Genomic DNA, 47,208 nt, shown 5'->3' with positions numbered 1-47,208 from the left:
AACCAACGAACTCGCCAGAAGCAGGAGACGGACGCCTGCGCTGATCGGCCACGTCCGCCTCCCCTCAAGAGCCCTGGATCGAAACTGTGCCTGAATGCTCTTACGCACAGTAATCGTTCGACTACAAATATCGAACAGAATTTCTATCCGTTGTGACCCCAAGGGATGGCTTGCGCCCAAGAGACACGCGAACGTCGACACGGTCAGGGCAGCGTGAGGATCTGGGGCCCCTCCGTTGTGATGGCAACGGTGTGCTCGATGTGCGCCGCCCGGCTGCCGTCGACCGTACGGAGCGTCCAGCCGTCGGCGCTGACGCGGTAGTCGTCGCGCCCGCCCGCGATGAGCATCGGCTCGATGGCGAGGGTCAGGCCGGGGCGCAGCGGGTAGCCGCGCCCGGGACGGCCCCGGTTGGAGACGTGCGGGTCCTCGTGCATCCGGCGGCCGATGCCGTGGCCGCCGAAGTCCGCGGGCATGCCGCAGCGGGCCGCCTGCGCGACGGCGCCGATGGCGTGGGAGATGTCGCCGATGCGGTTGCCTTCGACGGCTGCGGCAATGCCGGCGTCGAGGGCCGCCTGGGTGGCGGCGATGAGCTGCTGGTCCTCGGGGCGGGGAGTGCCGACGACGAAGCTGACGGCCGCGTCACCCGTCCAGCCGTCGAGCTCGGCTCCGCAGTCGATGCTGACCAGGTCGCCATCGTGCAGGCGGTAGCCGTTCGGGATGCCATGCACGATGGCGTCGTTGACCGACGTGCAGAGGACCGCGGGGAAGGGCACCGGGGCGAAGGAGGGGCGATAACCGAGGAACGGAGACCTCGCCCCTGCCTTGCCGAGCACGTCACGGGCCGCCTCGTCCAGCTCCTGCAGGGACACTCCGACGGCCGCCGCGTCACGTGCGGCCGCGAGCGCGTTCGCCACCACACGCCCGGCTTCGCGCATGGCGTCCAGTGCGGCCTTGTCCTTGATCTCCACCATGTCCGGCGACTTCCCGTCGATGTCGTCCAATACTTATACCGGTATTAGTATCACGGGCATGGTGAGACCTCCCTTGACCCCGTCGGAACGTGAGCGCGGAGAGCGGTTCGGCATGCTGCTCCGTCAGGCGCGCGGTGAGCGCAGCATGGTGGACATCGCCGCGGCGGCGGGAGTGTCCGCGGAGACGCTGCGCAAGATCGAGACCGGCCGGGCGCCGACGCCCGCCTTCTTCACCGTCGCCGCGCTGGCGTCGGCTCTCGGCATGTCGCTGGACGAACTGGCCGCCGCCTGCGTGGTCGGCGCCGACTGCCAGGAGCAGCAACTGTCCGCCTGACCGCCGCTCAGTGAGCGCCGTACAGGTGCCGGTTGACCGTCTGGTCGTGTTCGAGGATGTGGTCGACGACCGCCCAGTAGCCGGGCAGCCACGGGTGCGCCAGAGCGTGTTCCCGGGTCAGCTTCCGGCCGTACAGCGGATCGTCGGGAGCAACTTCCGCGCCCGTGACCAGAGAGCATGCAGGAGCGGGCCGACCCTCGACGGGGCCGACCCGGCACCCGAAGGTCACACGGTCAGGCCCGGGATGCGTCGCGGGATGTTCCTGGTCCCAGGCATCATCCATGATCACGTCGATCCACGCCTCGTGCATCCCGTTGTGGTGATAGCAGGAGGCGTAATAGATCCCGCAGATTCCGTCGTCGTCGTTGACGAAGCCGTTGACCCGCTCGAACGGCGTCTGGCAGCAGTCGCAGACACCGGACGCGGGCTCTCGCGTGGGATTGATTCGCAGCGTCACAGCGAAATCATCCCAATTCAATGGTGGACATGATTAATCCTGATCTGTCACCATTCGACACATGATCATTGAAAGGGGCGTCATCGCCCTCGCTCGGTGAGCGTTCTCGTGCAGCGGGAAGCTGCCGAAATCCGTGAAGAATGGCTGGGCGTGGCGTTGTCGACGCTGCTGGCCGACCGTACGGCGGCGCAGGCCGCCATTTCCGAGCTGTATCGCCTGATCGGCCTGTCTCCCCCGCGTTTCCACTGGGTCGCCTCACCGATGGCCGCTCTGGAAACCGTCCCTCCAGGTGTGCGTCTACGAGCCGCCGAAACCGTCGATCGCATGTCAGAGTGGCCCGTGCCGCCGCGGCTCTCCACTTCGATGAGACAGCTGTGCCTACGGCTCGACGGCCAGGTCAGACATGTGCACCAGGGCATGGCCCAGCTGATCGGCCAGAAGGTTCGCGCCTCGCTTTTGAGGTCGTCCAACAGCACGCTGTTGATGGCGCTCGACGGGGCGTACGGCATGCGGTTCCACCCTGGGAGGAACTGGGACACAGCTCAGTGCGTCTCGTGGGTCGCCCACTACGACGCCCTTCGCCGGGCGGCCGGTGTGGTCTTCACCCCCGAACAGAGCCGGCAGCTCGACCTGTGGGCGACGCTCGCCAGGTCATGCGGATGGTGGTGGCCGCGTGAAGACGTGTGCGTGATCTCCGAGCGGCCCGTCGCCATAGGGACGGAGGTCGCGGGCGACGACGGCGAGGTGCGGCTGCACTGCTCGGACGGCCCCGCGGTGCGTTATGCCGACGGGTGGGACGTCTACGCCTGGCACGGCACGCGGGTGCCCTCGTGGGTGATCATCGACCCGACCCCCGAGCGGATCGCGCGTGAGGCCAACGTCGAGGTGAGGCGGTGTGCGATCGAGCAACTCGGCTGGGCCTCCTACATCGACCAGGCCGGGCTGCGGCTGGTCGCGTCCGCTCCCGACCCGGGCAATCCGGGCGTGGAACTGCGGCTCTACAACATGCGCAAGGAGACCAGGGTGCTCCTCGCGGTCAACGGATCGGTCGAACGCGACGGGCGCCGCCGCCGGTACGGGCTGACCGTGCCGGGCTTCATCGCCGATCCGATCGCCGCCGCCGGCTGGACCTACGGGTTGTCCGCCGAGCAGTACTCCCTTCTCGTCCGCCGAACCTGAGGTGATCCCCATGACTGTGACTCTCGCTTCGCTCTCCCGCCAGACCGGCCTCGCCGTGCTCGACCACCTCGAGCAGTCGGTGCGCATCCCCGTCGTCGACGGTCTCCAGGCCCAGGGCGACCTCATCGTCGTCCCACTCCCGGTCATCGCGACGTCCGTACAGCTCTGGCCGGATGCCCGCTGGAGGGACGTGCCGCCCGAAGGCGTCGAGCTGCTGCGCGGGGCGGCCGGGGGCAACCCCCACACGCTCGTCGCCGAGCCGGGCACCTGCCGGTGGACGACCGGCCTCACCGACTCCCACTGGCTGGCCATCGGCATCTTCAAGGCCTCGGCCCCCGTCTATCTGCTGCACCCGGAGCACGGCGCCTCGGGCTGCGCTCCGGGCACCTATGTGGTCCGGCGGCAGCGCGAGCACGAAAGGAACCGGACCCGCCTCGTCGCCGACTGATGTGTGCGAGCCGGTGTCACCCGGCGGCGTAGCGGGCCGCGAGGGCACGGGAGGTCTCGGCCAGGCGTTCGCGCAGGTCCGGCGGTTCGAGCACCTCGACGTCCGTGCCCATCGCGAGGAAGGCCGCGTGGGCGTGGTCGAGCGACTCGATGGGCAGTGTCGCGCGGGTCCAGCCGTCCGGCTCGGGGATGCCGGTCGCCGCCAGCGCCCGCCGGGCGGCTCCGGTGAGCCGGGACGCCGCCCGTGGGGCGAGGCGGACGACGGCCTCGCCCCAAATCAGTCGTTCGTGGAAGTCCTCCTGGTAGCGCCGCCAGTGGTCGGCCAGGTCGAAGCCCTCCGGAGGCTCGAACCCCTCGTCTCGTACGGCAAGGCCGAGGATCTGGTCGACCCGGTAGGTGCGCGGCCCCGGCCCTGCGACGACGTACCACCGCCCGGCCTTGAGCACCAGCCCGTACGGCTCCAGCCGCCGGTCGACGTCGGTCGGTTCCTTCCACCGGCGGTAGCGCACGTCGAGCACCCGGCTGCGCCACACGGCGTCGGCCACCTGGGACAGGTAGGGCACCTCGTCGTCCTCGGCGTACCACCCGGGCGCGTCGAGGTGGAAGCGCGACCGCATCCGGTCGGCCTGCTCACGCAGCTCGGGCGGCAGTGCCGCGCGCAGCTTGAGCTGGGCGGCGGCGAGGGCGGAGCCGAGCCCGAGCTCGGCCGCCGGGCCTGGCACTCCGGACAGGAACAGCGCCTCCGCCTCGGTCGTGCTGAGCCCGGTGAGCCGGGTGCGGTAGCCCGCGACGAGCTGGTAGCCGCCGGAATGCCCGGCGTCGCCGTAAAGCGGCACACCGGCGGCGTGCAGCGATTCGACGTCGCGGTAGACGGTCCGTACGGAGACCTCCAGCTCGGCGGCGAGCTGGGCCGCGGTCATCCGCCCCCGCGTCTGGAGCAGCAGGAGGATCGACAGAAGGCGGCTCGACTTCACTGACACAAGATGGCAGTAGACCCGCTTTAGCGTCCAGCCATGGCTTTCGCAGAGAAACTCCTGTGGGTGCCGCCCCCGATCGAGCTGGGCGGCAGGCACATCAAGCGTTATCACGTCACCGCCGACCCGGCTGGCATCGATCCCGAGATCGAGAAGGCGGCGTACGCGATCCTCCCCGAGCTCTTCCCCGAGCCGGACGGCACGCCGCCTGCGACCTTCGTCGTGCTGCACCGGGGCGGCGACGACGGCGCCTACATCAACGCGTACAGCTGGGCCTGGGACAACGCACTGCATTTCGCCGGCGCGGTGGCCGGGCAGCCGGCGCTGGGCTGCCCGGACACCGACTCCGCCCATTTCATCCGGCTGAACGGCTCGCTGATCGGCTGCGTGTGGGAACTGCCGCCGCTCCTCCATGAGCGCGACGCGTGGGTACGGCACATGCTCGCGCCCGACGAGCCCGGTCTCGACGCCTACCTTGCCGACTCACTTCCCGAAGGAACCACAGGAGACCGCTCGTGAACGACTTCGACTTCCTGGCCGGCACCTGGGACGTCGCCAACCGGTGGCGTACCGACTTCCTCGACGAGACGAGCGCGTGGGAGGAGTTCCCCGCGGTCAGCCGCGCCACCCGGCACTTCGGCGGCGGGGCCAGCTTCGACGAGATCGAGTTCCCGACGAAGGGCTTCTCCGGGCTGACGATCCGGTTGTTCGACCGCGAGCGGGAGGAGTGGTCGCTGTACTGGTCCAGTTCGCGCACGGGCAAACTCTTCCCGCCGGTCGTCGGCCGGTTCAGCGGCGGCAGGGGCGAGTTCTACGGCGAGGACACCCACGCGGGCAAGGACATCCTCGCCCGCTTCGTCTGGTCGGGCATCACGGACACCTCGGCTCGCTGGGAGCAGGCGTTCTCCCTGGACGGCGGGCAGACCTGGGTGGACAACTGGGTCATGGAGCTCACCCGGAGGTGATGGAAGTGCTCTCCCCGGGGGCCAGCAGGATGAGGCGGCCGGCGAGCCCGGCCCGGGTGAACGCCTCGCGCAGGTCGTCGCCTCCCTCGGTGAAGTGGGCCCAGCTGTCGTAGTGCAGCGGCACCACGCGCCCGGCCTGGAGGATCTCGGCGGCCTCGACCGCGTCGGCGCTGGTGAGCGTGAGGAACCCGTCGACGAGTGCGGTCCTGGCCGCCCCCGCGAACAGGATGGCGACGTCGACCGGGCCGAACCTCTCGGCGATCTCGCGCACGATGCGGAGCGAGGCGTTGTCCCCGCTGACATAGGTGGTGGGGACTCCGTCGCCGGTCAGCACGAATCCGGCGACCTCCCCGACGACGGGCTCACTGCCCTCCGGGCCGTGCAGGGCGGGCACCCGGGTCACCCGCACCGTGCCTCCGCCGGGGCGCGGCAGGTCGACGTGCTCCCACGGGGCCACGGCGGTGATCGCGCCCGGGAGCCGCCCGGCGGCGCTCGCCGTGGTCAGCACGAGGGGGGCTTCCGCGAGGTAGGCGCGGCCGGAGACGTCGAGGTTGTCGACGTGCTGGTCGTGCGTCAGCAGCACGGCGTCGATGCGCCCGAGCTGGGCGGGGCTGAGAGCGGTGGGCGCGGTCTTGACGAGCACCCGCCCCGGTCCTATCGGGTATTCGCGGGGCTCGTCGAAGGCCGGGTCGGTCAGCAGGCGCAGGCCGGCGACCTCGATGACGGAGGTCGGGCCGCCGAGCGCGTGCACATCGATCGCCCAGGTAGACGTGTCGTTCACGCCTCCCATCATCGCCTGCCCCTGAACGTGGTCGGTCTCCCGTCGGCTACACCCGCCGCCTGATGTGGAGGAGGTACTCCTGCCGATTGAGCGGGTTGCCGTCGGTGCGCGGGCGGGACGGCGCCCTCCCGTGCACCGGCGCGTGATGGTCGAAGGCGACCTCCAGCACGCCTTCGCCGTGGGTCAGCGCGCGCAACTGCTCCTGCAGCTCGTGCACGCGGGCGACCGGGATCTCCCCTCCCAGTGAGAGCTCCGATCCCTGTGTCATCTGGCTCCGCGGCAGCGCGCCCAGCCGGGCCAGCACCGGAAGGATCAGCCGGGCCGTGTCCGCGCGAGCCTCCAGATGGTAGCGGTGGATCGGCTCGCACACGACCGTGCCTGCCCGCTTGAGCGCGCTCATCAGCACCAGCGGCGTGAGCAGGCGGAAGTCCCGCGCCATGGTCTCCGGCGACACGTATCCGGAGTCCGTCAGGGTGACCACGCAGTCGGTGACCTGCCAGCCGTACAGGCCCTGGCTCAGGGTCCGCCGCACGGTCTCCTCGATCGCCTTGCGGAACTCCTCGACGGTCTTGTAGATGTGCAACGGCATCGATTCGACCTTCACGTCGAGCTCGAACGTGACGCCGGAGCCGGGGATGGCCGGTTCGATCCGCAGCCCCACCGTGGCGAGGAAGGGGTTGTCGCCCCTGTTGAGCGTTTCGACGGCTTCCGCGGTGCCGACCGGCCGTTCGAGGCAGATCGTCGTGGTCTCGCGGAACTCGACGCCGAGGCCGAAGTCGCTCGCCAGCGTCTCCTGGATGACCTCCTTCTGCACCTCGCCGTAGAGCGACAGGAACAGCTCCTGCCTGGTGTCGTCCTGCCGCAGGTTGATCAGCGGGTCCTGTTCGGCGAGATGCCCGAGCGCCACGCGCAGCCTGCCCTTGTCGCCGGGGCGGCGGGGCACGACCGCCGTCTCCAGCGTCGGCGGGTCGAAGTGGTGCCGGTCCCGCTCGTCTCGCGGCATGCCGATCGCGTCGCCGATCCGCACGTCGGCGAGGCCCCCGAGCTTGCCGATCTGCCCCGCCACGACCGACACGCCGCCGGTGGCCGTGCCGTACTCGAATGCCTCCACCGCGGTGACCTTCTGACCTGCCTCCCCGGCCGGCTCGCCGGGGCGGTGCACGCGCACCCGGTCGCGGGCGGTGACGGTCCCCGAGAACATGCGGACGTAGGCGATCTTCTCTCCCGCCCGGCCGCGCTCGACCTTGAACACGGCGCCGGAGACGGGGCCGTCCGCGTCACCCTCGCTCGCGGGCAGCAGTCCGGCGAGACCCCGGATCAGGCCGTCCACGCCCGCCCCCGTGATCGCCGAGCCGTAGAACACCGGGTGCACCACGGCCTGCCCGGTCTGTACGGCCAGAGCCGCCCGAAGCCTGCCGTACGGCAGGGCCGCCCCGCCGTCCACGTAGGCCGCGAGGATCGTGTCGTCACGCTCGGCGAGCATCTCGGCCAGGGCGGCGGTGAAGCCGGCGTCGGCCGGGCCGTACGGGAGGAAGCCGGCCTGGCGGGTGCCGAGGTCCTGCGGCACCCCCATGGCGACGACGGCGGGCGTCAGCTTTTCCGCTAGCTCGTCCGAAAGGTCGCGGGCACCCCCGCGGTCGATCTTGTTGACGAAGATCAACGTGGGGATGCGCAGCCGCCGCAGCGTGCGCATGAGCACGCGGGTCTGCGCCTGCACGCCCTCGACGGCGGAGACGACCAGCACAGCGCCGTCGAGCACGGTCAGCACCCGTTCCACCTCGGCGATGAAGTCCGGATGGCCGGGCGTGTCGATCAGGTTGACCGAGACGCCGCCGACGGCGAACGAGACGACGGCGGACTTGATCGTGATCCCGCGCCGGCGTTCCAGCGCGAGCGAATCTGTCTGAGTGTTGCCGTCATCGACGCTGCCGATCTCGTCGATGACTCCGGCGGTGTGGAGAAGCCGCTCGGTCAGGCTCGTCTTACCGGCGTCTACATGCGCCAAAATCCCCAGGTTCAACGTATGCACGGAACGTCATGTCCTTTTGACGAATGGTCATGGCCGCTTGGGTGGACATGAACGTTTCGCGCATTTTCTTCTCCCCGCTCGGTCGGCTGTCCGGCGGTCGAGTACAACAGAGGGCCGACCCGCCGGACAACCCAATTACCGGTCTGCGAACGGCATTCGCGCAGCACAAACGGGGTTTCCACAAAACCGTCGACCGGGAGCGCGAAAGAGCTCAGACTGGGGCGTGTCGCGCGAAGCGGGCGGAGGGGCGGGAATGACGGAGACGCACACCGGTCCACCTCAGCAGACGGAGCGACGCACCGAACTGGACGTGATCCGCGTGCTCGTGGTCACTGGACTGGTGTTCTTCCATTCGTCGCTGGTGTTCGACACCCGCGACGACTACTACGTGAAGAACGCCGAGACCACCGACCTGACGACGATCGCAGCCGGATTCGCCGTGGTGTGGGCGATGCCGATGCTCTTCCTCATCGCCGGTCTCGGCTCCTGGCACTCGCTGCGCCGGCGCGGCCCCGGCGGGTTCGCCGTCGAACGGCTGCTGCGGCTCGGCGTGCCGCTGGTCTTCGCGATCGTCACGATCATCCCGGTGCCGGTGTGGATCCGGCTGCGCACCGACCCCGCCTACCACGAGTCGTACCTGCGGTTCCTGCCGAGGTTCTTCGACGTGCATCTCGACCTGACCGATTTCCCCTTCGTGGTGCGGGGCGAGTATTTCGAGTCGGGCCATATGTGGTTCGTGGTGATGCTGCTCGCGTACGCGCTCCTGCTCGCCCCGCTGTCCCGGGCCCCCGGCCGCGGGGTCCGCGAACGGCTGGCCGCGGCGGCAGGGCGGCGCGGCGCGGTCATCTGGGCGCCCGCCGTGCCGATCGCGCTGGTCACCGCCCTGGCGGGCATGGAGGAGGCGTTCGCCGGCTGGAGCCGCTGGGCTTATCTGCTGTTCTTCCTGTTCGGCTTCGTGCTCGCCTCCGACGAGCGGTTCAGGACGGCCATGCGACGCGACGCGGTCGTCGCGCTCGGGTGCGCCGCGGCTCTGCTGGCGGTCGGCATGCCCGGTTTCCTGATCGCCGCCGGGGCTCCCGGCGCGGACCCGTTCACCGACATGACCGCGCTCTCGATCGGCGTGCGCCTGCTGTACGGCGCGGCGGGGTGGTGCTGCCTGGTCGCGATCCTCGGCCTGCTCGACCGCCGTCGCCGCCCGAAGCTCGGACAACCCGTACGGCCAGGCGGGCCGGGCAGGCGGCTGTACGCGTACCTGTCGGCCGCCGTGTTGCCGCTGTACGTCCTGCACCAGCCGATCGTCGTCGCCGTGGCCTTCGGCGTGGTGCGCTGGGACGCGCCCATCGTGGCCAAGTACCTCGCCATCGTCGTCATCTCGCTGGCCCTGACGCTCGCCGCCTACGACCTGCTGGTGCGCCGCACACGGCCGACCCGGTTCCTGTTCGGCATGCGCGGCTGACGGCCGTCACGAATCGAGCACCTCCGTGTTCTGGCAGGCGGTCAGGAGCCACCGCCCGTCCTCCTTGGCCATGACGTAGAGCGGGCTGCCCTCGTTCTGGCCTTCGATCGGCCGGCCGTCGAGGGTGACCGGCCGCTGGCGCACCTTGACCGCGGCCACGTCGGGCCGGATGAACAGCACGTGCACCACCTCGTAGGTGGCGGTCGACTCCTTCATCGCCCCCGGTAGCACCCGGTGGGTGAATTCCGAGATCTCGTCACGGCCGGTCAGCCGCCTGCCGTGTCCCGTCGTCCAGATCGCGTCGGCCCGGAAAAGGCTGACGAACTCGCCCGGCAATTCGTTCTGCTGGGCGTGCTCCAGCGTGGCGATCACTCCTTTGATCGCCTCGATCTCGGTCGCACGGGCCGTCTCGTCGATCTGCGTCGTCTGCATGCGGATCACGATGAACGTTGAACCGCACTTCAAGTCAAGACGGCCGGCTTGGTCTCGGCCGCTATGCGGAGCGGCGGGCGAAGGCGTCGGCGCCGGCCTGGGCGACCTGGATGTCCTGCTCCACGGTCCCCGCGCTCACACCGATCGCGCCGGCGATCTGGCCTTCGGCCGCGGGCAGCGGCACACCGCCTCCGAAGATCACCAGTCCCCCGTTGGTCACCTCGATGCCGAACAGCGGACCGCCGGGAGCGGCCGAGGCGCCCAGATCTTCGGTCGTCGTGGCCATCAGCACGGCGGTCCGGGCCTTGCGGACGGCGATGTCGATGCTGCCGAGCTTCGCGCCGTCCTGGCGGGCGAACGCCACCAGGTGGCCGCCGCCGTCCACGACCGCGACGTTCATGGGCCGGCCGATCTCGTCGGCCTTGCTCAGCGCGGCGTCCAGCACGTCTTTGGCGTCGGCGAGGCTGATTGGCATGGTGACCTCCTCCTTCACAGGTCCGGCTGCTTGAGCGGCACGCCGACGACCAGCCGGGCCGCGTTGTGGCCGATGATCCGTGCGGCCGAGGCGGGCCCCGTCACGGCGGGCATGTCCGACGGCAGCTTGGCGTGGTGCACGCACACGTTCCCGTCGGCGTCGACGCCCACCCCCACGCCGAGGCCGGACGCCTGCGCCGCCGCGTAGGCCAGCTCCACGCTGCCGCCCGTGCCGCTCTCCAGGTGGTACGGCACGCCCTCCTCCTCGATGCCCGCCGTGAGGTCACGCATGCAGCGCCGGCTCCGCAGGCCCGGGTCGCACCACACCATGACGGCGATCACGGGCGTCATCAGCGGCCCTCCACGGACGTGCCGAGCGCGGCGGCGTATCCGGCGACCAGGCCGGTGGCCACGGCGTTGCGGGGACCCTCGGTGCCGCGCACGTTGCCGGTGCCGCAGACGATGCCGAATCCCGCGACGGCCTCCGCGATCATGTCGGGGATCTCAAAGTCGAGCGCGGAGCCGCCGAGCACGACGACGAACCCGATGCGCCGGATGTCGCCTCCGGGCGCCACCTGCTCAAGCGCGCGCAGCGCGTTCACCACGAACACCCGCTGCTTGGCCGACCTGCGGACCTGGCGAATCCGCTCCACGCTGTGCCGGGTCCGGATCGGGCGCATGCCGCCGTCGGCGAGCACGACGACCCGGGCGAAGGCGTCGGCGGGCAGGGGGTCGTCGAAGAAGCGCGCGGTGCCGTCCTCCAGGCGGATGTGGAAGAAGCTCTCCGCCTTGGCCAGCGGAAACTTCTTGATCTCTTCGGCGGCCTCCCGGCTCTCCAGTCCGAGCTCCGAGTCGATCAGGTTGGTGACCAGGTCTCCGGCTCCGGCCAGGTGCACGGAATGCACGTCGGCGTCCTCCATGGCCATCGCCGCGTCGGTGGACCCGCCGCCGAGGTCGAGGATCGCGACCGGCTTGGCCGTACCAGGCGTGGTCAGCGCCCCCAGCAGCGCCATGTCGGCCTCGACGCCGCCGATGAGCACATCGGAGCCGAGCCGCTCATGCAGTCGCTCGGCGAGCAACTCCATCGGCCCTTTGCTGGTGCGCACCATCGCGGCCAGAGCGACGGCGTTCTCCAGGGCGAACTCTCCGGCCAGCCCGCCGGTGACCCGCTGCGGCACGAAGGTGTCCACGGCGAGCACGTCCTGAATGCGCACGGCGTCGTACGGCATGGCGGTCAGATCCGCCATGGTGTCGCGGACACGGGCCAGCATGCCGCCCACATGCGTGCCCGACTCCCCGGCGGCGTCGGTGAGGGGCCGCACCCGGCGAAGCGTCGCCATGATCTCGTCGGCTCCCGCGTCCACGTCGACCTGGCGCTTGGCCTGCTCGCCGATCAGGGTGAGGGCGCCTGCGGGAATCCTGCGGCCGGTGATGTCTCCCGTAGGCGTGCGGATCACCACGGCCGAGCGGTTGCCCACGAGGGATCGCGCCACCGGGGCGATCATGCGGGTCTGCTCGGGGTCGAGCCCGAAAACCGTGGCGATGCCGTAGGAGTTGGACAGGGTCCGGATCGTGCGACCGGGCTCGGCGACCTCGACGGCGGCCGGCATGCTGAGCGGCACCCTGTCCACCAGCGTGACCTCGTCGACCACGGGAACAGGGGTGCGGAGCCGGTTGACGATCAGGTTGGCGTCGTCGGCGTGGACGATCGCGCCCACGACCCGCACCCCGCGCGCGACGGCGCCGTTGATCCCTGCGGCGACGTCCTCGAAGTCGGCGCCCACGCCGGCCACGCAGATGACGTCGCACCCGGAAGGGCAGCCGGGCAGGTCGGTGAAGGCCACGGTGGTGCCCACCCCCAGCCCCACCCCGCCAGGGGTTTCGGGGTTGTGCCCGATCATCGTCGACTCGGTGATGACCGTCTCCGTGATCGTCTCCATGGCCAGCCCGCTGATCACCGGAGTGGCCTCGTTGACCAGCACCGCCGACACCTCGGACAGATCGCGCCCGGCGGCGGACAGCGCCCGGCCGACCACGTCGGCGACGCCCGTGACGTTGTCCACCGTGCCCTTGACCCCGGAGGTCCTGCCCAGCGCCGCGGAGAGGTAGGCCATCTGCCCGCTCTCTCCGACGTCGGCGACGCAGGCCTCCGTCGTCGAATTGCCGATGTCGACCCCCACGACCAGGGACATCCCTTCACCCGCCTCAGCCGGTGTGGCGCATGCGGATCAGCACGTCGAGCTCCACCGGCTCGGCGCCCGGCCGTACGGACTCGGTCTCCTTGATGTGCAGCAACGCCGCCTTGGCCTGCCAGCTCGGGCGGGCCATGTGGTCGTTGCGGGAGGGCACCGGCTCGGGCGAGTCGCCCGTCGCATAACGGGCGGCGTTGCGGCCGATCCTCCGATAGGTGTCGAGATCCATCAGCGGCGCCTGCGGGAACAGCTCCAGGTTGGACAGGCGCAGCAGGTCACGTTGGTGGATCATGGTGGTGCCGCGCGACAGGACGCCGACTCCGATGCCCGACCCGGACAACCGCGCCGCCGTGTGGGCGATCACCGCGAGATCCGAGCTGGAGCGCACGCGGACGACGCGGGCGTGCACACCCTGCTCCTCCACGCCGGCCAGCAGTTCGCGCAGCACGTCCGCGAGCGGCACTCCGACGATGGTCGTGGTGAAGACGTCGCCGAAGGCCGGGGAAACGCCGATGACGACCTCGCCGGAGCGGCGTCCCGGCCTGGCCGCGCCCTTTTCGTTCAGGAGGAGCTCCCGGGCGGCGGCGTCCGCCTGCGCATCGGGGTTGCGGGCACTGACCACGTGGCGCAGCCGTTTCATCTCCTCCCAGCGCTCCCCCGAGGGGCGATATCCGCTGCCCGGGCCGGCGTAGTCGTTGGGGTCGTTGACGGCCGACAACGTCGTGAGCTCCGGGGTCAGGATCGCCGAGGTGTGCAGAAGGTCGCCGGAGACGCGCTGCCGCAACACGCCGAGCAGGGCCTCGGCGATGTCCGGGAAGCCCCCGGCTTCCAGGCCCTTGACGATGTCGAGGCCGGTGACGCCCCGGTCCATGACCGACTGCGCGGCCTTCAGGTCCTCGAGCACGTCGCGTGGCGGCAGGTCCTTGCTGCCATGGGCGTAGGTGACCGCCTCGATCTCCTTGTCGGTGATCGGCGACAGCCCGAGATGGGCGAACACGCCCTGCAGCGCACGCGCGGCCCGGTTGCGGGCCGCGAGGATCTCCGTCTCGGGGACGTGCCGGAGCGCGCCGTCCACCTGCAGGTCGCGCTGGATGGTGTTCCAGTCGTCGAAGTCCTCGGGATCCAGGTTCGACCCGGCGAACATGTTGTCGTAGTTGGGCACCGCGGAGTATCCCGAGCAGATGAAGTCGGTGCCGGGCAGCAGCTGTGGCAGCAGCCGCGCGGTGCGCCGCATGTCGGAGTGCGAGAAGGACTGGTCGTTGCCGGAGGCGCACTCCAGGTCGACCGTGCTGGCGATCAGGTTCTCCGCCAGCACCGCGCGGATCCCGGCAGGTACGGCCCCGGGCACACCGATGCAGCTGATCGACCCGTTCTGCAGGCCCTGCACGCCCGCGCCCTTGGCGACCAGGATGCAGCGGACCTCGAGGTAGAGCATCGACTTGCCCTCCGCGTTGCCCATCTGCACCTCCGAGCCCGTGCCCGAGGTGAAACGCATCTTGATCCCCCGAGACGCGTAGGCGGAGGCGAGGAACGCCTTCGACCAGGGGGTGTCGTCGCCGTCGCAGAACACCTGCTCGGTGCCGTACACCGAGATCGTCTCCGCGTAGGCGGTGATGCCGCGCATGCCAAGCTCCAGCTCGGTGGCCTCTTCGAGGGCGCACTGGGTGAGCACGCCGGGCCGTCCGGTCTGCGCTCCGACCTGCAGCGCGATGGCCACCAGAGGCGCGTAGCGCACGACGCCCAGCGTGGTCTCCAGCTCGCGGAAGCCGCGCAGCCCGGCCTCGGCGGCGTCGGCGGCCACCTGAACCGGGTTGTCCCGGGCGCTCGTGGAGTGCGCCTGGTTGGCGGGGGTGCGCCGGGCCCGCATCTTCTGCAGGGCCATCATCATCTCGACCGCGTTCATGGTCTTGACGACGTCGAGCAGCTTGGCGGGGGTCAGGCCGCGCGACACCGCCAGGACGTCGGCGCGCGACACCTTCGGATCGACCAGCATGTGTGCGATCTCGGCGGAGTCCAGTGCCATCGCCCTCTCGGCCGCAGCGGGGTCGATCGCGTGGTCGGCGATGAACCGGTCGAGGAAGTCGAAGTCCTCCCGGGCCTTGCCGTCCATCTCCACGATGACTCCGTCGTGCACGCGCACGCTCGGCGACGGGTCGAACGGGCTGTCCATGGCGACCATGCCGACCTCGGGCCACTCCTCCACGAAGCCGTCGAGGTTGACGGGACGGTTCTCCAGAAGCTCGGTGCGCCGCGACCGCCGGGGGGCCGCCGTCTCCTTCTTGACCTTCATCTGCGATCTCCTCTTTCCCCGGGCGTCGCGGTCGGACGGGAGTGCTCAGGGCGCGAGCACGCCACGCCGCTCGTAGACCTCGGCGGCCTCCCGGACCAGCCGGGCGCACAACGTGGCGGAGTGATCCCGCTCCAGCTCGTCGGCGATGTCCAGGAGTTGCCGTCTGGTGGACGCCCGCGGCCGCAGGGCGTTGTAGATGCTCAGCACCTTCTCGTCCGGCAGGCCCGTCATCTCGGCGGCCCTGCGGAAGTTCTGGCCGAGCTGGGGCCTGCCGGCGGACTCGGCGATCTGTGCCTGCAGGCGGAGGGTCTCGGCCGTGATGCGGAGGTCGTCCGCCGTGACCTCGCCGGCCAGCACGGCTTCCATGGTGATCTCGTCGAGGCGTTTGCCGGTGGGCGTCCTCAGCAACTCGGGCCGCTGGGACGCCAGGGGGTAGTCACGTCGCGGGTCCAGCGGGTTCATGCGCTCACACCTGCCTTCTCACAGCGGTCCCCTGCCTGCGGGGGCCTCCGGTGTCTCGGCCTGCGGGGTGTTCACGGCGGGAGCGTCGACGATGTGAACGAATGGTAGGGATTGTCGCGTTGCAATCGCGTTGCGTGGCTCCGCCGGCTACCGCGGCGGATTCGCTGGCGGATTCGCTCTGCTGTCGAACTCCGCGCGCGCCTCATCGATCGCCGAGATGTTCTGAAGGCTCCATCGAATCAGGGGATCCGTCGCGCCGAGGAGCGTCCGGCCCAAGGCCGTGAGTTCGTAGGTGACGTTCGGCGGCATGACGGCATACACGGTGCGGGTGAGGATCCCGTCGCGCTCCAGGCCGCGCAGGGTGACGGTGAGCATCTTCTGGCTGATGCCCGCGATGGAGCGTTTGAGCTCACTGAATCTCATCGGGCCGGCGCCGAGCGTGTCGACGACGCCGAGAGACCACTTGTCGGCGACGAGGTCGAGGATCTCGCGAGCCCGGCAGCCTTGCGCACCGGACAGCTGGGCGGACGCGCTATCGGTCATCAGTTACCTCTGGGGAACCCGGGCACTGAAAAGTGCCTGATTGACTCGGCCTTTGAGGTTACCTCAAGGTACTAGGGAACCTTTGGTAAGTGTCCAGGCAGCGAAGGGGGTTCCCTGGATGAACGCGAACGTCGGGGCTGAGTTCGAACTCGGCGTCTACAGCTTCGGTGTCGCGGGACGCGACTCCGAGGGCGACCTCGTCACCACCGCGCAGGCGGTACGGAACGTACTCGAGCAGATCCGGGTCGCCGAGCAGGTCGGCCTCGACTTCTTCGGAGTCGGCGAGCACCACCACGAGCAGGTGCCGGTGTCCTCACCGACCTCGGTCATCAACGCCGCAGCGGCGACGACGTCGACGATCACGCTCTCGACGGCGGTGAGCGTGTTGTCGACAGACGACCCGATCCGCCTCTACCAGCAGGCGGCCACCGCCGCGATCGTCAGCAACGATCGGGTGGAGATCATCGCCGGTCGTGGCTCCTCCACCGAGTCCTTCTCGCTGTTCGGCTACGACGTGGACGACTACGACCGCCTCTACGCCGACAAGTTCGGCCTGCTACTGGCGATCAACGCTCGCGAGCGTGTCAGCTGGGAGAGCCCCATCCGGCCGCCTCTGGAGAATGCGCCCGTCGTCCCCCGCCCCGACAAGCCTCTCAAGATCTGGCTCGGCACCGGCGGAAGCCCCGGCTCCTCGGTCCGTGCCGGTTCCTCCGGTCTGCCCATCTCCTACGGCATCCTCAACGGGACCCCCGAGTTCTGGGGCCGGATGGGAGAGCTCTACCGCCAAAGCGCGCGCGAGGCCGGCGTCGGCCCAGAACGCCTGGAGATCTCCGTCGCCGCCCATGGCTTCGTCGGCCGTGACGGCCTCGCCGCGAAGCAGCGGTTCCACCAGCACGAGGTCGCGTCGTTCGCCCTCGCCGGTCGACCCATCCCCACGAGATGGGAGCAGGTCCAGGGGAACTACTCACCCGGCGGGATGGTTTTCGCCGGCGACCCCGTCGAGATCGCCGAGCGGATCATCGATCTCCACCGGCACCTCGGCCACCGCCGGCAGTTCCTCCAGATGGACATCGGCGGCATGCCGCACCGCGATGTGCTCACCTCCATCGAACTGCTCGGCGGGGAGGTCGCCCCGCTTGTGCGGGCCGAACTCAACGGCCGGAACGACTGACTCACGCGTCGGCGGCCCGCAGCCAGGCGAGCCTCGCAGCGGCGACGGCCTGCCGGGGATCATGGGCGGGTAGGCCGGCGGTGAGACGTTCGAACACCTCGAGATCGTCACCTCCCGCCGCGCTCTGCGCGAACGTCCAGAGGGCCTCCACGTCGTGGTGGTCGAGGACCGCCGACCGCAGAGCCGCGAGCAACTCGTAACGCTCCTCCCTGATGGCGGGGGCCTCGGAGTCCGCGAGCAGCGGCGCATGACAGGCGGCCACCGCCGTACGGACGTCGCCCGATCGCAGCGCGGCCCGTACGGCGAGGAAGTCGGCCTCGACGTCCGCACGCAAGCGGTACGGCTTGGTGGTCATCGCGTGCTCGCCGAGCCAGGCGCGGAGCCGGTGGATCTCGGAACGGGCCGTCGTGGGATTGCCCTCCTCTCCGTAGAGCTGGAGCGCGAGCTGTTCGGCAGTCACGCCCGCGGGATGCAGGGCGAGCAGGGCGAGCAACTCGGCCCGCCTCAGGGTCAGCGGCAGTTCCCGGCCGTCCAGTACGGCCACCGGCCGCTCGCCGAGGAACGCCAGCGATAGTTTCGGCCACGGGGCGGCCGGCCGGGCCGGGCGGGGCACCCGTACGAGATAGCCCTCGGGAAGCGGCTCGATCAGGGCCTCGACAAGGGTCTCCCTGCCGGCCCCGAGTGAGACGTCGCCGAGCAGCACCCGGTCGGCGCCCGGGGGGACGATGATCCGTGCGGGCCATCGGGTGTCCGGCTGGGCGGCGATGACCCGGCCCGTCGGGCTCAGCAGGGCACCCGATTCACCGCGCAGGCCGGCCAGGTGGCGCATGTTCACGGTGCGCATCCGCTCGTCGCGCATCTCCATCAGGTCGCGCAGGTGGCTCTCGGAGAGCCGCGCCGCGGCGCTGACCAGGGCGACCACGGCGGGGTGAAGCGTGTCGAGCACCCCGCTGACGTCGGCCGAGCCGAGCATGGCGCCCGTGTCGGGGTCGTGAATGGGCGCGGCCGCGCACGTCCAGGTGTGATAGGTGCGCACGAGATGCTCGGCGGAGTAGATCTGCACCGGGGCGTCGATCGCCAGCGACGTTCCCATGGCGTTGGTGCCGATGGCGTCCTCGGTCCAGCGCATGCCCTCACGCAGTCCGACCGAGTCCGCCCTCCTGCAGATGTCGGCCGGGCCCTCCCGCCAGAGGATCGTGCCGCCCGCATCCGTAATGATCATGACATGTCGTGACTCGTCCGCGATGCCGACGAGCAACTCGCGGAGCAGCGGCAACACCGGGCGCAGCGGATGGGCCGTACGCACGTCGGCCATCTCCTCCGATCCGTAGACGACCGGCGGGCGATAGCCGTCCGGGTTCACCCGTGCCGCAAGGGAGCGACGCCACGACTCAAAGATCATCCGGCGGGGTTGCACGGGCGGCCTCCCGCCGCTCAAGACGGCCTCGTGCACCTGCTGCAACAGGTGGAACTGCGCTCGGGGATCAGACGACGGGCCCACGGCCGACGCGGCTCCCCCGGTTTCGACGTCCATAGTGCTGCTCCGCGGCGGCCCCGAGGGGCGCGTCAGGGCAGCCGCACCGTCAACGACCGGGATCGCACCCGCGTCCCGGCAGGACGGACGGGCCCGCCCTCCCCCGGTTCGACGACGCTGTGCAACGACGCTGCAACGTCGTCGTCCGTACGTTTGATGCATCCCCCAATTTCAGGATAATTCAGCGTTTGGGGAGGTCAGGCGCATGACCCGTTATGCGTCCCCGGGAGAACCCGGCAGCGTCGTCTCGTTCCAGCCCCGATACGACCACTTCATCGGCGGCGAGTACGTGCCGCCCATCAAAGGCCGATATTTCGAGAATCCAACCCCGGTGACCGGTGAGACGTTCACCGAGATCGCGCGGGGCACCGCCGAGGACGTCGATCACGCCGTACGTGCCGCGGTCGGCGCGGAGGCGGCATGGGGCCGCACCTCGCCCGTCGAACGCGCCGAGGTCCTGAACAGGATCGCCGACACGCTCGAACGGCACCTCGAGGCCGTCGCGGTCGCCGAGTCATGGGACAACGGCAAGCCCGTCCGGGAGGCCCTCGCCGCCGACATCCCGCTGGCCGTCGACCACTTCCGCTACTTCGCCGCCGCGATCCGGGCGCAGGAGGGCGCACTCTCCCAGCTCGACGCCGACACCGTCGCCTACCACTTCCATGAGCCGCTGGGCGTGGTGGGACAGATCATCCCGTGGAACTTCCCCATCCTGATGGCCGCATGGAAGCTGGCCCCCGCCTTGGCCGCCGGCGACACGGTGGTGCTCAAGCCCGCCGAGCAGACGCCCGCCTCGATCCACGTGGTGCTCGGCCTGATCGCAGACCTGGTGCCGCCCGGCGTGGTCAACGTGGTCAACGGGTTCGGCGTGGAGGCCGGCAAGCCGCTCGCGCGGCACCGCGGCATCCAGAAGGTCGCCTTCACCGGGGAGACGACCACGGGGCGGCTGATCATGCAGTACGCCAGCGAGAACATCATCCCGGTGACCCTGGAGCTCGGCGGCAAGAGCCCGAACATCTTCTTCCGCGACGTCGCCGACCTGCGTGACGCGTTCTACGACAAGGCGCAGGAGGGGTTCGCGATGTTCGCGCTCAACCAGGGCGAGGTGTGCACCTGCCCGTCGCGGGCGCTGATCCAGTCGTCGATCTACTCCTCGTTCCTGGCCGACGGCGTCGCCCGGGTGAAGAGGATCAGGCAGGGCCATCCCCTCGACACCGAGACGATGATCGGGGCCCAGGCGTCCAACGACCAGCTGGAGAAGATCCTCTCCTACATCGACATCGGCAAGGAGGAGGGTGCCCACGTGCTCACCGGAGGCGCGCGTGCCGACCTCGGCGGCGAACTGTCCGGTGGCTACTACGTGGAGCCGACGATCTTCGAGGGCGACAACAAGATGCGGATCTTCCAGGAGGAGATCTTCGGCCCGGTGTTGTCAGTAACCAAGTTCGACGAATACGCCGACGCCATCAAGATCGCCAACGACAGCTTGTACGGCCTGGGCGCCGGGGTGTGGACACGGGACGGCACCACCGCCTACCGGGCCGCTCGCGAGATCCAGGCGGGGCGCGTGTGGACGAACTGCTACCACGCCTACCCGGCGCACGCGGCCTTCGGCGGATACAAGCAGTCCGGCATCGGCCGCGAGAACCACAAGATGATGCTCGACCACTACCAGCAGACCAAGAACGTGCTGGTCTCGTACGCGCCGAACGCACAAGGCTTCTTCTGATGTCCGGTGCCCGCGGAAGCCGTGTGGAGGTGACCGAGGCGGCGGCGGCCATGCTCCGGCGGCTCACCGACCTGCACGGGCCGGTGATGTTCCACCAGTCCGGAGGGTGCTGCGACGGCAGCGCGCCGATGTGTTACCCGGCGGGAGAGTTCCGTACCGGCGACGCCGACGTCCACCTGGGCGATCTCGTGGTCGAGGGCGTTCAGGCGCCCGTCCCGGTGTGGATGTCCGCGTCGCAGTTCGTCTACTGGAGGCACACGCATCTCACCATCGACGTCGTACCGGGCAGGGGCGCCGGGTTCTCCCTGGAGGCTCCCGAGGGCGTGCGCTTCCTGACCCGCTCCCGGCTCATGACCGATCGGGAACTCGAGGAGGACGCGCTCACCAAGAGATGATGACGGGAAAGAACGACCCCGCGTCGTCTTCGGCTTCAGCATCGCCGATGGAAGGAGTCCGCTCGTTCCAAAGCGGTTGAAATATGCTCCTCAGAATTCATTGGCGGGCTTGTCGTACATTCCCGCACCAACGGACTCTGTGGTCAGCTCGTCAAGAAGTCGCCGCCGCTCAGCCCGACGTCTCTCCTTATATGCGAGAACATCCTGGAGTTTTACTCGACGATGCGCTCCGGGCCTGTCCGTTGCACACTGGTAGGCGATCTCGCCGCTTTCCAGAAGCTTGACAAGGGTAGGTCTAGAGACTCCCAGCGACTCAGCCGCTTCGTCAGTCGACATGGTCATGCGCTATGGAGCCACGGTGACGGCCAATCCCTTCGACAGCGCCTCTGCCACCTGCAGCAGGGCTTCGTAGATCGGCAATGGCAAGGGCAACCGCGGAGACCCGTCGGGACCCGTCAGAAGGGCAGGGCTATCAGCGACCGGTCGCCCTCCTTTGCGCAGCTCTTCAACGAGATCGACTATGGCGGCATGGGTCTGAGGATCCTCTTCTGGAAGAAAGGTCCGGGCGTCCGCGGCGGCCAACGGCGTGTCGCTCATACGCCTCCGTTTCCGTTTGTCCCCGGTACCCGGACCGTACAACAAACGAAACTAGCGAAAACTCTCTCAGCTGAACATCGGCCGACCCCTCGTCAAGATCTCATCACCCCTGCATCCACTGGAACATCCTCAAGGATTCGTTTTGTCGTAAGTGCCGGGTATCGTCCCGGGCATGATCGACGAGACGTGGGAGTTGCGCCGGGGCGGGGAGATCCTCGGCGAGGTCCGGGTGAACGACGCCGACTTCCCGTGGCTCTCCGGCGAGTTCGTCGCCCACGCTGGGTTCGCGGAGGTGGAGCCGCTGTTCGCCGCGGAACTCGCCCTCATGAAGGAGGACGAGGAGCCCGACTGGAACGAGTGGGAGGCCGCCTACGATCGCATCAGCGAGCAGATGCAACTGATCGACCCTGACGGCAAGCAGGTGGCCGACTTCATCCTGCACATCGAGGGGCAGGACGCCTGGTTCCGCTGGATCGACGCCGCTGTGGACGAGGAGTAGCCATCCGGCGCCTCACAGGCCGTATTCCTCCAGGAGCTTGAGCCAGATCTCGCTCACCGTCGGGAACGAGGGGACGGCGTGCCAGAGCCGGTCGAGCGGCACCTCCGCGGCCACCGCGACGGTGGCCGAATGGAGGAGGTCGACGACCGCGGGGCCGACGAACGTCACGCCGAGCAGCACCCGGCGGTCCTCGTCGACCACGGCCTTCGCCCTGCCGGGATAACCCTCGGCCTGGAGGTAGGCCCCCTCGACCTCCCCCATGTCGTACTCCACGATCCGTACGGCGAAGCCCGCGGCGCGGGCCTGAACCTCCGTACGACCGACGGTGCAGACCTGCGGATCGGTGAAGATCACCTGGGGGGCGCCCTGGTCGTCGGCGGTGTCGCGCATCCCCGGCAGGTCGTCGGGCCGGCCCTGGGCCCGTGCGGCGATCACGTCTCCGCACACGCGAGCCTGGTATTTGCCCATGTGGGTGAGGAGGTTGCGCCCGTTGGCGTCGCCGATCGCATACAGCCAGCCCTCGGGGACGCCGGTCGCCCGCATGCTGGCGTCCACCTCGATCGGGCCGTTCGGCTTCAGGTCGATCGTCTCCAGGCCGATGTCGCACACGTTGATCCGGCGGCCGGTGGCGACGAGGATCTCGTCGGCCTCGATCCTCGATCCGTCGTCGATGTCGACGGTCGCCGGGCCGCCGGGGACCGGCCGTTCGACGCATACGGCCGTCCGGCCGAAGCGCACGTCGATGCCCGCCTCCCGAAACGACCTCACCAGGAAATCGCCCGCGAACGGCTCCGTGCGCGAGATCAGGCGCTCGCCCCGCACGAGCATGGTCGTCTCGTGGGAGCCGAGCGCGTGGAGCGCCTGGGCCATCTCGCAGCCGACGACGCCGCCACCGATCACGACCAGCCGCCTGGGCACCTCCCGCACGCTGGTGGCCTCCCGGTTCGTCCACGGGCGCGCCTCGTGCAGCCCGGGCACGTCGGGGATGAGCGGGTCGCTGCCCGTCGCAATCACGACGGCCTGCCGCGCCCGCAGCGCCCTGACGCCGGCGTCCGGCCCGGCCACCTCGACGGCCAGAGGCCCGGCGAGGCGTCCTCGGCCCCGGAAGAACGTCGCCGGGACCCTCTCAATCCACTGCACCTGCCCCGCGTCGTCGAAATGCGAGACGGCCTCGTCACGACGTGCCGTCACGGCCCCGGTGTCGATCGGGCCGCGCAACTCCAGGCCGGGCAGCCGCCGCACCTCGCCGGCGAGCCCCACCGGCCGCAGCAGCGCCTTGCTCGGGATGCACGCGTAGTAGGCGCATTCGCCGCCAGCCAGCCGTTCCTCGATGACGGCGGCGGTCAGGCCGCCCCGTACGGCTCGCCCGGCCGCCGTCTCTCCGACCGGTCCCGCTCCGATCACGATCACGTCGAAGACGTCGGCCTCGTCCGCCATGGAGCCTGCACCACCTCAGGTCGCGCCGCCGCCGGCTTTCACGCATAAGCGTTCCCCGATTTCGGGCGATAGAGGGAAAAATGGTGTTAAGGGCAGCATCATGGATGAAATCCCCTCGCCGGGCCTGCCGGCGACCTCACGCGTCGGGGGCGGCGGTCTCGAGCAGGCGCCCTTCGGACAGCCGCAACCAGCGGTCCACTCCGATCTCGCGGAGGAACCGCTCGTCATGGCTGACCACCACGAAGGCGCCCTCGTACGACTGCAGGGCCCCTTCGAGCTGGGCGACGCTGACCAGGTCGAGATTGTTGGTCGGCTCGTCGAGAAGCAGGAGTTGCGGTGCCGGTTCGGCGTACAGGAGGCACGCGAGGGTGGCCCGCAGCCGCTCGCCGCCGGACAACGCGCCGACGGGCAGCTGGGCCCGCGATCCCCGGAACAGGAATCGCGCCAGCACGTGCATGACCTGCGCGTCCCTCAGGTTCGGCGCGAACGCCCTCAGGTTGTCGGCGGTCGAACGGCCGAGGTCGAGCAGGTCGAGCCGCTGCGACAGATACGCCACCCGCCCCTGTCCGCGGGTCAGACTGCCCGCCTCCAGCGCGAGATCACCGCTGATGAGCCGCAGCAGGGTGGACTTCCCGGCGCCGTTGCGCCCGGTCAGGGCGATGCGCTCCGGGCCGCGGATGGTCAGGTCGGCGCCGTCGCCCGCGAAGATCTGCCGGTCGCCCTGACGCACCCGCATGCCCGCGCCGACCAGCACCATACGCCCGGCCGGGACGCTGGTCTCGGGCAGCGACAACGAGATCCGCTGGTCGTCGCGCAGCGCCTGCTCGGCCTGGTCCAGCCTGGCCTTCGCCGCGTCGAGCCGCTGGCCGTGCACCTCTGCCGACTTCCCCGCGGACTCCTGGGCACGGCGCTGGTGATTGCCGGCGTGCAGCCGGGACAACCCGGCCGACTTGAGATTGCGCGCCGCGTTGCCGGCCCGGCGCTGGGCGCGCTCCCGGGCCTGCTGCGCCTCCCGCTTCTCCCGCCGCAGCTCCTGCTCGGCGTTGCGCACGTTCTTCTCGGCCACCTCGCGGGCCTCGCGCACCGCCGTCTCGTATTCGGTGAAGTTGCCCCCGTAGAAGCGCAGCTCTCCGCCGCCGAGCTCCGCGATGCGGTCCATCCGGTCGAGCAGCATCCGGTCATGGCTGACCAGCAGCAGAGCGCCCTTGTAGTCCTGGAGCACCTCGTACAGCCTGTGGCGGGCCTCCAGGTCGAGGTTGTTGGTCGGCTCGTCGAGCAGCAGCACGTCGGGGCGCTTCAGCAGCTGCGCGGCCAGGCCCAGCGAGATCACCTGGCCGCCGCTCAGCGTCCGCGTCGTCCGGTCCAGCGCGACGTCCGTCAGGCCGAGCCGGTCCAGGACGGCGCGGGCGCGTTCCTCGATGTCCCAGTCGGACCCGACGGTGGTGAAGTGGTCCTCGCTGACGTCACCGGACTCGATGGCGTGCAGGGCGGCGATCACCGGCGCCACCTCCAGCATTTCCGCCACGGTCACGTCGTCGGCCAGCGGAAGCGTCTGGGGCAGGTAGCCCGGCGCCCCCTCCACCGCGACGGAGCCCGAAGCCGGGCGAAGCGCACCGGCGATCAGCCTGAGCAGCGTGCTCTTGCCGGCGCCGTTGGGGGCCACCAGGCCGGTACGGCCGGCAGGGACGCTGAAGGAGAGGTCCTCGAACACCGAGGTGCCGTCGGGCCAGGAAAAAGACAGGTTGGAAACAACGATCAAGGCGTCGGACATCGAATCGCTCTCGCGTTCGGCCGGTACGGCGAAGCCGTCCGGCGAAATGATCAGGAAACGAGGACATCGCCAAACGGCGGTTACGCGAAAAGCGCGTCACCGATGGCCATGGGCTCCGGGATCACCCGGAGATGTCGTCGTCGCCTGCCATGTCACGCTCCGATGTCCGACACTGATGCTCGGTCACGGTACCAGCCCGCCATCGATGCGTGTAGACCCCGGCCGATCATTTGATTGACACGTCAACCATGCGCGTATGATTGAAGCGTCAACCGGATGGGGTGTGGATCATGAGTGACGGCGGCCCCGCCACCAGCGCGGCGGCCCGGCGGCGGATGTCGGTGGAGGAGCTCGCGATCTGGCGAACGCTGGTCGACACGACCGCCGAGCTTCGCCGAATCCTGGGGGCAGAGCTGCTGCGGGATTCCGGCCTTTCTCCAGCCGATTATCACGTGCTGCTCGCGCTGAGCGAGGCGGAGGACAGGCGGCTGCGCTCATCGGAACTGGCGGCGACCATCGACTGGGAGCGGAGCCGGCTCTCCCATCACCTCAAGCGGATGGAGGGACGCCACCTCATCCGCCGCGACGAGTGCCCCACGGACAACCGCGGCGCCGAGGTCTCACTCACCGATGACGGGGCCCGGATGTTCCGAAGCGCCACCGCGCCCCACGCGCGCGCCATCAAGAAGCACTTCGCCGACGCCCTGACGCCCGAGCAGTTCGAGGCTCTCGCCGGCATCCTGACGGCCCTGCAGAACCATCTCCACCCCGACCCCGCCGCAGAGGACCTCCATGACTGAGCCGGCCATGTCGTCGCCCCGGATCGCCGTGCTCGGCGCCGGTCACGTCGGCCCGGTGATCGCGCGGATCGCGATCGACGCCGGCTACCACGTGACGATCTCCGCTTCGGGCGACCCCCAGAAGATCGCCCTCATTACCCAGGTGCTCGTGCCGGGAGCCGAACCGCGCTGGGCCGCCGACGCCGTCCGTGACGCCGACATCGTGGTGCTCGCGATCCCGCTCCACGCGTTCGCGACGTTCGACCCGGCATCGGTGGCCGGCAAGCTCGTCGTCGACACGATGAACTACTGGCCGCCGACCGACGGCGTCCAGGGCATGTTCGACGATCCCCGGTACGGCAGCAGCGAGATCGTCCAGCGCCGCCTCGCCCGCTCGACGATCGTCAAGACCTTCAACCACAAGGGCTACCACGAGCTCGAAGAGGAACGACGGCCCGCGGGTTCCCCCGATCGGCGTGCGCTCGGCGTCGCCGGCGACGACCCCGCGGCCGTCGACATCGTGGCGGAGGTCGTGGACCGCATCGGCTACGACGCCGTCCAGCTGGACGGTCTGCGGGCGGGCCGCCTGTTCGAACCCGGCGGTCCCGTGTTCGGCGCGTCAATGCTCCGGGCGGAGTTCGAGAAGGCCGTTTCCGCCGAAGCCGCGTGAGGCGTCGCCTCTCATCACGGCCGGGCCGTACGGCACGCGTCCGCGAACTCCCGGCATGAGCGCGCACTTCTCCGATTCCGCGACGGGGCGTGACCGCACGCTTTCGTGACGCGCGCCTTTCGCCGTATACGCCCCCGTGGGCGCACGCGGATGTTCCCGACGCCAGAGGTTCATGCGTCCTTAAACTTCCGCCTATTTCAGGCTTGACTCAATGATGTCAAGATCCTACCGTGATCCTCGATCAAGACAGATAATTCCGTCGCCTCCGGTGCCCGCAGCCGTTTCGATATGCCAGGAAATCGATCAGGAGGTTTGATGCGACCAGTGTCATCCGGGGCGTCGCCGGACGCCGTACGACCGGTCAGAAGGCGATTCGGAAAATTGTCTTTCGCCGTCCGCGCATTCGTGGCCGCCATTGCGATGGTCGTCGTCTTTCCCGGCGTGGCCTTCGCGGATCCGCCGCCCGCGCTCGACTGGGCGGCCCCATGGCCCGACCGCATTTACGAGCCGGGTTTCGACTACGACGGCGACGGTTGCTATCCCACCCCGGCCATCGGGCGTGACGGGACGATCGCCCCGGGCCTGGCGCTCGGTGGAGCCGAGAACGGCCACTGCCGCGACTCGTGGGACCTCGACAACACCAACGCCTATTCGCGCGTCAAGTGCAACAACGGATGGTGCGCGTACATGTACGCGCTCTATTTCGAAAAGGACCAGGCCGCCCTTGGCCCCGGAAGCGCCGGTCACCGGCACGACTGGGAGCACGTCGTCGTATGGGTGCAGGGCGAATGGGGCATGTACGTGGCGGCGTCCGCCCACGGCAAATACAACATCCGCGCTCGAAACGACATCCCGTGGGACGAAACCGGGAAACACCCGCTGATCGTTTACCACAAGGACGGCATCAGCACCCACTGTTTCCGTTTCGCCAATTTCGGCGAGCAGCCGGAGAATCACAAGGGATGGTGGCAGTGGCCGCCGCTGATCGGTTGGGACAATTACCCGCCCGGTTTCCGTGACAAGCTGGTCAACGCCGATTTCGGCGCCGCCCAGTTCGGGCTCAGGAACGGCTGGTTCGAAGGGGAACTCGCCAAGGCCAAGCCGGCCGGAATCCCGTTCGATCCGTACGCCTGACCGGCCCGCTATCGGGAAACGCATGACAACGGCCGCCGCCCGCCCGGGCGGCGGCCGCCGGCACTCAACCGCACGCTCACACCGCGGGCAGCGGACGCCGGCCGCCGAAGGACGCGCGATAGGCCTGCGGGGTCGTTCCGACAACCCGCTTGAAACGTTCGCGGAAAGCGGCCGGCGAGCCGAATCCGGCCTGAGCGGCGATCCTCTCGACGCCGTGATCGGTGTTCTCCAGGAGGTACTGCGCACGGCGCACCCGGGCGCGCAGCAGCCACTGCAGCGGGGTCGTGCCGGTCTGCTCGCGGAAACGGCGACTGAAGGTGCGTTCGCTCATCCCTGACCGGACGGCCATCTCCTCCAGGGTGAGGTCGTGGCCGAGATTGTCCTCGATCCAAGCCAGCACCGGCTCCATGACCGACCCGCGCGGCGCCGGCGGGTGCTCGTGCACGATGAACTGCGCCTGCCCGCCTTCGCGCTCCAACGGCATGACCGACAGGCGGGCCGCGTCGGCCGCCACGGCGGAACCGTGGTCGCTACGGATCATGTGGAGGCACAGGTCCATGCCGGCGGCGGCGCCCGCCGAGGTGAGGATCTGCCCGCTGTCGACGTACAGGACGTCCGGCCGTACGTCCACGAGCGGGAACCGCTCGGCCAGTTCGGCGGCGGCGACCCAGTGGGTGGTCGCGGTCAGCCCGTCGAGCAGACCGGCGGCGGCCAGGATGAAGGCGCCGCTACAGATCGACGCGATCCGGGTGCCCTGCGCGGCCGCCCGGCGGAGTTCCTCGAGCACATGCGGCGGAGGCGGCGCGGCCTGCTCCGAGCAGCCGGGCACCATGATGGTTTCGGCCTCGGCCAGCGCCTCCAGCCCCCACGACACCTTGACGGTGAACGCCGCGCTGCGCACCTCCGGCTCGGGCCCGCACACCCGGATGCGGTACGGGTTGCGCCCGTCGGGCAGCCGGGTGCGGCCGAACACCTCGATCGGCGTCGACAGGTCGAACGCCACCACGTCATTCAGGGCGAGGATCGCGATCGTGTGCACGAAGGCCACAATAAACGTGATCCGGCCATCCCGGTTCCTGTGCTCTGACGCCTGTCACCCCACGTCAGAGACCTGGCGAGAATCCGTTGGCATTTGGCGATCCAGCCACTGGGGCGAGCGCTCCCCTCTCCCTAGCCTGGGCGGGCACCAGGAAGCCAGAAGGAGATCTCGCCGATGTACGCGCAGTCCGCCCACGAACGTCGGGGCCTGGTCCGGCACCAGAACGGACATACCAGGCACGAGAGCACGTCAGGGGCCGCGTCATGACGAAGGTGCTCCTCGCCGTCCACGTCCTGGCCGCCATCATGGCGATCGGGCCGGTCGCCGTCGCGGCCAGCATGTTCCCGGCCGCCGTCCGGCGCGCCGGGCAGGAGGGCACCGGCGGTGTGGCCACCGTCCGCACCCTGCACCGCATCTGCCGCGTCTACTCCGCCGTCGGCCTGGCCGTACCGGCCTTCGGGCTGGCCACCGCGAACAGTCTCCACGTGCTCGGAGACACCTGGGTGATCGTTTCGATCGCGCTCACCGCGCTCGCCGCCGCCGTCCTCGCCCTGTTCATCCTGCCTCGGCAGGACGCCGCACTGGCCGCCCTCGGTTCGGAGCCGGCCGCGGTGGATCGCGAGGCCACCGTACGGCTGGCCATGGCGACCGGCGTGTTCAACCTGCTGTGGGCCGTGGTCACCGTCTTGATGATCGTGCGTCCCGGCTCCACGACGGGGGTGTGAGCGATGCGACGTGTCCTACAGGCCGCGGCCTCCGTTGAACTGATCTCCCTCGCCGTGCTGCTGGCCAACCTGGCGACCGCGCACTGGCCCGCGGTCTCCTCGCTGGTGGGTCCGCTGCACGGCTGCGCGTACCTGCTGGTCGTCCTCACCACCGCCCGCGACCGGAACGCGGGGGCAAGGACCAAGGCCCTGGCGCTGATCCCCGGCATCGGCGGACTGCTCGTCATGCGCCGGCTGGCACGAGCCGGAGTCGCGTAGCCCCCTCACCCGTCTGACCTGCGGCGGCCCTGCGGCCTCGGAGCCCTCGTCAACACGTGTGCCCGCATGAATGCCACGGCCACCGCCTCCCTCCGGCTTCTTCCCGAGCCGAAGATGAGACGGTGGCCACCATGCTGCCCGGCGACATGCCGTATTCGGATGGCCGCTATCCGCTGTGGCGGATAGCGGCCATCATCGCCGAATGCGGCAAATGAGCAGCTCAGAGGTTAACCGACAGGCCGAGGATCAGATGCCCGCGCCGGCTTAGCAGCCACCGTGGTGGTGAACGCGGTGGTCGACCGGTTGCGCCTCAGCGGCGGAGCCGACGGGGTGTCATCCCAAGACGGTCCAGCGGTACGTCGCGATCCGTGAACGGTCCTCCTGGTAGTCGTGGGGGCCCAACAAGGCTTCTTGTGAACCTTGGGGCACTTGAATACGAGCATGACGTTGCCGCCATTGCCGCCATTGGCGCTTCCGCCGTTGCCGATGTTGCTACTGCCGTTGCAGGCGCTGCCGCTGCCGCCGTTGGCGCTGGCGCTGCCACCGGTGGAGTCGCCGCCATTGGCGCTGGCGCCGGCGCCGCCGGCGCCGCCGTTGGCGCTGGCGAGGGCGCTGCCGCCGTCGCCACCGGAGCCGCCGTTGCCGCCGGCGCCGCCGATGGAGAAGCCGCCGGGGCCGCCGGCGCCGCCGGTGGCGTCGCCGCCGTTGCCGCCGTTGATGTTGGCGTCGCCGCTGCCGCCGTTGGCGCTGGCGGTGGCGGCGACGGTGGTGGCGCTGGAGGCGGAGGCAATGCCGATGCCTATATTGCCGTTGCCGGCCTGCTGGCCGGAGCCGGCTGCGGCGGCCTGGACGCTGCCGCCAGTGCCGGTGGCGCTGGCGCCGACGGTGTTGCCCATGGAGTCGCCGCCGGTGCCGCCGTTGGCGTTGTTGGCGCTGGAGTTGCCGTTGCCACCGGTGGCGTTGCCGCCGGTGCCGCCGTTGGCGTTGCCGCCGTTGCCACCGGAGCCGCCGGCACCGCCAGCGCCGCCAGCGCCGCCGGTGGCGGCGGCGCTGCCGCCGGCGCCACCGGCGCCACCGGAGCCGGTGGCGATCCCACCGGCGCCACCCTTGTCGGCGTCGCCGCCGGTGGCTTTGCCACCGTTGCCGCCGTTGCCTGCGAAGGCACAGGCCGTGCCGGACGCGTCGCCGCCGCCGCCGCCCTTGCCGCCGCTGACATTGAAGTTGACGCCCTTGGGGCGCTTACCACCGGTGGGTATGAAAGTGAGGGTGGCGCTGGTTCCATCGGCACCCGCAGAAGCAACGCCCGGAGCGCCACTCTCACCCGCAGCGCCCGAAACGCTGGTTCCATCGGCACCCGCAAAAGCAACGCCCGGAGCCCCGCTCTCACCCGCAGCGCCCGAAACGCTGGCTCCATCGGCACCCGCAAAAGCAACGCCCGAAGCGCCACTCTCACCCGCAGCGCCCGAAACGCTGGCTCCATCGGCACCCGCAAAAGCAACGCCCGGAGCGCCCGCAAAAGCAAGGCCCGAAGCGCCAGAGGCAACGGCGAAAGCACCGTTCCCACCGGCATCTCCGGTGGTCATGCCGGTGTTGATGGAGTTTCCGCAGTTTGCGCCGCCGATGCCGATGCCGAGGCTGAGGCTGAGGCTGAGGCCGACACCGGTGCCGAGCATGGGACCGTTGCTGATGTTGTTGCAGTTGCGCTGCAGCGCGCTTCCGAGCAGGGGCGTACCGCTCAGGAGGCCGAAGTTCTGGTTCGTACCGATTGACGCGCCGTCCCACACATCGAAGTAGGGGTCGACCGTCGCGACGGCGGCCTGGGCCGGCGCCGCGAACATGCCCACGGCGCCGACGCCGAGTGCGACCGCGGCCACCTTAGCCATTCGATTCATAAATCCCCCGGTGCATGTTCCTTTTCACGAGAGCGGGATGAGAACCCGAGAACCCCCGTGCGTCGGCGAGCGCGCCGACTAATACGAGCGCATTTCTATCACCCAGGCGGAACAGCGGAATGTCCGCTTCCTCGCGACTATGACCAGGAACAGTTCGGAAAAGACCGGATATAGGCGACAACAAACCACCCCAGAGTCGAACCACACCCGGCCCGGGAGAAAGGCATAGTAAACAGCCCACCCAGGTCAGGGGATAGATTTTCGAGCACCTTTAGAAATGCGCGTAACGGTCAGGCGCTGAGCCGGGCGAGCGGGGCCTGCACTGGGGTGGGGCGGCCGCCTGCGCCCACACGTGCCCCGCATCGCCCGTTGAGAGAAGCGGTCGATGTGACCGCATATGCGGCAGACTCGGGCCATGATCGCCGATTCTGTGGACACGGTCCTGATCGCCTTCTTGGAAGCCCAACGCGCCAGGGCGTTAGCCGTCGTCGCCGATCTCGACGCCGATCAGCTGACGACGTCGGTGCTGCCCTCCGGCTGGACACCGCTCGGGATGATCGAACACCTCGGACATGCCGAGCGGCATTGGTTCCAGGAGGTCGCCCTGGGATCCGCCGCGCCCCTTCCCTGGCCTGACGACCCCGACGAGCACCACGGCGGGCCGTTCACGACCACCCGGCAGGCCGATGCGGTCTTCGCGTTCTACCGCGATCAGATCGAGCGCGCGAACGCCGTACTGGCCGAGACCCCGTTGTCGGCTCCGCCCCTAGGACGGCACAACCAGGGGGACGCCGACCAGGTCACCGACCTGCGCTTCATCGTGATGCACATGATCGAAGAGACGGCCCGCCACCTCGGCCACCTCGACGCGGCCCGCGAACTCCTCGACGGCCGCGTCGGCCTCGGCCAGGACGACCTCTGACGTCCGGCCGGCACCTCAGGCGAGAAGGAAACACCGTGGGTTACGACATGTATTGGGTGCGCCAGGCCGACGGGGAGGCGGAGGCGCTCGCCGCCGCCGAGCAGGTGTGGGAGGAGGCGCTGAAGGCGCGCGACCTGATCGACGACCAGCGGGGCATCTTCGACGAGGGCCGAATGGCAGATCGCCTTCCTCGACGGCGCATCCCGGCACGACGGGTTCGAGGTCTACTGACGCGGTGATTCCCAGGGTGATGCTCCCATGGATGTCAAGCCACGCGTTCGTGATCGTTTGTCGTGATGATCCTGTAGAGCTCGCGGGCGATGTAGCGTTTCAGGCAGCGGATGATCTCTTTCTTTGAGAGGCCGTCTTTGGTGCGTCGTTCCATGTAGGCGCGGGTGCGGGGGTCCCAGCGCAGGCGGCATAGGACGATGCGGTAGAGAGCGGCGTTGGCTTGCCGGTCACCGCCGCGGTTGAGGCGATGCCGGTTGGTTTTACCCGAGGAAGCGGGGATCGGAGCCGCGCCGCACAACATGGCGAAGGCGGCTTCGGAGCGGAGCCGGTCATGGTTTTCCCCGGCGGTGACCAGGAGCTGGCCGGCGACGTCGGTTCCGACACCGTTCGTGGCGACCAGGCGGGGATTGATGGCGGCCACGAGGGGATCCAGGAGTTCGTCGAGATCGGCGATCTCGGTGGTTAACTGCTGGTGGCGGCGCGCAAGGGAGCGCAGGGCGATTTTCGCAGCGGTGGCCGGGCCGGCGGCATCGGTCCGGTCGGGCCGCAGGTTCGCGCAAGCGGCGATCAGCGCCCTGACGGGCAGACCCCGCAGCTGTTCGCGGAGTTCTTCCGGAGCAGTCACGATCAAGGCCTTGATCTGGCGTTGGGTGTCCGCGCACTGATCGACGGCGCTGCGCCGGGCCACCCGCAGGTTCCGCAACGCCTCGATCCGGCCGTCTCGCTGCTTGGGCGTGCCGGTCCGCTCGTCGGCCAGCGCGGTCTTGGCAGCCTGGATCGCATCGATCGGGTCAGACTTGCCCTGGAAACGACGGGTCTTGCGGTCGGGACGGTCGACCTCGACCACCTCGACCTGCTCATCTCGCAGCAGCCGGGCGAGTCCGGCTCCGTAGGCGCCGGTGCCTTCGACCCCGACCCGCGACAATCGCCCGAATCCTCGCATCCAGGCGAGCAGCGCTAGGTATCCGGTGGAGGTGGTGGGGAACTGCTCGGTGCCCAGCACCCGTCCCACCGGGTCGATCACTGCCGCGGTGTGGGTGTCTTGATGGGTGTCGACTCCACCGGCGACCTCGATGGTCGGCGCGTCTTCAGATGTAATAGGGGGCATCGTCGTCCGGTCGTTGTTGACCGGGGCAGGGCGGCACGCACCAGCCGGGCAACGCGGACAAGACAGTGATGGGGCCTCTGGCCAGGCTCCTATGAAGTCACAACGCCACGTCCGGTGAGTGCACATGAGCGCCTCTCCGCCGGGGCCGACAGATCCCGTTGAGGACCCCAAGGTCAGTCAGTCGTTGGGTCAAACCCCGCCGGGAGGCGCTCATTTCCATCATCACTGTCAGTCGTAGGCGCGCCAGCGGACCGCCCTGGCCTGTTCCTCGATCACGCTTCCCCCTCCCGGCAGGGAGCGTTGGTCGACGAGATCGGCGGTCATCGAGAACCGAGGGGCCTTCTCCGGCCGCGCCACGGCCGGGGCTACCACGGCGTCGACGAGGGCGGTCGCGAGGTTCTGCCGGGGGTAGAGCCGGTGAACGCGCGCTGCGGTGGAGTCGGGGACGAACTCGGTGCCCGCCCCGAAGTCGATCACCACCGCGGTCCTCGTCATCTCGCAGATGGGACCGCGTCTTTCCGCGATCCCGCCCGAGGTGTTGAGCGCGATCGCCTCCCAGACGATGTCCACATCACGGCCCGGCACGCCCCTGGTGCTGAGGAAGTCGGCGGCGAAGTCGGCCCCGTCGACCTCGAAACGCTGCCGGCCGTCGGCGAGGTGAGTGAGGCCGACGTCGTGAAGCGCACAGGCGAAGAAGAGCAACTCCGGGTCGTAGTCGCGCCCCGGTCGCGCCCCGCGGTGCGCCGCCAGCAACTCGGCGAAGACGTAGGTGCGGATGCTGTGGTTGGCGATGGCGGGGGTCGCGGCGCGCATGATGAGCGTCCGGACCTCCGCGGCGAGCGGGCTGTCGGGCGGTTCCGGGAGCGGCCGCTCCTCATCCAGGCCCCTGGTCGGCGTTTCCTTTTCACTCATCACACGTCCTGTCCGTACCGCGAGGACGGCGGCGGACATCGCCGCCGCATCCGTTGATCTGTCGCTGGCTCGCCACGACGGCCCACATCGCCGACGCGCGGAAAACCGGCATCGTGAGACCGACCGTAGGAGGGACGCGCCGGGGGATGAATCCTGCAAAATTCGTAGTCACCCGCAGACGGCCGCCCGCAGACGATCGCGCCTCCGAGCCACTCGACATGCTGTGCGCCTGGGACGCGTAGACGCCGGGTCTGCGCAGGCCGCGGCGCGCAGACTATGAAATTCACGTGATTTCCGGCCGCCGTGCCCGGGTTTAGCGTCTCCGGCGGATGGGCCAGGACCATCGGCTTGCCGTGGCCTCGCCCCGAACACCGAAGACTCGCGTGAGACGGAGAACCCGCATGCCGTACCTGAACGTAGGCACGGAAAACTCAGCAACGATCGACATCTATTACGAGGACCACGGCGCCGGGACGCCCGTGGTGCTCAGCCATGGCTACCCGCTGAGCGGCAAGGCCTGGGAGAAGCAGCTGTCGGTGCTGACCGACGCCGGCTACCGCGTGATCACCTATGACCGTCGCGGCTGGGGCGGCTCCAGCCAGCCGGCGACCGGGTACGACTACGACACCTTCGCCGCGGACCTCAACGCGCTGATGGAGCACCTCGACCTGCGTGACGCCGTCCTGGTGGGCCACTCGATGGGCACCGGCGACGTGACCCGCTACCTCGGCACGTACGGAAGCGCCCGCGTGCGCAAGGCCGTGCTGGTCTCGCCGATCCCGCCCTTCCTGCTGCAGACCGCCGACAACCCCCAGGGCGTCCCGCAGGGCCTGTTCGACGGCTTCATCGAGACGGCCAAGGCCGACAGGCCGCTGTGGCTGAAGCAGTTCCTGGAGAACTTCTACAACTACGACGTCTACGGCGGGACCCTCGTCAGCGAGCAGGCGTTCCAGTCGAGCTGGAACATCGCCGTCGCCGGCTCACCGGTCGCCGCGGTCGAGTGCATCTCGACCTGGCTCACCGACTTCCGGGCCGACCTGCCGAAGCTCGACGTCCCCGTCCTGGTGATCACTGGCGACCAGGACCGGATTCTGCCGAAGGAGGTCACCGGCGACCGCCTCAAGGGGCTCATCGGCGACCTCCAGTACGTCGTCATCGAGGGCGGGCCGCACGCGATCGCGTGGACCCACACCGACCAGGTGAACTCGGCCCTGCTCGGTTTCCTCCGCTGACCTTGACCTTCCTCCGCGCTCCCGTCCTCGACGGGATCCGCACTCATGCACCACAGAAAGGCACTTCCATGTTCGTCAACCGCATCGCCCGTGGCCTCGGGCGGCACCGCCTCCGCTATGCCGTCGCGGCGACGGCGGCGGCCGCGGCCGTCGCGATCCCGCTCGGTCTGACGCCCGCGACCGCGGCGACGGCCTACACACCGGCGACCCACACCGCGCCGACTCACGTGAAGCCCACGATCGTGCTGGTCCACGGCGCCTGGGCCGACGCGTCCAGCTGGTCCGGCGAGGTCACCCGGCTCCAGGCCGACGGCTATACCGTCGCCGTCGCACCCAACCCGCTCAGGGGCCTGTCCGACGACACGGACTACCTGCGTGACTACCTGGCGAGCATCACCGGGCCGATCGTCCTCGTCGGGCACTCGTACGGCGGAGCCGTCATCACCAACGCCGCTACCGGCAACCCCAACGTCAAGGCGCTGGTCTACGTCGACGCCTACATCCCCGACGAGGGCGACACCGTAGCCGACCTGAGCGGTCCCGACTCGGCGCTCGCGCCGGGCGCATCGAACCCGGCGTCGGTGTTCAAGCTGGTCGACTACCCGAACGCTCCGGACAACATTTACGACACCTACGTGCTGCCGGACGTGTTCGTCCGGGCCTTCGCCGGTGACCTGTCCCCTGCGAAGGGCGCCCAGTTGGCGGCCTCGCAGTCTCCGACGTCCCTGCTCGCCCTCGGCCTGCACTCCGGCCCCCCCGCGTGGAAGACGATCCCCGCGTGGGACCTGATCGGCACCAACGATAAGATCATCCCGGTCGCGCAGCAGATCGAGATGGCCAAGAACGCCGGCGCGCACACCCAGAAGTTCACCGCCTCGCACCTGGGGATCATCTCCCAGCCGGCCACCGTGACGAAGTTCATCGAGCAGGCGGCCTGCTCCGTCCGCTGAGCGTGCAGGCGGGGGCCGCGCCCGGCGATCCGGCCTGAAGCGGTGCGGGCACGCCATGCCCGCACCGCTTCTTCGGACTCAGAGCTCCCTCAGGACGAGTTGGCGGCGCGACCTCACGCCGAGCTTCCTGAATACCTTCTTGAGGTGATAGTCGACGGTGCTCGGGCTGATGAACAGCTGTGCGGCGATCTCCTGGTTGGTCGCGCGACCGGCGGCGAGCCTGGCGATCCGCCTCTCCTGCGGAGTGAGGTCGCCGGGCTCCCGTACGGCCGTGCCGCCTTCCCGGTCGCCGGCGGCGACGAGCTCCATGCGGCACCGCTCCGCGAACGCCGCCGCTCCCATTTCGATGAACATGTCGTGGGCGAGGCGCAGGCGGAGGCGGGCGTCGTTCTTGCGCTTGTTCCTGCGCAACCACTCGCCGTAGACCAGATGGGCCCGGGCGAGATCCGTCGCCATGCGCGTGCGTTCCAGATGTTCTACGGCCTGCACATAGAGGTCTTCGGCCCGGGCGGGCTCCGCGAGGAGCGCCTCCGACCGGGCGAGCAGTCCGAGTGCCCACGGTGTTGCGGCGGCGACCGCCTTGACCCTCAGGCGGCCGAGCGCCTCGGCCGCGTGGTCGCGCTCACCGCACCGCACGCCGGCCTCGATGAGGTCAGGGAGCGCCAGATGCTCAAGATTCAGCACATCCTGTTCGCACAACCGCCGGGTCGCCTCGAACGCGTCGCGGTAGCGGCCACGCCCGAGCGCCAGAACGCCCAGCGCGACCTGGCCCAGATTCGCCAGAACCCCCATGCCGAAGTCGCCGGCCATCCGCTCGAACCGCGCCGCGGCGGACAGGGTCTCCTCGTCCCGCCCCTGCCAGGCCGGCACCTCCGGCGTCGTGATGATCTCCCATGTCTCCGGCCCGGCGCCTGCCGATTCCAGGGAACCGCCGGCGTCGGCGATCCTGCCGCTCGACGCCCGTTCGAGCTGCGCCGCCATGAGCGCCCAGCGAAGCCGTTCATGTGCACCGTCCGCCCGGGCCTGTTCCTCGACGCGCCGAAACCAGCCCGCGCGGAACCCGTCGTCCCATACGGCCTGTGCGGCCGTGGCTCCCAACATGAACCACTCGGGCGCACCCGCCGCGAACACCTCCGGGTCCGCGAGAGCGCCGAGGGCCGCGCGGAGGAGGGGCACCGCCTTGGTGTAGCCGACGGCGACGAGCGTGGCGCAGCCGTGCAGCAGGAGGTCCCCCGCCGTCGCATCACTGACGGTCGGCCGCGGGAGTGCGAGCGCTTCTTCCGCCACTTCGAGCGGAGTCGTTCGTTCAACCGCATGCCGTACGACGAAGGCCTTGCTCATGGCCTCGAGGAGTTTGTCGCGCCGCCTGCGGTCGCCGTCTTCGTACGTGCGGGCTGTGGCCAGCAGCAGGGCAGGCTGCCGGGCGGCCGAGCCACCGAGACGCAGCTCGACCTTGGCCTGGATCTCATCCGCCAGCGCCCGCGTGAGCGGATCGGACAGATGCGGCGCGGCCGCCACGAGCAGCGCTCGGGCCTGGGTGAACGCGCCCGCGCTCACCGCCGCTCGGGCCGCGGCCACCAGACGCCGCGCCCGCCGGGAGACGTCCGGCGTGAGGTCCGCGGCGCGCAGACGGATGGCGACCTCCGCGCCGTGCCCGCTCCGCGCTCTGGCCCGGCCCGCTGCGGCCTCGAGCTCGGCGGCCAGCGCCTCGTCCGGCCCTGGGGCCGCCTCGGCGAGATGCAGAGTGCGGCGATCGGGGTCCCGCTCGACCGAGGTGACGGCCGCGAGGACCCGGTGAACCCGTCGCCTCTCGTCCGTGGACGCGCCGTGATAGACCGCGGAGCGCAGCAGGGGATGGCGGAACCGGATCCGCCCATCCAGCTCCACGACGTCCCTGACCCCGGCGAGCGTGGCCACGTCGTCCCCGAAACCGAGCTCGGCTCCCGCACGCCGGACGACCTCCGGGTCGCCCGACGGCTCCGCCGCAGCGGTCAGCAGCATCACGCGCGCGGCCGCAGGCAACCGTCCCAATTCCCTGGTGAACCGCGCGTCGTCGCTGGCCGGCAGCGGCTCGGGAAGGCGTGCGACGCCCGCCAGCTGGTCCGGCGTGAGCGTACTGCCGATTTCGAGGAGGGCGAGAGGATTGCCGTCCGCTTCGGCGACGATGCGCTCGACCACGTGGTCGGCCACACAGTCGCTGGAGGTCGAGAGCAACAGTTCGCGCGCCGCGGCCGGATCCAGCCCTCCGACCTCGTGAACCGGCAGCCCCGCCCATGTCGCAGCCCCAGAAGGGGATTCCTCCATCGCGATGAGCAGGACGATGCGCTCGGCCCGCAGCCGCCGGGCGGCGAACGCCAGCACCTGAGCCGACTCCTGGTCCACGAGGTGCGCGTCGTCGACGATGCACAGCAGCACACCGCCGGACGAGGCGGCGGCGTCGGCCAGCAGAGTGAGGGCGGCGACCCCGACGAGGAACGGCTCGGGCGTCATGCCGCCGCTCAGGCCGAAGACCGTCTCCAGAGCGGACCGCTGTGGATCGGGCAACACCATGAGGCGATCGAGGAACGGCAGCAGGACCTGGTGCAGCGCCGCGTGGCCGATCCCGGTCTCCGACTCGACCCCGGAGATCCGCACCACAATGGCGTCGGGCGCCGCCTGCACCGCATGGTCGAGCAACGCCGTCTTCCCGGCTCCCTCCCGGCCCCGCAGCAGGAGACAGCCGCCGAACCCCCGACGAGCGGCGTCGAGCATGCCCTTCAGCCGCGCGCTCTCCTGTTCACGGCCGAGCAGCATGTCCGCCTCGATCAGGTGGCGCATGGACCGGCGTCCGCTCCTTTCACGGGACATCGCGGGCCGGGTGAACCGGCAGGTACGGGGGCTCGACCAGTCTGTACAGGTGGCGAGGCCTCCGGTATCCGACACATGACTGCACCTCGGCCGGAACGGCGGTCGCTGCCAGTAAAGTCTGTGGACTGTCCGTTTTGTACGAATGGGAATCGCACGACATGTCGCAACCCGGGCGTGGCACTTCTCCCGCACTCGGCACGGCCCTCATCGGCCGAGAAGACGAGCTTCACCGACTCATGGGCCTGATCGACGCGCCCTCAGGCCAGGCGCTGGCGCTCCTCGGCGATGCGGGCATGGGCAAGACCAGCCTCCTGGCACGGCTGGTGGACGAGGCCGGCAAGAAGGACGTACGCGTTCTGTCGGCCGTGGCCAACGAGTCCGAGACCCAGCTCGCGTTCGCGGGGTTGCACCAACTCCTTCACCCTGTGTTGAGCTCGCCCGACTCGCCTCTGGACGAGCTGGCCGCGCCCCATCGAAACGCACTGCTGGCGGCGTTTGGCCTGGTCGAGGAGTTCGCCGTCCCCGACCGGCTGCTGATCGGCATCGCCACGGTGACGTTGCTCCTCAAGGTCGCAGAGCGGTCGCCACTCCTGCTCGTGATCGACGACATCCAGTGGCTCGACTACAACTCCCGCGACGTGATCTCCTTCGCCTGGAGGCGTTTCAGGAACGAGCCGATCGCGATCGCCTTCAGCGCGCGCGGCCAGACTCCACCGCGCCCGTTCGGCGAAGACGTCGGCAAACTGCGGCTCGAACCGCTCACGCAGACGCATGCGAACCTTCTGCTGGACGTGCAACCGCACAGGCCCGGCGGTCTGACCCGGTCCACCGTCCTGGCTCATGCTCAGGGCAACCCCATGGCCCTGGTGGAGCTGAGCAAGGCGACGGCGACGGAGATGTGGACGGGCCGCCGGCTCGACGACCCGCTCCCCCTCAGCGACCGCTTGGAGCAGCTGTTCAGCGCGCGCGTGAGCACCCTGCCGGAGACATGCCGTACGGCCCTGCTGTACGCCGCCGTGGCAGGGCCCTCCGAACTGCTGGAGGCGGCCAGTGCCGGCCTTCCCGGTCTCGACCCACAGGTGTGGCGGCCTGCCGAGGACGCCGGCCTGGTCTCCGTGACCGGCGCGGGAGTGGCGTTCTCCCATCCCCTCATGCGCTCGGCCGTCTATCAGGCGGCGCCTTTCGCCGACCGGGCGGAGGCTCATCGTCGTCTCGCCGCCGTCCTGACGCACCGGCTGGACCGCCGAGCCTGGCATCTCGCGCGGGCGACGCTCCATCCCGACGAGGATGTGGCGCTGCTCCTTGTGGAGACGGCTGCGGAGGCCCTGCGCCGCGGAGGCTGCGTGGCCGCCGCCCTCGCCATGGAACGGGCGGCCGAACTGAGCCCGAGTTCCGAGGACAGAGCACGACGACTCCTCTTCGCGGCCGACTACGCCACAGTCACCGGGCAGGCCGCGTGGGTCCAGGATCTCGCGACGCGTGCGTCGGCGTGCACGGCCGATCCGGTGTTGCACGCGAAGGCCGACCGGGAGATCGGATGGGCTCTCGCCTGGACCAAACGTCAGGCGGAGGCACTCAGAGTGCTCGTGAGGCTGGGTGAGGAGACGGCCGCGGAGGAGCCGCTCATCGCCTGGAGCGCTCTGGGACCGGCGGCGACCGTCGCCTACCACCTGGGAGCGCCCGCCGGCCGGGCCGCGGTGCGCCGGCTGGTGAACCGGCTCTCCCAGCAGGACGACCCGGGCCGGCCACACGGCAAGGAACTGGCCTACGGAGCGATCCGGCTGTTGGCGCGTGCCGCGATCGACCCCTTCAGGGAACGTCCCCAGGCGCTGGCGGAACTTCGCCGAATCACGGAACACCGGCTGGACATCCCCGCCTCGTCGACGGCGGGCTCGGTCGCCTGGGTGCTCGACCAGTCCGACGTGGCGGTGCGTGTCCTCAGGGAAGCACGGGAGATGCTCCGCAAGCCGGGGGTGCAGGGTGCCAGCGGCGCCGTGGTGATGGGGCTCGCGTGGGCCTGCCTGGACACCGGCCGGTGGGACGAGGCGCTGGACGCGAGCCAGGAGGCGTCGGAACTGGCCAGGGCCTTCGGAATGGAGATCGTCACTGCCGAGGTCAGTCTCGTCGCGGCCACGCTGGCGGCCCTGCGGGGCGACGTCGCCCGCGCCCGCGAGCTCACCGCGACGGCGGTCTCCGCCATGGACCCGATCGACTCTCCGGTGATCGCGGCGCGTGAGCGCCGGGCCGAGGGTCTGATCGCCCTCGTCGAGGGACACTTCGAGACGGCCTACAGCCTTCTTCGCCAGGTGTTCGACGCGGACGGCGCACCGCACCACTACCACGCCTCCTACTTCGCGCTCGCGGACTTCGCCACCGCCGCCGCCCGTACGGGCAAGGCCGACGAGGGCAGAGCGGTGGTCGAGCACGCCGCAGGCCGGATCGACGGCGACGTGTCGCCACGGTTGCGGCAGCTTCTCGCACACGCCCGGGCGCTGACGTCGCCGCCCGAGGAGGCGGAGGAGCACTACGCCGGCGCGCTCGCCGACCCCGCGGGCGACGAGTGGCCCTTCGAGCGGGCGTCCCTGCGGCTGGACTACGCCGAGTGGCTGCGCCGTCGCCGGCGTATCAACGAATCGAAACCCGTCCTCGTCACCGCCCTGGAGGTGTTCCGGCGCCTTGGCGCCGAGCCGTACGTCCAACGGGCCGAAGCAGAGTTGCGCGCCTCAGGGGTCGCCGTCACGGGGCCCATGGACCTCAACCGGCTGACCGAACTCACGCCGCAGCAGCGCGAGATCGTCCGCCTCGCGGCCGAAGGCCTGACCAACCGCCAGATCGGCGAACGGCTGAGCATCTCCCCGAGGACCGTGTCCTCGCACCTCTACCGGTCTTTCCCGGTGCTCGGCGTCACCGACCGGCACCAGATCCGCGACGCCATCTCGTACGAGAGCCGAATGCGCGGGTAGGAGCGGGCTTGCGCCGATGGCGGCCATTGGTCTGAACTTGGTGCGACAGCCGTACGACAAAAGGAAGGCCGATGGCCACCGGCCAGGTCGATGTTCTCGAGCAGGGCCCCCGCAGGCCCCGCTGGGTGGGAATCGTGGTGCTGGTCGCTCTCGTGGCCGTGCCGATCATCGGGATTCTCGCCGGCCGGGACACGAGCCCTCCCCTCCCGATCGTCTCCCCGGCACCCACGCCCAGCCCGATCAACGTGACCCCCAACGCCGTCTATCCGGTGGCGAGCGGGACGGGTGCCACCCGGATGATGCGGCTCACGTTCCCCGACGGATCACGGGCGGAGATCACCTACCCGGCCGACCTGAACCTCGCCTCGCTGGGGGCTCGCCCGTACGCGAGCGGAACTCTCGCCGGCAACGGGGAGATGGACGAGTTCCGCCCCCTCACCGCTCCGCTGTACGGCGAGGCGGAGACGGCCGCCGGGCGGCCGATGATCAGGCGTCTCACCGGCGACGTCACGGTGTGGCCTGGGCCGCTCGGAATGGACAACGCCGGGTCGGTCATGCTCTTCACCTTCGGCGACTGGCGACTGGCCCTGCAGGACGAGCCCGCCGGGATGACCTTCGAACAACGGCTGGCCTGGGCGAAGAACCTGCACGGCAGGCTCACCCCTGACGGTTTCCTCACCCTGTCGGCCCGCGGTCCGTTACAGCTCTCGCAGCCCGGTGAGATCCGCGACGGCGTGCTCGTCGGGCCGCAACTGTGGCTCGGCGGGCTGAGCCGCCGGATGCTCGTGCTGGCTCCGATCCCCGACTGCGACCGATCGGGCGGGGCGCGCGTCGTCCTCGACCCGCGCCACACCATCGCGGAGAGCACCTGCCATGACGGCTTCTACCTCGCCGCCGCAGGCGACGAAGCCTTCGTACGGAGTGCGCTCACGGACGTACGCGTCCGTCCCCTGTAAGCCGTTTCGCCCATCATGTTGGGCTCGCTTCCTCCGATGCGAGGCGCTTACCCAGCCGTTGTGCCGGAGCCTCCACGAAACGCCATGTCAGCGCGCTGAGCCCGAGCAGCAGGCCCACCACGCACGTCAGAGCCGTCAGCCGCAGGCCCAGCGGTACGGCCAGCGGCTGCGGACAGAACGCTGCGACGGTTTCCAGCAGCAGCAGGTGGAGGAGGTAGACGGAGTAGCTGACCAGTCCCAGCCGGCGGAGAATCCGCGGCATGCTCTGATGCCGCAGCGCCATGCCGGCGGCGAAGGTGATCCACGCGGCGGCTGTGGCCGTTTGGAAGCCGAGCCCACCCCGGGCCAGCGCGATCCCGGCGAGCGGCACCAGCGCCACCCAACTCGCCTGCTTCCAGGAGATCTCTTGTTGCTCGGCCCGATACAGCGCCGTGCCGGCGAACATGGTGGCCAGGATCAGCAGCCCCTGCCATGGGCCGGGATAACTCTGGTTGACGGCCAGCAGCAGCACCACGGTGATCCCGATGATGATCGCGCCTGCTCGCCGGACCGTGTCCGAGCCCTTGAGCACAGCGGCCATGCCCGCTGCCACCAGCGCGGTCACCACCAGCGTGACCGTCAGCATCCGGCCAGGTCCTCCGGCCGACAACAACGCGACCGGCAGGGTGCCCGCGCCCAGCGCCGCCGCCGCGACGAAGGCGAGTGCGGTCGTCGTGCTTCTTCTGCTGACGCCGAGGGTGAACATCGCGGTGAGCAGCAGATAGAAGGCCATCTCATACGACAACGTCCACATCACGTTGATCAGGTTCGGCATGTGCAGCAGGTTCTGCAGCATGGTCAGGTGACCCAGGGCCAGGGCGACCGGCCGTGCGCTCCACCAGATGTGCGGGTGGTCCCAGCCCAGCGTCGCCAGCAGTACCGTGGCGGCCACGCCGACTCCGAACAGCGGATAGAGCCGGAACAAACGTGAAATCCAGAATGCCCGCAGGCTGCCTCGCCGCTCCAGGGAGGCGGGCACGATGTAGCCGCTGACCAGGAAGAACACCATCACCCCGAACCAGCCGGGCTCGAATACCGCTTTGACCGGCGTCCGCGCCTCGGGGAGCAGCGGCTTGAGCGCGTGCTCGAAGACCACCGCCAGGGCGGCGATGCCGCGCAGGGCGTCGAGCCATGCCAGGCGTGGCCGAGTTCGTTGTGGTACCTCCTGGGTTATAAGCACCCGGCGCATCGTAGCGATCAGTGGTACGGAGCACGCTCACGGACGTACGCGTCCGTCCCCTGTGATCCGTACGGCGCGCGCCTGGGGGCGGGGCAGATGCCTGCGGTAGGCACGCAGCAGCATGAGCATGCAGACCAGGGCGAGCACGGCCAAGCCCGCGAAGAGCGCGACCGTGGAAAACGGCGGAGTCACCGCGGCGAGCACGGTCGGGCTGAGAAAACCGGCGTAGGCGACGGCGTAGAAGACGCCGGTCAGACCGGCGAGGTCCCGCGGCGAGGCGATGCGCTGCACCTCCAGCAGGCCGGAGACCAGTCCGACGCCGATTCCGGCACCGAACACGACGCTCGCCAGCATGCCGAGCCACACCGACGACCACTGCACCGCCAGAGCGCCCACGACGAGTGCCGCCGCGACCGTCCCCAGGCACACGACCAGACCGCGCGCGCTCGACGGCGAGTCGATGCGCTTGGCGACGGGTTGGATCAGAGCCGCGACCCCGAGCGCGACGACGGTCAGCGCGGTCGCGTAGCCGAGGCCCCACTTTCCGGTGACGCCCGCCAGCAGAACCGGCACGTACCCGTAGGCGAGGGCCGCCGACGCGAAGATCCAGGGTGCCGCGACCAGCACGACCCGGGTGAAACGCCGGTGCCCGGCCGCCGGGATGCGGAACTGGGCGTACAGAGGCCCGGGCTCCCCTCCGCTCGTGCTGGTCTCGGGCGCCTTCCACAACAACCACACGAACGGCAGGGTGATGGCGATGTGCACGATGAAGGGCAACTCTTCGCCCCACGGCGACAGCTGCGCCACCAGCCCGGCGACCAGCGCCCCCGCGGCCGAACCCAGCGTGAATGCCAGCGACGCCCGGCGCGCACCCGCCCCGGTGTCGGCTCGACGATCGTGCGGAGGCTGGGAAAGCTCCTTCAGCCAGCTGTTGCCGACCGCCATCGCCGTGCCGACCGTGATCCCCGCCAGCAGCCGACCGGCGAAGATGCCGCCAGGGCCCGCCGCGCTGAACGACAGGCAGACGCTCGCCAGCACGGCCGTCACGATGCCGGCGAACATCACCGGACGGCGGCCGTGCCGGTCGGACAACGCTCCGGAGAGCAGGAGCGCGGGCGCCAGGCCGAACACGTAGACGCCGAGAAACGCGTTGACAATCAGTGCGGAGTAGTGGTCGTGCTGCTTGTAGAGCAACAGCAGGGGACTGAACTGATTGCCGCACCACGAACACACGAAGATGACCCCGAAGACGACCATCCAGTGACGGGTGGTCCCCTCGTCGGCGTGCTTCACAAGGCCCCCTCGTAGCGCGCCATGTGCGCGTGGAGCACGCGTGCGTATTCATCGGCGTCGCTCTTCGCCAGCGCATCGGCCAGGTGCTCGTGATCGCCGCACGCCCCCGCGAGGTCGCCCGGACGCAGACGAAGCAGCAGGTGCCGCAGCCTCTGCTGGCGATCGCGCAACTGCGCGTAGAACTGGGCGGCTATGTCGTTCCCGGACCCGTCGATCACCAGGCTGTGGAACTCCTCGTCGGCGGCCACGAACCGGTCGACGTCGCCCTCGGCGGCATGGACGCGCTGCCGTTCGAGCACGGAAGCCAGCGCGGGCAGCGTCTTGTCCGTCGAGCCGTCCTCCACCATCCGCCTGGCTGCGGTGGCCTCCACCGCCTCCCGCATCTCCAGCACGTTGCGCGCCTCACGGGGCGAGATCGGGGTGATGACCGCGCCCTTCCTGGACGACAGCGTGAGCAGTCGCTCGGCGTCGAGCCTGAGGAAGGCCTCGTGGACGGGTGTTCTGCTGAGACCCAGCTCCATGCCGACCTGGACCTCGCTGACGAGCGTGCCGCCCGCCAGGTCGCCGCTGAGGATGCGGGTTTTGACGTGCGTATAAGCACGGCCGGCCGCGGGGTTGGGGTCGCTCATGGACCACGAGAGTAGTGAATGCGCGCATCCTTGCATGCAAGCGGGTGCCCGATTTGTCAGGGGTCACCGGCAGGATGGGCGGCACGGTTACCGAATAGGAGGCGACGGCGGCGTGGCGGGCACGGTCGGCCCGGTAAGCGACGGGGCCGCCTCCGACCTGTGTCGGAAGACGGCCCCGTCTCCATCGGCTACTGGTCAGCTGATGGGCTGCCAGGGGCCGTTCTGCTGGCCGGGCACCTGGTTACGGGTCGTCCACTTGGCCTTGTACTTCTTGTCCTTGTAGATGACGACGTCGCCGGCGTTGAAGGACCGGGACGGGGTCCAGATGGC

47 protein-coding genes (1 of these 47 running past the window's edge) are annotated in these 47,208 nt (G+C 69.7%); 21 read left to right on the top strand and 26 right to left on the bottom strand.

The window, feature by feature from the left end; all coding sequences use genetic code 11:
• Positions 1-203: 203 nt before the first annotated feature.
• Positions 204-971: a type I methionyl aminopeptidase gene (gene map / locus Pth03_RS31115; RefSeq protein ID WP_203948005.1), complete on the bottom strand. Its 768-nt coding sequence runs from the start codon at positions 969-971 to the stop codon at positions 204-206.
• Between the two features lie 58 nt (positions 972-1,029).
• Here map and Pth03_RS31110 point away from each other — a divergent pair, with 58 nt between their 5' ends.
• Positions 1,030-1,305, top strand: a complete 276-nt coding sequence (locus tag Pth03_RS31110) for a helix-turn-helix domain-containing protein (protein WP_203947998.1) — start codon at positions 1,030-1,032, stop codon at positions 1,303-1,305.
• A gap of 7 nt (positions 1,306-1,312) precedes the next feature.
• Here Pth03_RS31110 and Pth03_RS31105 read toward each other — a convergent pair whose 3' ends face one another.
• Positions 1,313-1,762, bottom strand: coding sequence for a hypothetical protein (locus tag Pth03_RS31105; protein WP_203947997.1), 450 nt, complete (start codon positions 1,760-1,762; stop codon positions 1,313-1,315).
• A 96-nt stretch (positions 1,763-1,858) separates the two neighbouring features.
• Between Pth03_RS31105 and Pth03_RS31100 the strand changes: the two genes are divergently transcribed.
• Positions 1,859-2,941 carry a DUF6745 domain-containing protein gene (locus Pth03_RS31100; protein ID WP_203947996.1) on the top strand — a complete coding sequence of 361 codons (1,083 nt, stop codon included), beginning with the start codon at positions 1,859-1,861 and terminating at the stop codon, positions 2,939-2,941.
• 10 nt (positions 2,942-2,951) lie between these two features.
• Complete coding sequence (locus tag Pth03_RS31095) at positions 2,952-3,389, top strand: DUF8820 family protein (protein ID WP_203947995.1); 438 nt, start codon at positions 2,952-2,954, stop codon at positions 3,387-3,389.
• Between the two features lie 16 nt (positions 3,390-3,405).
• On the opposite strand, the gene Pth03_RS31090 is transcribed toward Pth03_RS31095, so the two are convergent.
• Positions 3,406-4,362: a helix-turn-helix transcriptional regulator gene (locus tag Pth03_RS31090; protein ID WP_203947994.1), complete on the bottom strand. Its 957-nt coding sequence runs from the start codon at positions 4,360-4,362 to the stop codon at positions 3,406-3,408.
• A gap of 39 nt (positions 4,363-4,401) precedes the next feature.
• Here Pth03_RS31090 and Pth03_RS31085 point away from each other — a divergent pair, with 39 nt between their 5' ends.
• Entirely contained in the window at positions 4,402-4,881 is a 480-nt protein-coding gene (locus Pth03_RS31085) for a hypothetical protein (protein ID WP_203947993.1), read from the top strand.
• Complete coding sequence (locus Pth03_RS31080; protein WP_203947992.1) at positions 4,878-5,327, top strand: hypothetical protein; 450 nt, start codon at positions 4,878-4,880, stop codon at positions 5,325-5,327. The genes Pth03_RS31085 and Pth03_RS31080 overlap by 4 nt, the downstream gene beginning before the upstream one ends.
• On the opposite strand, the gene Pth03_RS31075 is transcribed toward Pth03_RS31080, so the two are convergent.
• Positions 5,314-6,108, bottom strand: coding sequence for an MBL fold metallo-hydrolase (locus tag Pth03_RS31075; protein ID WP_239119491.1), 795 nt, complete (start codon positions 6,106-6,108; stop codon positions 5,314-5,316). The genes Pth03_RS31080 and Pth03_RS31075 overlap by 14 nt on opposite strands.
• 46 nt (positions 6,109-6,154) lie before the next feature.
• Positions 6,155-8,137, bottom strand: coding sequence for an elongation factor G (locus Pth03_RS31070; protein ID WP_203947991.1), 1,983 nt, complete (start codon positions 8,135-8,137; stop codon positions 6,155-6,157).
• 253 nt (positions 8,138-8,390) lie between these two features.
• On the opposite strand from Pth03_RS31070, the gene Pth03_RS31065 reads away from it, so the two are divergent.
• Positions 8,391-9,593: an acyltransferase family protein gene (locus Pth03_RS31065; protein ID WP_203947990.1), complete on the top strand. Its 1,203-nt coding sequence runs from the start codon at positions 8,391-8,393 to the stop codon at positions 9,591-9,593.
• A 6-nt stretch (positions 9,594-9,599) separates the two neighbouring features.
• Here the strand turns inward: Pth03_RS31065 and Pth03_RS31060 are convergent, their stop codons facing one another.
• From Pth03_RS31060 to Pth03_RS31030, 7 genes are all read right to left on the bottom strand, one after another.
• On the bottom strand, positions 9,600-10,025 hold the full coding sequence (locus Pth03_RS31060; RefSeq protein WP_203947989.1) for an SgcJ/EcaC family oxidoreductase: 426 nt from the start codon (positions 10,023-10,025) through the stop codon (positions 9,600-9,602).
• A 61-nt stretch (positions 10,026-10,086) separates the two neighbouring features.
• Positions 10,087-10,500 carry a GlcG/HbpS family heme-binding protein gene (locus Pth03_RS31055; RefSeq protein WP_203947988.1) on the bottom strand — a complete coding sequence of 138 codons (414 nt, stop codon included), beginning with the start codon at positions 10,498-10,500 and terminating at the stop codon, positions 10,087-10,089.
• Between the two features lie 14 nt (positions 10,501-10,514).
• Positions 10,515-10,850 carry a glycerol dehydratase reactivase beta/small subunit family protein gene (locus Pth03_RS31050; RefSeq protein ID WP_203947987.1) on the bottom strand — a complete coding sequence of 112 codons (336 nt, stop codon included), beginning with the start codon at positions 10,848-10,850 and terminating at the stop codon, positions 10,515-10,517.
• Positions 10,850-12,691: a diol dehydratase reactivase subunit alpha gene (locus Pth03_RS31045; protein ID WP_203947986.1), complete on the bottom strand. Its 1,842-nt coding sequence runs from the start codon at positions 12,689-12,691 to the stop codon at positions 10,850-10,852. The genes Pth03_RS31050 and Pth03_RS31045 overlap by 1 nt, the downstream gene beginning before the upstream one ends.
• A gap of 13 nt (positions 12,692-12,704) precedes the next feature.
• Positions 12,705-14,981 carry a propanediol/glycerol family dehydratase large subunit gene (locus tag Pth03_RS31040; protein WP_203947985.1) on the bottom strand — a complete coding sequence of 759 codons (2,277 nt, stop codon included), beginning with the start codon at positions 14,979-14,981 and terminating at the stop codon, positions 12,705-12,707.
• A gap of 45 nt (positions 14,982-15,026) precedes the next feature.
• Positions 15,027-15,443, bottom strand: coding sequence for a diol dehydratase small subunit (locus tag Pth03_RS31035; RefSeq protein ID WP_203947984.1), 417 nt, complete (start codon positions 15,441-15,443; stop codon positions 15,027-15,029).
• A 147-nt stretch (positions 15,444-15,590) separates the two neighbouring features.
• Complete coding sequence (locus Pth03_RS31030; RefSeq protein WP_203947983.1) at positions 15,591-15,986, bottom strand: winged helix-turn-helix transcriptional regulator; 396 nt, start codon at positions 15,984-15,986, stop codon at positions 15,591-15,593.
• 118 nt (positions 15,987-16,104) lie between these two features.
• On the opposite strand from Pth03_RS31030, the gene Pth03_RS31025 reads away from it, so the two are divergent.
• Positions 16,105-17,157 (top strand): LLM class flavin-dependent oxidoreductase, encoded by a 1,053-nt coding sequence (locus tag Pth03_RS31025; RefSeq protein WP_203947982.1) that lies wholly within the window; start codon positions 16,105-16,107, stop codon positions 17,155-17,157.
• A gap of 1 nt (position 17,158) precedes the next feature.
• On the opposite strand, the gene Pth03_RS31020 is transcribed toward Pth03_RS31025, so the two are convergent.
• Positions 17,159-18,691 carry a sigma-54-dependent transcriptional regulator family protein gene (locus tag Pth03_RS31020; protein WP_203947981.1) on the bottom strand — a complete coding sequence of 511 codons (1,533 nt, stop codon included), beginning with the start codon at positions 18,689-18,691 and terminating at the stop codon, positions 17,159-17,161.
• 205 nt (positions 18,692-18,896) lie between these two features.
• Here Pth03_RS31020 and exaC point away from each other — a divergent pair, with 205 nt between their 5' ends.
• On the top strand, positions 18,897-20,420 hold the full coding sequence (gene exaC, locus Pth03_RS31015; protein WP_203947980.1) for an acetaldehyde dehydrogenase ExaC: 1,524 nt from the start codon (positions 18,897-18,899) through the stop codon (positions 20,418-20,420).
• Positions 20,420-20,815 (top strand): DUF779 domain-containing protein, encoded by a 396-nt coding sequence (locus tag Pth03_RS31010; protein ID WP_203947979.1) that lies wholly within the window; start codon positions 20,420-20,422, stop codon positions 20,813-20,815. Before exaC ends, Pth03_RS31010 begins: the two co-directional genes overlap by 1 nt.
• Positions 20,816-20,905: 90 nt before the next feature.
• Here the strand turns inward: Pth03_RS31010 and Pth03_RS42630 are convergent, their stop codons facing one another.
• Both Pth03_RS42630 and Pth03_RS31000 read right to left on the bottom strand, forming a co-directional pair.
• Positions 20,906-21,151 carry an excisionase family DNA-binding protein gene (locus Pth03_RS42630; protein WP_203947978.1) on the bottom strand — a complete coding sequence of 82 codons (246 nt, stop codon included), beginning with the start codon at positions 21,149-21,151 and terminating at the stop codon, positions 20,906-20,908.
• A gap of 9 nt (positions 21,152-21,160) precedes the next feature.
• Complete coding sequence (locus tag Pth03_RS31000) at positions 21,161-21,412, bottom strand: hypothetical protein (protein WP_203947977.1); 252 nt, start codon at positions 21,410-21,412, stop codon at positions 21,161-21,163.
• 172 nt (positions 21,413-21,584) lie between these two features.
• Here Pth03_RS31000 and Pth03_RS30995 point away from each other — a divergent pair, with 172 nt between their 5' ends.
• The gene (locus Pth03_RS30995; RefSeq protein ID WP_203947976.1) at positions 21,585-21,911 is read left to right on the top strand and encodes a hypothetical protein; all 327 of its coding nucleotides are present in this window, start codon (positions 21,585-21,587) and stop codon (positions 21,909-21,911) included.
• A 12-nt stretch (positions 21,912-21,923) separates the two neighbouring features.
• Here the strand turns inward: Pth03_RS30995 and Pth03_RS30990 are convergent, their stop codons facing one another.
• Both Pth03_RS30990 and abc-f read right to left on the bottom strand, forming a co-directional pair.
• Positions 21,924-23,348, bottom strand: a complete 1,425-nt coding sequence (locus Pth03_RS30990) for a dihydrolipoyl dehydrogenase family protein (RefSeq protein WP_203947975.1) — start codon at positions 23,346-23,348, stop codon at positions 21,924-21,926.
• Positions 23,349-23,484: 136 nt separating this feature from the next.
• Positions 23,485-25,119 carry a ribosomal protection-like ABC-F family protein gene (gene abc-f / locus Pth03_RS30985; protein WP_203947974.1) on the bottom strand — a complete coding sequence of 545 codons (1,635 nt, stop codon included), beginning with the start codon at positions 25,117-25,119 and terminating at the stop codon, positions 23,485-23,487.
• Positions 25,120-25,409: 290 nt separating this feature from the next.
• Here abc-f and Pth03_RS30980 point away from each other — a divergent pair, with 290 nt between their 5' ends.
• From Pth03_RS30980 to Pth03_RS30970, 3 genes are all read left to right on the top strand, one after another.
• A complete protein-coding gene (locus Pth03_RS30980) occupies positions 25,410-25,919 on the top strand; it encodes a MarR family winged helix-turn-helix transcriptional regulator (RefSeq protein ID WP_203947973.1) in 510 nt (169 codons plus the stop codon).
• Positions 25,912-26,568 carry an NADPH-dependent F420 reductase gene (locus Pth03_RS30975; protein ID WP_203947972.1) on the top strand — a complete coding sequence of 219 codons (657 nt, stop codon included), beginning with the start codon at positions 25,912-25,914 and terminating at the stop codon, positions 26,566-26,568. The genes Pth03_RS30980 and Pth03_RS30975 overlap by 8 nt, the downstream gene beginning before the upstream one ends.
• A gap of 381 nt (positions 26,569-26,949) precedes the next feature.
• On the top strand, positions 26,950-27,702 hold the full coding sequence (locus tag Pth03_RS30970; protein WP_239119489.1) for an NPP1 family protein: 753 nt from the start codon (positions 26,950-26,952) through the stop codon (positions 27,700-27,702).
• A gap of 76 nt (positions 27,703-27,778) precedes the next feature.
• On the opposite strand, the gene Pth03_RS30965 is transcribed toward Pth03_RS30970, so the two are convergent.
• Positions 27,779-28,741 carry a GlxA family transcriptional regulator gene (locus tag Pth03_RS30965; protein ID WP_203947970.1) on the bottom strand — a complete coding sequence of 321 codons (963 nt, stop codon included), beginning with the start codon at positions 28,739-28,741 and terminating at the stop codon, positions 27,779-27,781.
• A 263-nt stretch (positions 28,742-29,004) separates the two neighbouring features.
• Here Pth03_RS30965 and Pth03_RS30960 point away from each other — a divergent pair, with 263 nt between their 5' ends.
• A complete protein-coding gene (locus Pth03_RS30960; RefSeq protein ID WP_203947969.1) occupies positions 29,005-29,466 on the top strand; it encodes a hypothetical protein in 462 nt (153 codons plus the stop codon).
• 3 nt (positions 29,467-29,469) lie between these two features.
• Positions 29,470-29,724 (top strand): hypothetical protein, encoded by a 255-nt coding sequence (locus Pth03_RS30955; protein WP_203947968.1) that lies wholly within the window; start codon positions 29,470-29,472, stop codon positions 29,722-29,724.
• 227 nt (positions 29,725-29,951) lie between these two features.
• Here the strand turns inward: Pth03_RS30955 and Pth03_RS30950 are convergent, their stop codons facing one another.
• The gene (locus tag Pth03_RS30950; protein WP_203947967.1) at positions 29,952-31,598 is read right to left on the bottom strand and encodes a TrbL/VirB6 family protein; all 1,647 of its coding nucleotides are present in this window, start codon (positions 31,596-31,598) and stop codon (positions 29,952-29,954) included.
• A gap of 433 nt (positions 31,599-32,031) precedes the next feature.
• Here Pth03_RS30950 and Pth03_RS30945 point away from each other — a divergent pair, with 433 nt between their 5' ends.
• Together Pth03_RS30945 and Pth03_RS30940 are read left to right on the top strand one after the other, a co-directional pair.
• The gene (locus Pth03_RS30945) at positions 32,032-32,538 is read left to right on the top strand and encodes a DinB family protein (protein WP_239119488.1); all 507 of its coding nucleotides are present in this window, start codon (positions 32,032-32,034) and stop codon (positions 32,536-32,538) included.
• 35 nt (positions 32,539-32,573) lie between these two features.
• Entirely contained in the window at positions 32,574-32,777 is a 204-nt protein-coding gene (locus Pth03_RS30940; RefSeq protein ID WP_203947965.1) for a hypothetical protein, read from the top strand.
• Between the two features lie 26 nt (positions 32,778-32,803).
• Here the strand turns inward: Pth03_RS30940 and Pth03_RS30935 are convergent, their stop codons facing one another.
• Both Pth03_RS30935 and Pth03_RS30930 read right to left on the bottom strand, forming a co-directional pair.
• Positions 32,804-33,868, bottom strand: a complete 1,065-nt coding sequence (locus Pth03_RS30935) for an IS110 family RNA-guided transposase (protein ID WP_203948003.1) — start codon at positions 33,866-33,868, stop codon at positions 32,804-32,806.
• Positions 33,869-34,105: 237 nt separating this feature from the next.
• On the bottom strand, positions 34,106-34,789 hold the full coding sequence (locus Pth03_RS30930) for an HD domain-containing protein (RefSeq protein ID WP_203947964.1): 684 nt from the start codon (positions 34,787-34,789) through the stop codon (positions 34,106-34,108).
• 401 nt (positions 34,790-35,190) lie between these two features.
• On the opposite strand from Pth03_RS30930, the gene Pth03_RS30925 reads away from it, so the two are divergent.
• Both Pth03_RS30925 and Pth03_RS30920 read left to right on the top strand, forming a co-directional pair.
• Complete coding sequence (locus Pth03_RS30925; protein ID WP_203947963.1) at positions 35,191-36,021, top strand: alpha/beta fold hydrolase; 831 nt, start codon at positions 35,191-35,193, stop codon at positions 36,019-36,021.
• Between the two features lie 68 nt (positions 36,022-36,089).
• Complete coding sequence (locus tag Pth03_RS30920) at positions 36,090-36,971, top strand: alpha/beta fold hydrolase (RefSeq protein ID WP_203947962.1); 882 nt, start codon at positions 36,090-36,092, stop codon at positions 36,969-36,971.
• A 78-nt stretch (positions 36,972-37,049) separates the two neighbouring features.
• On the opposite strand, the gene Pth03_RS30915 is transcribed toward Pth03_RS30920, so the two are convergent.
• On the bottom strand, positions 37,050-39,788 hold the full coding sequence (locus tag Pth03_RS30915) for a helix-turn-helix transcriptional regulator (RefSeq protein WP_203947961.1): 2,739 nt from the start codon (positions 39,786-39,788) through the stop codon (positions 37,050-37,052).
• A 188-nt stretch (positions 39,789-39,976) separates the two neighbouring features.
• Between Pth03_RS30915 and Pth03_RS30910 the strand changes: the two genes are divergently transcribed.
• Together Pth03_RS30910 and Pth03_RS30905 are read left to right on the top strand one after the other, a co-directional pair.
• The gene (locus tag Pth03_RS30910; protein ID WP_203947960.1) at positions 39,977-42,781 is read left to right on the top strand and encodes a helix-turn-helix transcriptional regulator; all 2,805 of its coding nucleotides are present in this window, start codon (positions 39,977-39,979) and stop codon (positions 42,779-42,781) included.
• A gap of 71 nt (positions 42,782-42,852) precedes the next feature.
• Positions 42,853-43,737: a hypothetical protein gene (locus Pth03_RS30905; RefSeq protein WP_203947959.1), complete on the top strand. Its 885-nt coding sequence runs from the start codon at positions 42,853-42,855 to the stop codon at positions 43,735-43,737.
• Between the two features lie 13 nt (positions 43,738-43,750).
• On the opposite strand, the gene Pth03_RS30900 is transcribed toward Pth03_RS30905, so the two are convergent.
• From Pth03_RS30900 to Pth03_RS30885, 4 genes are all read right to left on the bottom strand, one after another.
• Positions 43,751-44,956 (bottom strand): acyltransferase family protein, encoded by a 1,206-nt coding sequence (locus tag Pth03_RS30900; RefSeq protein ID WP_203947958.1) that lies wholly within the window; start codon positions 44,954-44,956, stop codon positions 43,751-43,753.
• A gap of 36 nt (positions 44,957-44,992) precedes the next feature.
• Positions 44,993-46,249 (bottom strand): MFS transporter, encoded by a 1,257-nt coding sequence (locus Pth03_RS30895; protein WP_203947957.1) that lies wholly within the window; start codon positions 46,247-46,249, stop codon positions 44,993-44,995.
• The gene (locus tag Pth03_RS30890) at positions 46,246-46,878 is read right to left on the bottom strand and encodes a GntR family transcriptional regulator (protein ID WP_203947956.1); all 633 of its coding nucleotides are present in this window, start codon (positions 46,876-46,878) and stop codon (positions 46,246-46,248) included. Before Pth03_RS30890 ends, Pth03_RS30895 begins: the two co-directional genes overlap by 4 nt.
• 195 nt (positions 46,879-47,073) lie before the next feature.
• Positions 47,074-47,208, bottom strand: the end of a protein-coding gene (locus tag Pth03_RS30885; RefSeq protein ID WP_203947955.1) for an ExeM/NucH family extracellular endonuclease. 3,141 nt of this gene lie beyond the right edge of the window; 135 of the gene's 3,276 nt are visible here — the last part of the coding sequence; its start codon lies beyond the right edge, outside the window — the gene reads right to left on this strand; its stop codon occupies positions 47,074-47,076.

The organism is Planotetraspora thailandica (assembly GCF_016863335.1).
Taxonomy (GTDB): Bacteria; Actinomycetota; Actinomycetes; order Streptosporangiales; family Streptosporangiaceae; genus Planotetraspora; species Planotetraspora thailandica.
This window is presented reverse-complemented; position numbering and strand designations above follow the sequence as displayed.

What these genes read in the sequence shown, in the direction of transcription:
- Pth03_RS31095 (WP_203947995.1), top strand. Translation starts at nt 2,952, where the DNA reads ATGACTGTGACTCTCGCTTCGCTCTCCCGCCAGACCGGCCTCGCCGTG.
- Pth03_RS31025 (WP_203947982.1), top strand. Translation starts at nt 16,105, where the DNA reads ATGAACGCGAACGTCGGGGCTGAGTTCGAACTCGGCGTCTACAGCTTC.
- Pth03_RS42630 (WP_203947978.1), bottom strand. Translation starts at nt 21,151, where the DNA reads ATGTCGACTGACGAAGCGGCTGAGTCGCTGGGAGTCTCTAGACCTACC.
- Pth03_RS31035 (WP_203947984.1), bottom strand. Translation starts at nt 15,443, where the DNA reads ATGAACCCGCTGGACCCGCGACGTGACTACCCCCTGGCGTCCCAGCGG.
- Pth03_RS31085 (WP_203947993.1), top strand. Translation starts at nt 4,402, where the DNA reads ATGGCTTTCGCAGAGAAACTCCTGTGGGTGCCGCCCCCGATCGAGCTG.
- Pth03_RS31050 (WP_203947987.1), bottom strand. Translation starts at nt 10,850, where the DNA reads ATGACGCCCGTGATCGCCGTCATGGTGTGGTGCGACCCGGGCCTGCGG.
- Pth03_RS30915 (WP_203947961.1), bottom strand. Translation starts at nt 39,788, where the DNA reads ATGCGCCACCTGATCGAGGCGGACATGCTGCTCGGCCGTGAACAGGAG.
- Pth03_RS31020 (WP_203947981.1), bottom strand. Translation starts at nt 18,691, where the DNA reads ATGGACGTCGAAACCGGGGGAGCCGCGTCGGCCGTGGGCCCGTCGTCT.
- Pth03_RS30920 (WP_203947962.1), top strand. Translation starts at nt 36,090, where the DNA reads ATGTTCGTCAACCGCATCGCCCGTGGCCTCGGGCGGCACCGCCTCCGC.
- Pth03_RS30925 (WP_203947963.1), top strand. Translation starts at nt 35,191, where the DNA reads ATGCCGTACCTGAACGTAGGCACGGAAAACTCAGCAACGATCGACATC.
- Pth03_RS30910 (WP_203947960.1), top strand. Translation starts at nt 39,977, where the DNA reads ATGTCGCAACCCGGGCGTGGCACTTCTCCCGCACTCGGCACGGCCCTC.
- Pth03_RS30945 (WP_239119488.1), top strand. Translation starts at nt 32,032, where the DNA reads ATGATCGCCGATTCTGTGGACACGGTCCTGATCGCCTTCTTGGAAGCC.
- Pth03_RS31060 (WP_203947989.1), bottom strand. Translation starts at nt 10,025, where the DNA reads ATGCAGACGACGCAGATCGACGAGACGGCCCGTGCGACCGAGATCGAG.
- Pth03_RS31045 (WP_203947986.1), bottom strand. Translation starts at nt 12,691, where the DNA reads ATGTCCCTGGTCGTGGGGGTCGACATCGGCAATTCGACGACGGAGGCC.
- Pth03_RS30960 (WP_203947969.1), top strand. Translation starts at nt 29,005, where the DNA reads ATGACGAAGGTGCTCCTCGCCGTCCACGTCCTGGCCGCCATCATGGCG.
- Pth03_RS31000 (WP_203947977.1), bottom strand. Translation starts at nt 21,412, where the DNA reads ATGAGCGACACGCCGTTGGCCGCCGCGGACGCCCGGACCTTTCTTCCA.
- map (WP_203948005.1), bottom strand. Translation starts at nt 971, where the DNA reads ATGGTGGAGATCAAGGACAAGGCCGCACTGGACGCCATGCGCGAAGCC.
- Pth03_RS31030 (WP_203947983.1), bottom strand. Translation starts at nt 15,986, where the DNA reads ATGACCGATAGCGCGTCCGCCCAGCTGTCCGGTGCGCAAGGCTGCCGG.
- Pth03_RS31010 (WP_203947979.1), top strand. Translation starts at nt 20,420, where the DNA reads ATGTCCGGTGCCCGCGGAAGCCGTGTGGAGGTGACCGAGGCGGCGGCG.
- Pth03_RS30930 (WP_203947964.1), bottom strand. Translation starts at nt 34,789, where the DNA reads ATGAGTGAAAAGGAAACGCCGACCAGGGGCCTGGATGAGGAGCGGCCG.
- Pth03_RS30990 (WP_203947975.1), bottom strand. Translation starts at nt 23,348, where the DNA reads ATGGCGGACGAGGCCGACGTCTTCGACGTGATCGTGATCGGAGCGGGA.
- Pth03_RS30890 (WP_203947956.1), bottom strand. Translation starts at nt 46,878, where the DNA reads ATGAGCGACCCCAACCCCGCGGCCGGCCGTGCTTATACGCACGTCAAA.
- exaC (WP_203947980.1), top strand. Translation starts at nt 18,897, where the DNA reads ATGACCCGTTATGCGTCCCCGGGAGAACCCGGCAGCGTCGTCTCGTTC.
- Pth03_RS31040 (WP_203947985.1), bottom strand. Translation starts at nt 14,981, where the DNA reads ATGAAGGTCAAGAAGGAGACGGCGGCCCCCCGGCGGTCGCGGCGCACC.
- Pth03_RS31055 (WP_203947988.1), bottom strand. Translation starts at nt 10,500, where the DNA reads ATGCCAATCAGCCTCGCCGACGCCAAAGACGTGCTGGACGCCGCGCTG.
- abc-f (WP_203947974.1), bottom strand. Translation starts at nt 25,119, where the DNA reads ATGTCCGACGCCTTGATCGTTGTTTCCAACCTGTCTTTTTCCTGGCCC.
- Pth03_RS31065 (WP_203947990.1), top strand. Translation starts at nt 8,391, where the DNA reads ATGACGGAGACGCACACCGGTCCACCTCAGCAGACGGAGCGACGCACC.
- Pth03_RS30955 (WP_203947968.1), top strand. Translation starts at nt 29,470, where the DNA reads ATGCGACGTGTCCTACAGGCCGCGGCCTCCGTTGAACTGATCTCCCTC.
- Pth03_RS31110 (WP_203947998.1), top strand. Translation starts at nt 1,030, where the DNA reads ATGGTGAGACCTCCCTTGACCCCGTCGGAACGTGAGCGCGGAGAGCGG.
- Pth03_RS30995 (WP_203947976.1), top strand. Translation starts at nt 21,585, where the DNA reads ATGATCGACGAGACGTGGGAGTTGCGCCGGGGCGGGGAGATCCTCGGC.
- Pth03_RS30980 (WP_203947973.1), top strand. Translation starts at nt 25,410, where the DNA reads ATGAGTGACGGCGGCCCCGCCACCAGCGCGGCGGCCCGGCGGCGGATG.
- Pth03_RS30975 (WP_203947972.1), top strand. Translation starts at nt 25,912, where the DNA reads ATGACTGAGCCGGCCATGTCGTCGCCCCGGATCGCCGTGCTCGGCGCC.
- Pth03_RS30905 (WP_203947959.1), top strand. Translation starts at nt 42,853, where the DNA reads ATGGCCACCGGCCAGGTCGATGTTCTCGAGCAGGGCCCCCGCAGGCCC.